At 70.4% G+C, this 46,641-nt stretch carries 47 protein-coding genes; 16 read left to right on the top strand and 31 right to left on the bottom strand.

The window, feature by feature from the left end:
• The coding region (locus J7E86_RS12715; protein WP_215081721.1) for an NUDIX domain-containing protein at nt 1-347 on the top strand (347 nt) is incomplete at its 5' end.
• 55 nt (nt 348-402) lie between these two features.
• Here the strand turns inward: J7E86_RS12715 and J7E86_RS12710 are convergent.
• The 4 genes from J7E86_RS12710 to J7E86_RS12695 all read right to left on the bottom strand — a co-directional run bounded on the left by J7E86_RS12710 (nt 403) and on the right by J7E86_RS12695 (nt 4,191).
• Nucleotides 403-1,719, bottom strand: a complete 1,317-nt coding sequence (locus J7E86_RS12710) for a dicarboxylate/amino acid:cation symporter (RefSeq protein ID WP_215081720.1) — start codon at nt 1,717-1,719, stop codon at nt 403-405.
• Between the two features lie 372 nt (nt 1,720-2,091).
• Nucleotides 2,092-2,379 carry a DUF4229 domain-containing protein gene (locus tag J7E86_RS12705; RefSeq protein WP_215081719.1) on the bottom strand — a complete coding sequence of 96 codons (288 nt, stop codon included), beginning with the start codon at nt 2,377-2,379 and terminating at the stop codon, nt 2,092-2,094.
• An 80-nt stretch (nt 2,380-2,459) separates the two neighbouring features.
• Nucleotides 2,460-3,623: an aminofutalosine synthase MqnE gene (mqnE, locus tag J7E86_RS12700; protein ID WP_215081718.1), complete on the bottom strand. Its 1,164-nt coding sequence runs from the start codon at nt 3,621-3,623 to the stop codon at nt 2,460-2,462.
• 109 nt (nt 3,624-3,732) lie between these two features.
• Nucleotides 3,733-4,191: an Lrp/AsnC family transcriptional regulator gene (locus tag J7E86_RS12695; protein ID WP_215081717.1), complete on the bottom strand. Its 459-nt coding sequence runs from the start codon at nt 4,189-4,191 to the stop codon at nt 3,733-3,735.
• A 132-nt stretch (nt 4,192-4,323) separates the two neighbouring features.
• On the opposite strand from J7E86_RS12695, the gene J7E86_RS12690 reads away from it, so the two are divergent.
• Nucleotides 4,324-4,461 (top strand): hypothetical protein, encoded by a 138-nt coding sequence (locus tag J7E86_RS12690; RefSeq protein ID WP_215081727.1) that lies wholly within the window; start codon nt 4,324-4,326, stop codon nt 4,459-4,461.
• Nucleotides 4,462-4,465: 4 nt separating this feature from the next.
• On the opposite strand, the gene J7E86_RS12685 is transcribed toward J7E86_RS12690, so the two are convergent.
• Nucleotides 4,466-5,155, bottom strand: a complete 690-nt coding sequence (locus J7E86_RS12685; protein WP_308312571.1) for a UbiX family flavin prenyltransferase — start codon at nt 5,153-5,155, stop codon at nt 4,466-4,468.
• A gap of 263 nt (nt 5,156-5,418) precedes the next feature.
• Here J7E86_RS12685 and J7E86_RS12680 point away from each other — a divergent pair, with 263 nt between their 5' ends.
• A complete protein-coding gene (locus J7E86_RS12680; RefSeq protein ID WP_215081716.1) occupies nt 5,419-6,483 on the top strand; it encodes a hypothetical protein in 1,065 nt (354 codons plus the stop codon).
• Nucleotides 6,484-6,567: 84 nt separating this feature from the next.
• Here the strand turns inward: J7E86_RS12680 and mqnP are convergent, their stop codons facing one another.
• Both mqnP and J7E86_RS12670 read right to left on the bottom strand, forming a co-directional pair.
• A complete protein-coding gene (gene mqnP, locus J7E86_RS12675) occupies nt 6,568-7,488 on the bottom strand; it encodes a menaquinone biosynthesis prenyltransferase MqnP (protein WP_215081715.1) in 921 nt (306 codons plus the stop codon).
• A gap of 49 nt (nt 7,489-7,537) precedes the next feature.
• A complete protein-coding gene (locus J7E86_RS12670) occupies nt 7,538-8,995 on the bottom strand; it encodes a menaquinone biosynthesis decarboxylase (RefSeq protein WP_215081714.1) in 1,458 nt (485 codons plus the stop codon).
• A gap of 87 nt (nt 8,996-9,082) precedes the next feature.
• Between J7E86_RS12670 and J7E86_RS12665 the strand changes: the two genes are divergently transcribed.
• Both J7E86_RS12665 and J7E86_RS12660 read left to right on the top strand, forming a co-directional pair.
• Complete coding sequence (locus J7E86_RS12665) at nt 9,083-9,403, top strand: PLD nuclease N-terminal domain-containing protein (protein ID WP_215081713.1); 321 nt, start codon at nt 9,083-9,085, stop codon at nt 9,401-9,403.
• Nucleotides 9,404-9,621: 218 nt separating this feature from the next.
• Nucleotides 9,622-11,058 carry an alkaline phosphatase family protein gene (locus J7E86_RS12660; protein WP_215081712.1) on the top strand — a complete coding sequence of 479 codons (1,437 nt, stop codon included), beginning with the start codon at nt 9,622-9,624 and terminating at the stop codon, nt 11,056-11,058.
• Between the two features lie 5 nt (nt 11,059-11,063).
• Here the strand turns inward: J7E86_RS12660 and J7E86_RS12655 are convergent, their stop codons facing one another.
• The 8 genes from J7E86_RS12655 to hemL all read right to left on the bottom strand — a co-directional run bounded on the left by J7E86_RS12655 (nt 11,064) and on the right by hemL (nt 19,492).
• Entirely contained in the window at nt 11,064-11,585 is a 522-nt protein-coding gene (locus J7E86_RS12655; RefSeq protein WP_215081711.1) for an SRPBCC domain-containing protein, read from the bottom strand.
• 78 nt (nt 11,586-11,663) lie between these two features.
• On the bottom strand, nt 11,664-12,812 hold the full coding sequence (ccsB, locus tag J7E86_RS12650; protein ID WP_215081725.1) for a c-type cytochrome biogenesis protein CcsB: 1,149 nt from the start codon (nt 12,810-12,812) through the stop codon (nt 11,664-11,666).
• The gene (locus tag J7E86_RS12645; protein WP_215081710.1) at nt 12,812-14,563 is read right to left on the bottom strand and encodes a cytochrome c biogenesis protein ResB; all 1,752 of its coding nucleotides are present in this window, start codon (nt 14,561-14,563) and stop codon (nt 12,812-12,814) included. The genes ccsB and J7E86_RS12645 overlap by 1 nt, the downstream gene beginning before the upstream one ends.
• Before the next feature lie 3 nt (nt 14,564-14,566).
• A complete protein-coding gene (locus tag J7E86_RS12640) occupies nt 14,567-15,304 on the bottom strand; it encodes a cytochrome c biogenesis CcdA family protein (RefSeq protein WP_215081724.1) in 738 nt (245 codons plus the stop codon).
• Nucleotides 15,305-15,344: 40 nt separating this feature from the next.
• Complete coding sequence (locus J7E86_RS12635; protein ID WP_215081709.1) at nt 15,345-15,968, bottom strand: TlpA disulfide reductase family protein; 624 nt, start codon at nt 15,966-15,968, stop codon at nt 15,345-15,347.
• Between the two features lie 113 nt (nt 15,969-16,081).
• Nucleotides 16,082-17,284: a hypothetical protein gene (locus tag J7E86_RS12630; protein ID WP_215081708.1), complete on the bottom strand. Its 1,203-nt coding sequence runs from the start codon at nt 17,282-17,284 to the stop codon at nt 16,082-16,084.
• A gap of 178 nt (nt 17,285-17,462) precedes the next feature.
• On the bottom strand, nt 17,463-18,164 hold the full coding sequence (locus tag J7E86_RS12625) for a histidine phosphatase family protein (protein ID WP_215081723.1): 702 nt from the start codon (nt 18,162-18,164) through the stop codon (nt 17,463-17,465).
• A 20-nt stretch (nt 18,165-18,184) separates the two neighbouring features.
• Nucleotides 18,185-19,492 carry a glutamate-1-semialdehyde 2,1-aminomutase gene (gene hemL, locus J7E86_RS12620; protein ID WP_215081707.1) on the bottom strand — a complete coding sequence of 436 codons (1,308 nt, stop codon included), beginning with the start codon at nt 19,490-19,492 and terminating at the stop codon, nt 18,185-18,187.
• A 280-nt stretch (nt 19,493-19,772) separates the two neighbouring features.
• Here hemL and J7E86_RS12615 point away from each other — a divergent pair, with 280 nt between their 5' ends.
• The 4 genes from J7E86_RS12615 (at nt 19,773) to J7E86_RS12600 (ending at nt 21,970) form a co-directional block, all read left to right on the top strand.
• The gene (locus J7E86_RS12615; protein WP_215081706.1) at nt 19,773-20,339 is read left to right on the top strand and encodes a hypothetical protein; all 567 of its coding nucleotides are present in this window, start codon (nt 19,773-19,775) and stop codon (nt 20,337-20,339) included.
• Between the two features lie 24 nt (nt 20,340-20,363).
• Nucleotides 20,364-20,699, top strand: a complete 336-nt coding sequence (locus J7E86_RS12610; RefSeq protein WP_215081705.1) for a YnfA family protein — start codon at nt 20,364-20,366, stop codon at nt 20,697-20,699.
• 88 nt (nt 20,700-20,787) lie between these two features.
• Complete coding sequence (locus J7E86_RS12605) at nt 20,788-21,549, top strand: SDR family oxidoreductase (protein ID WP_215081704.1); 762 nt, start codon at nt 20,788-20,790, stop codon at nt 21,547-21,549.
• A 34-nt stretch (nt 21,550-21,583) separates the two neighbouring features.
• A complete protein-coding gene (locus J7E86_RS12600; RefSeq protein ID WP_215081703.1) occupies nt 21,584-21,970 on the top strand; it encodes a VOC family protein in 387 nt (128 codons plus the stop codon).
• A gap of 43 nt (nt 21,971-22,013) precedes the next feature.
• Here the strand turns inward: J7E86_RS12600 and J7E86_RS12595 are convergent, their stop codons facing one another.
• Entirely contained in the window at nt 22,014-23,207 is a 1,194-nt protein-coding gene (locus tag J7E86_RS12595) for an RtcB family protein (protein WP_215081702.1), read from the bottom strand.
• A 164-nt stretch (nt 23,208-23,371) separates the two neighbouring features.
• Between J7E86_RS12595 and J7E86_RS12590 the strand changes: the two genes are divergently transcribed.
• The gene (locus J7E86_RS12590; protein WP_215081701.1) at nt 23,372-24,220 is read left to right on the top strand and encodes a hypothetical protein; all 849 of its coding nucleotides are present in this window, start codon (nt 23,372-23,374) and stop codon (nt 24,218-24,220) included.
• Between the two features lie 123 nt (nt 24,221-24,343).
• Nucleotides 24,344-25,057 (top strand): hypothetical protein, encoded by a 714-nt coding sequence (locus J7E86_RS12585; protein WP_215081700.1) that lies wholly within the window; start codon nt 24,344-24,346, stop codon nt 25,055-25,057.
• Between the two features lie 66 nt (nt 25,058-25,123).
• Here J7E86_RS12585 and lysS read toward each other — a convergent pair whose 3' ends face one another.
• Nucleotides 25,124-26,857 carry a lysine--tRNA ligase gene (lysS, locus tag J7E86_RS12580; protein ID WP_215081699.1) on the bottom strand — a complete coding sequence of 578 codons (1,734 nt, stop codon included), beginning with the start codon at nt 26,855-26,857 and terminating at the stop codon, nt 25,124-25,126.
• A gap of 161 nt (nt 26,858-27,018) precedes the next feature.
• Between lysS and argS the strand changes: the two genes are divergently transcribed.
• Nucleotides 27,019-28,779, top strand: a complete 1,761-nt coding sequence (argS, locus tag J7E86_RS12575) for an arginine--tRNA ligase (RefSeq protein ID WP_215081698.1) — start codon at nt 27,019-27,021, stop codon at nt 28,777-28,779.
• Nucleotide 28,780: 1 nt separating this feature from the next.
• Here the strand turns inward: argS and J7E86_RS12570 are convergent, their stop codons facing one another.
• The 6 genes from J7E86_RS12570 to J7E86_RS12545 form a co-directional block, all read right to left on the bottom strand.
• Nucleotides 28,781-29,233, bottom strand: a complete 453-nt coding sequence (locus J7E86_RS12570) for an ATP-binding protein (protein WP_215081697.1) — start codon at nt 29,231-29,233, stop codon at nt 28,781-28,783.
• Nucleotides 29,234-29,368: 135 nt separating this feature from the next.
• On the bottom strand, nt 29,369-30,367 hold the full coding sequence (gene hemB, locus J7E86_RS12565) for a porphobilinogen synthase (protein WP_215081696.1): 999 nt from the start codon (nt 30,365-30,367) through the stop codon (nt 29,369-29,371).
• Nucleotides 30,364-32,025 (bottom strand): bifunctional uroporphyrinogen-III C-methyltransferase/uroporphyrinogen-III synthase, encoded by a 1,662-nt coding sequence (locus J7E86_RS12560; RefSeq protein WP_215081695.1) that lies wholly within the window; start codon nt 32,023-32,025, stop codon nt 30,364-30,366. Before J7E86_RS12560 ends, hemB begins: the two co-directional genes overlap by 4 nt.
• Nucleotides 32,022-32,990, bottom strand: a complete 969-nt coding sequence (gene hemC / locus J7E86_RS12555; protein ID WP_215081694.1) for a hydroxymethylbilane synthase — start codon at nt 32,988-32,990, stop codon at nt 32,022-32,024. The genes J7E86_RS12560 and hemC overlap by 4 nt, the downstream gene beginning before the upstream one ends.
• Entirely contained in the window at nt 32,987-34,420 is a 1,434-nt protein-coding gene (locus tag J7E86_RS12550; RefSeq protein WP_215081693.1) for a glutamyl-tRNA reductase, read from the bottom strand. Before J7E86_RS12550 ends, hemC begins: the two co-directional genes overlap by 4 nt.
• The gene (locus tag J7E86_RS12545; protein WP_215081692.1) at nt 34,417-35,181 is read right to left on the bottom strand and encodes a redox-sensing transcriptional repressor Rex; all 765 of its coding nucleotides are present in this window, start codon (nt 35,179-35,181) and stop codon (nt 34,417-34,419) included. Before J7E86_RS12545 ends, J7E86_RS12550 begins: the two co-directional genes overlap by 4 nt.
• 348 nt (nt 35,182-35,529) lie before the next feature.
• Between J7E86_RS12545 and J7E86_RS12540 the strand changes: the two genes are divergently transcribed.
• From J7E86_RS12540 to J7E86_RS12525, 4 genes are all read left to right on the top strand, one after another.
• Nucleotides 35,530-35,808: a glutaredoxin family protein gene (locus J7E86_RS12540; protein ID WP_215081691.1), complete on the top strand. Its 279-nt coding sequence runs from the start codon at nt 35,530-35,532 to the stop codon at nt 35,806-35,808.
• Nucleotides 35,809-35,900: 92 nt separating this feature from the next.
• The gene (locus tag J7E86_RS12535) at nt 35,901-36,848 is read left to right on the top strand and encodes an HAD family phosphatase (protein WP_215081690.1); all 948 of its coding nucleotides are present in this window, start codon (nt 35,901-35,903) and stop codon (nt 36,846-36,848) included.
• A gap of 450 nt (nt 36,849-37,298) precedes the next feature.
• Nucleotides 37,299-38,081 (top strand): ECF subfamily RNA polymerase sigma factor, BldN family, encoded by a 783-nt coding sequence (locus tag J7E86_RS12530; protein WP_215081689.1) that lies wholly within the window; start codon nt 37,299-37,301, stop codon nt 38,079-38,081.
• A 204-nt stretch (nt 38,082-38,285) separates the two neighbouring features.
• A complete protein-coding gene (locus tag J7E86_RS12525) occupies nt 38,286-39,488 on the top strand; it encodes a DUF5667 domain-containing protein (RefSeq protein ID WP_215081688.1) in 1,203 nt (400 codons plus the stop codon).
• A gap of 90 nt (nt 39,489-39,578) precedes the next feature.
• Here the strand turns inward: J7E86_RS12525 and J7E86_RS12520 are convergent, their stop codons facing one another.
• The 8 genes from J7E86_RS12520 to J7E86_RS12485 all read right to left on the bottom strand — a co-directional run bounded on the left by J7E86_RS12520 (nt 39,579) and on the right by J7E86_RS12485 (nt 46,578).
• Nucleotides 39,579-40,625, bottom strand: coding sequence for a lysophospholipid acyltransferase family protein (locus J7E86_RS12520; RefSeq protein ID WP_215081687.1), 1,047 nt, complete (start codon nt 40,623-40,625; stop codon nt 39,579-39,581).
• A gap of 14 nt (nt 40,626-40,639) precedes the next feature.
• Nucleotides 40,640-41,686 (bottom strand): NAD-dependent epimerase/dehydratase family protein, encoded by a 1,047-nt coding sequence (locus tag J7E86_RS12515; RefSeq protein ID WP_215081686.1) that lies wholly within the window; start codon nt 41,684-41,686, stop codon nt 40,640-40,642.
• A gap of 237 nt (nt 41,687-41,923) precedes the next feature.
• Nucleotides 41,924-42,022 (bottom strand): 30S ribosomal protein bS22, encoded by a 99-nt coding sequence (locus tag J7E86_RS12510; RefSeq protein WP_003948845.1) that lies wholly within the window; start codon nt 42,020-42,022, stop codon nt 41,924-41,926.
• 110 nt (nt 42,023-42,132) lie between these two features.
• Nucleotides 42,133-42,342: a helix-turn-helix domain-containing protein gene (locus tag J7E86_RS12505; protein ID WP_031145511.1), complete on the bottom strand. Its 210-nt coding sequence runs from the start codon at nt 42,340-42,342 to the stop codon at nt 42,133-42,135.
• A gap of 128 nt (nt 42,343-42,470) precedes the next feature.
• Nucleotides 42,471-43,286, bottom strand: a complete 816-nt coding sequence (locus J7E86_RS12500; RefSeq protein ID WP_215081685.1) for a phosphatase — start codon at nt 43,284-43,286, stop codon at nt 42,471-42,473.
• Nucleotides 43,287-43,461: 175 nt separating this feature from the next.
• Nucleotides 43,462-44,634: an acetoin utilization protein AcuC gene (locus J7E86_RS12495; RefSeq protein ID WP_215081684.1), complete on the bottom strand. Its 1,173-nt coding sequence runs from the start codon at nt 44,632-44,634 to the stop codon at nt 43,462-43,464.
• Nucleotides 44,603-45,832 (bottom strand): MFS transporter, encoded by a 1,230-nt coding sequence (locus tag J7E86_RS12490; protein WP_215081722.1) that lies wholly within the window; start codon nt 45,830-45,832, stop codon nt 44,603-44,605. The genes J7E86_RS12495 and J7E86_RS12490 overlap by 32 nt, the downstream gene beginning before the upstream one ends.
• A 101-nt stretch (nt 45,833-45,933) precedes the next feature.
• Nucleotides 45,934-46,578 carry an HAD family phosphatase gene (locus J7E86_RS12485; protein WP_215081683.1) on the bottom strand — a complete coding sequence of 215 codons (645 nt, stop codon included), beginning with the start codon at nt 46,576-46,578 and terminating at the stop codon, nt 45,934-45,936.
• Between the last annotated feature and the right edge of the window lie 63 nt (nt 46,579-46,641).

The raw sequence follows: 46,641 nt of genomic DNA, 5'->3' as shown, positions 1-46,641 counted from the left end.
ACGAGTCGCCGTATGCCGCCTGCCGGCGGGAAGTCCTGGAGGAGCTGGGCATCTCTCCCGTGATCGGCGCCCTCCTGGTCGTGGACTGGGCACCGAACGCCCAGGAGGGCGACAAAGTGCTCTATGTCTTCGACGGCGGCCTGCTCCAGCAAGGCGACTGGCACGCGATCGAGATCGCCTCGGACGAACTGCTGACAGCCAAGTTCCAACCGCCGGAAGCCCTCGACGAACTGTTGATTCCGAGATTGGCCCGCCGCGTGAAACAGGCGATCACAGCGCGGGAACAGGCACACCCGCAGTACTTGGAGCACGGCGCGCCGATGCCGATCGGCGCTCCGGCAACCTGATACGGGTGCGCCCCCGGATCTCCAACGAGACCGGGGGCGCATCCGTATGCCTTACCTAGGCAGCAACAGCCACTACCTGCGGCTCGGCGTCGAGCTTCGAGCCGTCGGCCGTGTCGTACGCCTCGCGGTCCAGGATCCTCTCCCGGGCGGAGACCAGGATCGGGACGACCGACTGTCCGGCCACGTTGGTGGCGGTTCTCATCATGTCCACGATCGGGTCGATGGCCAGCAGCAGGCCCACGCCCGCCATCGGCAGGCCCAGCGTCGAGAGCGTCAGGGTCAGCATCACCGTGGCGCCGGTCAGGCCGGCGGTGGCGGCGGAGCCGATGACCGAGACGAAGGCGATCAGGACGTAGTCGCGGATCTCCAGCTGCACGTCGAAGACCTGCGCGACGAAGATCGCGGCGATCGCCGGGTAGATCGAGGCGCAGCCGTCCATCTTGGTCGTCGAGCCGAACGGCACCGCGAAGGACGCGTACTCCTTGGGCACGCCCAGGCGCTCGGTGACCTTCTGCGTCAGCGGCATCGTGCCGACGGAGGAGCGGGAGACGAAGGCCAGCTGAATGGCGGGCCAGGCGCCCTTGAAGAACTGGAGCGGGTTCACCTTGGCGACGGTCGCCAGCAGCAGCGGGTAGACGCCGAAGAGGATGATCGCGCAGCCGACGTAGATGTCGGCGGTGAACGTCGCGTACTTGCCGATCAGGTTCCAGCCATATGTGGCGATGGCCGTGCCGACCAGGCCCAGACTGCCCAGCGGGGCGAGCCGGATGACCCACCACAGGACCTTCTGCAGCAGTTCCAGCGCGGACTGGCTGAGGTCGAGGACCGGCTTGGCCTTCGGGCCGAGCTGGAGGATGGCGATGCCCGCGGCGGCGGCCATGAAGACGATCTGCAGGACGTTCAACTCGGTGAACGGCGTGATGACGTCCTTCGGGATGATCCCGGTCAGGAAGTCGAGCCACGAGCCGTGCTTCTTGGGCTCGGCGCCGTCGGCGGGGGTCAGGCCCGTACCGGCACCGGGGTCGGTGAGCAGGCCGATCGCGAGGCCGATGACGACCGCGATCAGAGACGTGATCATGAACCACATCAGGGTGCGGGACGCCAGCCGGGCGGCGTTGGAGACGTTCCGCAGATTGGTGATCGACACCAGGATGGCGAAGAACACCAGCGGGGCGATCACCACCATCAGCAGCTGGACGAAGATGTCGCCGATCTTGCCGAGGGTGACCTCCAGCCAGTGGATGTCACCGCTCTTGGCGGCCCAGCCGAGCAGCGCGCCGAGCACGAGGCCGAGCAGGATCTGGGCCCAGAACGGGACCTTGGGTATGCGCCCGAACAGGGACGCACGGGAGGGCGTGGGTGTCGATGACAACGGAAACTCCGGGGACAGAAGTCAGATAACGGGCGTACAGGCGCCGTGGAGGTCCGTATGCACAGGATCTCCGGCCGCGGCGACATCGGTCAGCGGCGGCAACAAGCCGCGGAGACACAGCGGCAAAGATCGACGTGCAGGCGCGCCACGAGCACACGGCTCCTGGGGGATCGCTGCGCTGCTGCTGTCTTCATGTCCAATACGTTAACACTCGAACTTTGAGCCTCTCAAAGCCCTTCTTTGAGTCCTTGTCATGTCGAAGCCGCGCCGAAGCCACGCCGAAGTGGGGCGCGAAGCCCGAAAAATGCGCAATGCCCCACCCTCGGAGCGACCGCTCCGAGGGTGGGGCATTGCGAAAGACTGTGACGAGGGTTACACCCCGTCCTCCTGGCCGGCGTTCGCCGCCATCCGCTCCTTGGCGCGGTCGACGCGCGCCACGATCTGCTCGGACATCGCGTCGCGCTGCTTGCGCAGCAGCACCCAGCTGAGCGGCGCGGAGAGGACGAGCGCGAGCAGCACCATCCACACCAGGTTCGAACTGCCCACGCCCAGCGGGATGACGTGCGCGGAGCAGAGCCCCCAGACGACGGCGAAGCAGGCGATGAGCAGGCCGACGCGCAGAGCGGTGTAGCGGAGCGAGGCGAACTTCTGGCTACTCACGGACAGGACCTTCTTCTCAACGGCAACCGAAAGGGTCGCTTCCAGTCAAGCACGACCCGGAAGCGGATCTCCGCAAGGGGTCATACCCGCATCGGCTGCGGCGACTCGCGCAGCGAGGCGTCCGGGCCGGGGTACTCGCGGATGACCTCGTAGCGCGTGTTGCGCTCCACCGGGCGGAAGCCCGCCTCGCGGATGAGGTCGAGCAGGTCGTCGCGGCCGAGCTTGTTCGGCGTGCCGTAGTTGTCCGCGTCATGGGTGATCTTGTACTCGACCACCGAGCCGTCCATGTCGTCCGCGCCGTGCTGGAGGGCGAGCTGCGCGGTCTGGACGCCGTGCATCACCCAGAAGACCTTGACGTGCTGGACGTTGTCGAAGAGCAGGCGCGAGACCGCGAAGGTCTTCAGTGCCTCGGCGCCCGTCGCCATGGAGGTCCGCGCCTGGAGGCGGTTGCGGATCTTGCCGTCCTTCATGTCCACGAAGTCGTGCTGGTAGCGCAGCGGGATGAAGACGTGGAAGCCGCCGGTCTCGTCCTGGAGCTCACGCAGCCGCAGCACGTGGTCCACGCGGTGACGCGGCTCCTCGATGTGCCCGTAGAGCATCGTCGCGGGGCCCTTGAGGCCCTTGGAGTGCGCGAGGCGGTGGATGCGCGACCAGTCCTCCCAGTGGGTGTCGTGGTCGACGATGTGCTGCCGGACCTCCCAGTCGAAGATCTCCGCGCCGCCGCCGGTCAGGGACTCCAGACCGGCGTCGATCAGCTCGTCGAGGATCTCGGAGGCGGGCATGCCCGAGATCTTCTCGAAGTGCTGGATCTCGGTGGCGGTGAACGCCTTCAGGGAGACGTTCGGCAGGGCCTCCTTGAGCGCCTTCAGCGAGCGCGGGTAGTAGCGCCACGGAAGGGTCGGGTGGAGGCCGTTGACGATGTGCAGCTCGGTGAGGTTCTCGTTCTCCATCGCCTTGGCGAGGCGGACGGCCTCCTCGATGCGCATCGTGTACGCGTCCTTCTCGCCCGGCTTGCGCTGGAACGAGCAGTACGCGCACGACGCCGTGCACACGTTCGTCATGTTGAGGTGACGGTTGACGTTGAAGTGGACGACGTCGCCGTTCTTCCGCGTACGGACGTGGTGCGCGAGCCCGCCCAGCCAGGCCAGGTCGTCGGACTCGTAGAGGGCGATGCCGTCCTCACGGGTCAGCCGCTCCCCGGCGTGGACCTTCTCCTCCAGCTCACGCTTGAGCCCAGCGTCCATGGCGTCCGCCTCTCCCATACATCCGCTTCTGCGACTTGTCGAGCCTACTCCCCCGCATTTCGCGCGGGAGCGGCCCCCATGCGCAACGGCCCGCCGGCGGACGCCGCCGTCACTGTGCCTCTTCCGGCAGCTCCCCGACCCGGTTCTCCCACTTCGTCGACAGCACGATCGTCGTCCGCGTACGGCTGACGCCCTTGGTCCCCGACAGCCGGCGGATCGTCCGCTCCAGGCCGTCCACGTCGCCGACGCGCACCTTGAGCATGTACGAGTCGTCGCCCGCGATGAACCAGCAGTCCTCGATCTCCTCCAGGTCCCGCAGCCGCCGCGCCACGTCCTCGTGGTCGGCGGCGTCCGAGAGCTGGATGCCGATCAGCGCCGTGACGCCGAGGCCGAGCGAGGCGGCGTCGACGGTCGCGCGGTAGCCGGTGATGACACCGGCCGCCTCCAGCCGGTTGATCCGGTCCGTGACGCTGGGTCCCGAGAGGCCCACGAGCCGGCCCAGTTCCGCGTACGAGGCCCGGCCGTTCTCCCGGAGGGCCTGGATGAGCTGCCTGTCCACCGCGTCCATAACCTGGCACCTTTCAATAATCAGCGAACTCGTCGCTTTGCATGTAGAATCTAAGGCATACAGGGGTTCACGACCTGTGAATCTCTCGACAGATCCCTAGATCAACGACGATCCTTCAGGAGTGATCTTCCCGTGTACACGATCGAGATGGCCTACGCCCGTATGCGCGAGCTGCAGGACCTGGCCAACCGCTCGCGTGCCCACCGGCCCACCGCCGAGCGTCGCGCCGAGGACCGCGCGAGCCGCGCGGCGCACGCCGAGAAGCGCTGAGCCCTCACCCCGGAGAGCGGGCCTGACCCAGCTCTCCCTTCCACCGGCGGTACAGCTGGTGCGGCACACCGGCCGCGTCCAGCACCCGCCCCGCGACGAAATCCACCAGATCCTGGATATGCGTCGCACCCGCGTAGAACGCCGGAGAGGCGGGCAGCACCACGGCGCCCGCCTCATCGAGCGCCACCAGCTGCTTGAGCGTCGAGCCGCTCAGCGGCGTCTCCCGCACCGCGACGACCAGCGGACGCCGCTCCTTGAGCGTCACGCTCGCCACCCGCTGCAGCAGGTCCTTCGACAGCCCCAGCGCCACCCCGGCCACGCACGCCGTGCTCGCCGGGACGATGAGCATCCCCTTGACGGGGTACGAGCCGGACGACGGTCCCGCCGCGAGGTCCCCGGCCGCCCAGTACTTGACGTCCGACACGTCGGCCTCGAAGGAGTGCGGCTTGCCGTCGGCGCCCAGTTCCAGCCAGCCACGCAGATCCTCCCGCCAGTGGGCGTCCCGGAACCCGATGCCGGTCTCATCCAGCAGCGTCAGCCGCGACGCCCGGCTCACCACCAGGTCCACGGCCTCCCCCGCGGCGAGCAGCCCCCGCACGACGGCGGCGGCGTACGGCGTACCGGACGCGCCGGACACACCGACCACCCATGGCCGGCGTTCCTGACGTTGCGTTACGTGTTCGTACGGCTCCACGGCACCGAGCCTAGCCGCAGCCGCCGGGCGCTCCCCGCCGCCCACCGGGGCCGACATCCTGACGGAAAACTCCTTTGACATGATTATTCGGACTGGATTTCAGTTGTCTTGTACAGGACCAACCACGTGTACGGGACCAACCCATCGGGGAGCTCATCATCAATCGGAAGCGCAAGGCCCTCGCCGCCGTCGGCTGCCTGGCCGTCATCACCGCGGCGACCGCCGCCTGCGACCCCACCGAGTCGCTCAGTGCGGACGTCAAGGTGAAGCAGGCGTTCGACAAGCTGGGCAAGCAGAAGTCGGTGTCCGCCGAGATCGGCTTCGACGCGAACGCGGACAAGATCTTCACCGCTCTGCGGGGCGAGGACGACTTCACCCGTGAAGACGCCGGCGTGCTCTCCGACCTGAGGCTCTCCTACGCCCTCAGCTCCGACAAGCCGCTCAAGGACGTCGAGGAGGACGACGACAAGACGGCGGGCTCGGTGCAGGTCTCCAAGCGCGACGGCAAGCCGCTGTTCGAGATCCGCGCGATGGGTGCCGACAAGCTCTACGCGCGCGGTGACCTCAAGAGCGTCCTGGAGCTCGCGGACAAGGCCGACAAGGGCGGCAAGGGCAAGAGCGGCAAGTCCGCGTCCGGCCGCGAGGCCCTGGACCAGCTGGCCAAGAAGGCCGACTCGCTGCCGTCCTCCATGGACGCGGTCAAGGGCGCCCTGAAGGGCGAGTGGATCCTGCTCGACCCCAAGTCCTTCGAGGAGTTCAGCAAGTCCAAGGGCGGTGCCAAGGGCAGCGACAAGAAGCTGGACCCCAAGGCGCAGAAGCAGCTCTTCGACAGCCTGGAGAAGGCGCTCGGCGACAACGCCACCTTCAAGGACGCGGGCAAGAAGAACGGTGCCGACCACGTGAAGGTCACCGTTCCGGCGAAGAAGTTCGCCCAGGACCTCAAGGAGGGCCTCAAGCCGCTCAAGGACAAGCTGGGCGACAAGGCCGGCAAGCTCGACGGCCTGGACAAGGTCAAGGACAAGGACCTCACGGTCGACGTGGCCGTCAAGGACGGCATGGTCTCCGGCCTGACCCTCGACATCGCGCAGCTCAGCGAGAAGATCAAGGGCGAGCTGCCGCTGACCCTGGCCATCAAGGGCGGCTCCGGGAAGATAACGGCGCCCGCCGGCGCCAAGGAGCTCAAGCCGCAGGACCTGCTCGGCGCGGCCATGTTCATGTTCCGCGACAAGATGCCGGGCATGGGCAAGGGCGGCGGCATGGACAGCGGTGTGAACAGCGGCGCGGACCAGAGCCCGTTCGGCGGTCCGGACATGGACTTCGACCTCTGATCCGCTGACCCGCGCGGTCCCGTACACACGAGAGGGCGGCCCACCACCATGGTGGGGCCGCCCTCTCGCGTACGTCCGGACCGGCTACCAGCCGAGGCCCTGGCTGACGAGGTCCATCAGCGCGAAGATGAAGAGGCTGATCCCGATCACGCCGTTGACGGTGAAGAAGGCCCGGTTCAGCCGCGACAGGTCGTGCGGGCGCACGATCGTGTGCTCGTAGGCGAACGCCACCACGACCACCACCAGCCCGGCCCAGAAGAACGGCCCCGCGTCCGTGGCCAGCGCGAACCACACCAGCAGGCCCGTCGTGATCACGTGGCAGACCCGCGCGCCGTACAGCGCGGCCGGGACGCCGAAGCGGGCCGGGGTGGACTTCACGCCGTGGGCGCGGTCGGCCATCACGTCCTGGCAGGCGAAGATCAGGTCGAAGCCGCCGATCCAGACGCCCACCGCCAGGCCGAGGACCACCGCGTGCCAGGACCACTCGCCCGTCACCGCGAGCCACGCACCGACCGGGCCCATCGCCTGGGCCAGCCCGAGGATGGCGTGCGGGAAGTTGGTGAACCGTTTCCCGTACGGGTAGACCACCATCGGGATCACGGCGATCGGCGCGAGCGCCAGGCACAGTGGGTTCAGCAGCGCGGCGGCGCCGAGGAAGGCGACGACGGCCATCAGCGCGCCCGTCCAGGCCGACCGCACGGACACCGCGCCCGTGACCAGCTCGCGCCCCGCGGTGCGCGGGTTACGGGCGTCGATCTCGCGGTCGATGATGCGGTTGCAGGCCATCGCGAAGGTCCGCAGGCCGACCATGGCGACGGTCACCAGGACCAGCCGCAGCCAGTGGACGTTCCCGTAGGTGCGGTACATCGCGGTGAGGGTGGCGATGTAGGCGAAGGGCAGCGCGAAGACCGAGTGCTCGATCATCACCACCCGCAGGAATCCCTTGATCCTGCCGGTGCCGGGCGCGGGGCCGGGGCCGAGGACCCCTTCGGCGGTCGAGGTCACAGCCCGTACCCCGGTTCCGTGCCGCCGGCCACCAGTGTCGTAGGACGGGTCACAGCCCGTACTCCTTCCAACGCTTCGTCACCCGATCGGCGACTTCCGGATCCGACTCGACCATCCGCGGCCAGCCGCCGTCGCGCGTGTAGCCCTCCTCGGGCCACTTCGCCGTCGCGTCGATGCCCGCCTTGCCGCCCCAGAACTGCTGGTACGAGGCGTGGTCGAGGTGATCGACCGGGCCCTCGACGACCGTGAGGTCGCGCGCGTAGTCGGTGTTGCCCAGTGCCCGCCAGGACACCTCGTGCAGGTCGTGCACATCGCAGTCGGCGTCCACGATGATGATCAGCTTGGTCAGCGACATCATGTGCGCGCCCCAGATCGCGTGCATGACCTTCTGGGCGTGCTTGGGGTACTTCTTGTCGATCGAGACGATCGCGCAGTTGTGGAAACCGCCGGACTCCGGCAGGTGGTAGTCGACGATGTCCGGCACGATGATCTTCAGCAGCGGCAGGAAGAAACGCTCCGTCGCCCGTCCCAGCGGCCCGTCCTCGGTCGGCGGGCGGCCGACGACGATCGACTGGAGCAGCGGGCGCCGGCGCATCGTCACACAGTCGATGCGCAGGGCCGGGAAGGGCTCCTGCGGCGTGTAGAAGCCGGTGTGGTCGCCGAAGGGACCCTCCGGGAGCATCTCGCCCGGCTCCAGCCAGCCCTCGATCACGACCTCGGCGTTGGCCGGGACCTGGAGCGGAACGGTCTTGCAGTCGACCATCTCCACGCGCTTGCCGGAGAGGAAGCCCGCGAAGAGGTACTCGTCGATGTCGCCCGGCAGCGGCGCGGTCGAGGCGTAGGTCACGGCCGGCGGACAGCCGAAGGCGATGGCGACGGGCAGCCGCTCACCGCGCTTGGCGGCCACCTGGTAGTGGTTGCGGCTGTCCTTGTGGATCTGCCAGTGCATGCCGATGGTGCGCTTGTCGTGGCGCTGGAGGCGGTAGAGGCCGAGGTTGCGGACACCGGTCTCGGGGTGCTTGGTGTGGGTGAGACCGAGGTTGAAGAAGGAGCCGCCGTCCTCGGGCCAGGTGAAGAGCGCGGGCAGCTGGTCGAGGTCGACGTCGTCGCCGGTCAGGACCACTTCCTGGACCGGCGCGCTGTCGGACTTGACCTTCTTCGGCGGTACGTGCGCCATCGCGCCGAGCTTGCCGAAGGCTTCCCGGATGCCGACGAAGCCGTGCGGCAGCTCCGGCTTGAGCAGCCCGCCGATCTTCCCGCTGATCTCGTCGTAGGACGTCAGGCCGAGCGCCTTGAGCAGCCGGCGGTCGGTGCCGAAGACGTTCATGGCGAGCGGCATCGCCGCGCCCTTGACGTTCTCGAAGAGGAGCGCGGGGCCGCCCGCTTTGTTCACTCTGTCGACGATCTCCCCGATTTCCAGGTACGGGTCGACTTCGGCCTTGATGCGCTTGAGGTCACCGTCGCGCTCCAGCGCCCGGAGGAACGAGCGAAGGTCGTCGTAAGCCATGCGTTCCAGTATCAAGCACGCACTACCCTGAACAGGTATCGGGGGCCGCCCGCGGCCCGTAGCGCCACACCCGGGGAGCCCGCCGCCATGCTCAGGTATCTGCCGTTCCTGCTGATCCTGGCGTTGTGGATCTACGCCTTCGTCGACTGCCTGAACACCCCGGAGGACGAGGTGCGCGGCCTGCCGAAGCTGGGCTGGGTGATCGTCATCCTGCTCTTCGGCGAGGTGCTGATAGGGCCGGTGGCCTGGCTGATCGCGGGCCGGCCGCGCGCGGCGGCGGGGGCCGGCGGCGGACGGGGCGGTTCCGGCGGCCGTCGGTGGGTCGCGCCGGACGACAATCCCGAGTTCCTGAAGTCCCTGAAGCCGGATCAGGACGGCGGCCGGGGCGACACGCCGCCCGCCGGCTGAGCGGGAGTGACCTCCCGCCTCCTTACGGCCCAGCGGACCATCACCCGATCAGGTAATAACATCCGCGCACCGAGGCGGGTGCCCCTGTCGAACACCGCCTTGTCACAGCCATTTGGCGCTCCCTTCACGCGTCCTCTCCTGCCGTCGGCACACCCGTGCCGCGAGAGTCCTTCGGGCCAGACTGAGGCCCCACGCGACTTCAGGGAGAGGGACTCGCCATGCCCGACATGACCCGACGCAGACTTCTGGGCTCGGCGGCGGGCGCGGTCGGCGGCGCCGGTGCGCTGTCGCTGCTGCCGGCGAGCGTGCAGCGGGCCGTCGCCGAGAGCGCCGCGGAGCCGGCCCGGCGCGGCTCGCTCCGTGACATCGAGCACGTCGTCCTGCTGATGCAGGAGAACCGGTCCTTCGACCACTACTTCGGCACGCTGAAGGGCGTGCGAGGCTTCGCCGACCCGGACGCCCGGACGCTGCAGGGCGGGCGGAGCGTCTTCCACCAGCCGGACCCGGGGCACCCGGCCGGCCATCTGCTGCCGTTCCGCCTGGACACCCGCAGCACCAGCGCCCAGGCCATCCCCTCCACCAGCCACTCCTGGGCCGTGCAGCACGAGGCGTGGAACGGCGGGCGGATGGACCGCTGGCTGCCCGCCCACCGCAGGGCCGACGGCGCCAACGGCCCGTACGTCATGGGCTACCACTCCCGCGAGGACATTCCCTTCCAGTTCGCGCTGGCCGAGGCGTTCACCCTCTGCGACAACTACTTCTGCTCGGTCCTCGGCCCCACCTGGCCCAACCGGCTCTACTGGATGACCGGCACCATCGACCCCGGCGGCACCCGCGGCGGTCCGGTCATCGACAACACCGCGCCCACGCCGTACCGCTGGACCACCTACGCCGAGCGGCTCCAGGCGGCGGGCGTCAGCTGGCGCGTCTACCAGCAGAAGGACAACTACGGCTGCAACGTGCTGGAGCGGTTCCGGACCTTCAGGGACGCGAAGGCCGGCGATCCGCTGTACGAGCGCGGGATGCGCCGCCTGCCCGAGGGCACCTTCGAGGACGACGCCCGCAACGACCGGCTGCCGGCCGTCTCCTGGGTCATCCCCACCGGCCCGCAGTCCGAACACCCGCGCTACCTGCCGGCGGCGGGCGCCGACTTCGTGGCGAGGAAGATCGAGGCCATCGCCGACAACCCCGCCGTGTGGCGCAAGACCGTCCTCATCCTCAATTACGACGAGAACGACGGGCTCTTCGATCACGTCCCGCCGCCCGTCCCGCCGGCGGGCACGCGGGACGAGTTCGTCGGGGGTCTGCCCATCGGCGGCGGCTTCCGTGTGCCGTGCCTGATCGTCTCGCCGTGGACGGTGGGCGGCTGGGCGGCCGGGGACGCCTTCGACCACACCTCCGTACTGCGGTTCCTGGAGCGCTGGACGGGCGTGCGCGAGCCCAACATCAGCACGTGGCGCCGCCGCACCTTCGGCGACCTGACCTCGGCCTTCGCCTTCGCCTCGGCCGCGTCCGCCCCGCCGAGGCTGCCCCGGGACACCTCGGACCGGCTGGAGCGGGCCAGGCGGGACGTCACCCGCCTGCCCAAGCCCTCGTTCCCCGGCGCCCGCCAGGACCCGCCGGAGCAGGAGAAGGGCAGCCGCCCCCGGCGGTGAGCGCCTCAGCCGGCCGGCTCCCGCCGCTCGTACTCGCGGCGCAGCTCCCGCCACCGGTCGAGCGTCCACGCCGACCAGTCGGCGGGGCGGCCCGCGAGGGCCTCGCGGAGGTACTCGAAGTGGACGTGCCAGCCCGCCAGGCAGTCCAGGCGTACGGAGTCCGCGCCCGGCACCTCGTTGGTGAAGCGCAGCACGGTGCCGCCGCCCGCGGCCGGTTCGAGCTCGAAGCGGACGCGGCCGTGGATGTCGACGGTGTACTCGGCGACGCGGAAGGGCTCCCAGGCGGTGACCTTGCCGGGGGCGACCGTCGAGTGGCCCCGCTCGTCGGTGTTGAGCCAGCGCAGCGTCACCGCGCCGTCCCTGCGGGGCTCCAGGGGGTCGGCGGCGGCGAGCCACGCGGGGAGCACCTCGGGCGTGGCCACGGCCGCCCAGACCTCCTCCACGGGGTACGGGAGGGAGAGGGTGTACCGCAGGGTGTGGGTGCCGTCGTGGATCTCGGACGTGCCGTACGGGGAGGGGGTCTCCATGGGACCACCTCTACCACCGCGGCCCGCCGCCCGCGCTTCGAGTGCGCGGACGGCGGGCCGTGGTGGGACGGGTGACGGTCAGACGCCGGCGTAGGAGTGCTTGCCGGTGACGAAGATGTTCACGCCGTAGTAGTTGAAGATGTAGCAGCCGAAGGCGGCCAGGGCGATGTAGGCGGCCTTGCGGCCCTTCCAGCCGGCGGTGGCGCGGGCGTGCAGGTAGCAGGCGTAGGCGACCCAGGTGATGAAGGACCAGACCTCCTTGGGGTCCCAGCCCCAGTACCGGCCCCAGGCGGCCTCGGCCCAGATCGCGCCGGCGACGATCGTGAACGTCCACAGCGGGAAGACCGTCGCGTTGATGCGGTAGGCCAGCTTGTCGAGGGTGGCGGCGGAGGGCAGGCGCGCCATGGGGTTGTCGGTGTACAGCGCGGTCTTGGCCTTGAGGCGGGCGTACTTGCGGTCCTGCGGCAGCTCGTTCAGGTAGCGGCGCAGGCCGGCGCCGGTGCGGCCCTCGACCAGGCGCGCCTCGTAGCCGTCGCGGAAGAGGTAGAGCAGCGTGGAGCAGGCACCGACCCACAGGGCGGCGCCGGAGATGATCGCGCAGGAGACGTGGATCCACAGCCAGTACGAGTGCAGGGCCGGGACGAGCTGGTCGCTCTCGGTGTAGAGCACGCTCACGGCGAGGCCGAGGTCGAGCAGGATCGTGGTGACCAGCGGCAGGCCGAGCCAGCGCACGTTCTTCTTGGCGACCAGCAGGCCGAGGTAGACGGCCACGACCGTCACGCCGAAGGTCGTGGAGAACTCGTACATGTTGCCCCAGGGCGCCCGCTCCACGGACAGCGCCCGGGTGACCACCGAGCTCGCGTGGAGCAGGAAGGACAGCACGGTCAGCGAGATGGCGATCCGGCCGTAGACGTCGCCCTTCTCGCTGCCGCCCGCGGCGCCGGGCCCGTCGGGCACGTCACGGCTGCCGGCGACGTTGCGGGTGACGACCTTGGGGCGCTCCAGCACGGCGGTGCCGCCGGCCTTGGCACTCGCGGCGGCGGTGCCGCCGGTGGTCTTCGCCTCGGTGGTGATCGCCGCGGCGGTGCGGCCGACGGCGCTGCGACTGCCGAACACCCACTCCGCGATATGGGCGAGGAAGGCCAGGGTGTAGACGGCCATGGCCGAATAGATCAGCACATTGCTGATGTTGGCCATGTTCTCGTTGGCTGCGGCAGCGATGGGGATCACGCGCGCGCTCCTTCGGAGGAATCAGCGGAATCTGCGGCGGGGTCGGGATCGGCGTCGGGGGCGGGCGGGGCGCCGGCCTGGAGCGCGACGGCGAGGTCGGCGAGCTCGTCGCCGAGCTTCGCGGACTCGCTGCGGCCGAGCCCGGCCAGCTCGACGACGGTGTGCCCGTCGTCGCCGCGGACCGCCCGCACCCACACCCGGCGGCGCTGGATGAAGAGGGACCCGGCCACCCCGACCAGGGCGGCGACCGCGCCGGCGAGGGCGGTGGCGTTACCGGGCTGCTGGGAGACCTGGAAGGTGGCCCAGGGCTTGATGGCGTCGAACGTCAGCGTGCCCGCGCCGTCGGGCAGCGTCATCGTGTCACCGACCGCGAGCGCCTGGGCGAACGCGCGGCCGTCCGTGTTCTTGAACTGCTTCATCTTCGACACGTTCAGCTGGTAGACGCTCTGCGGCGTGCCCGCGTCGATGCCCAGGCTGCCGCGGTAGGCGGTCAGGACCAGCCGCGGGTTGTCCAGGGCGGGGAACTGGGAGCGCATCTGACCGGTCCGCAGGTCCAGCGTCGGCACGAAGTTGCCCTTGAAGCCGAGCTGGTCCTTCTTGCCGTTCTTGTCCCGGTAGTCCGGCACCTTGATGATCGTGGACTCGGTGACGTTGTTGTCGAGCGGCAGCGAGGGGGCCGGGCCGCGGAAGGCGATGTCGCCCTTGCCGTCCCGGACGGTGACGATCGGCGCGTAGCCGTGCCCGATGAGGTAGACCTTGGAGCCGCCGGTCTCCAGCGGTTCGTTCACCTTGATCGTGGCCTTGCGCGGCTCGCCGTCGGGGCCGTCCGCGTAGGTGACGTGGGCCTCGTACGTCCGGGGCGTGCCGCGCTGGGGGCCGGTGCGCTCGTAGGTGCCCTCGAAGCCGTCCATGACGAAGCTGAAGGGCTTGAGGTCGTCGGCGCGGAAGAGGGAGCCGGACTTGAAGTCGTCGTACTGCGTGAGGTTGTTGGCGAAGCCGTCGCCCTCGACGATCAGCTTCTGGCCCTCGGACTTCCACAGCTGCCCGGACGCGAAGGCCACGAGCATCACGATCAGCGCGATGTGGAAGACGAGGTTGCCGGCCTCGCGCAGATAGCCCTTCTCGGAGCCGACCGCGTCACCGGAGAGCCGGGTGCGGAACCAGCGCCGCCTGAGGAGCTTCTCCGCCGCGGCCAGCACCCGCTCGGGCTCGGCCTCGGTGCGCCAGGTGGTGTACGCGGGCAGCTTCGTCAGCCGGCGCGGCGCGGCCGGCGGGCGGCCGCGGAGCTGGCCGACGAACTGCCAGGTGCGCGGGACGATGCAGCCGATGAGCGAGACGAACAGCAGGATGTAGATCGCGGAGAACCACACCGAGCCGTAGACGTGGAAGAGGCCGAGCTTGTCGTAGACCGGCGCGACGGTGTCGTGGGCCTTGTGCCACTCCTCGGCCTTCACCGCGTCGACGCTCGTCTGCGGGATCAGCGAACCGGGAATGGTCGCCAGCGAGAGCAGGAACAGCAGGATCAGCGCGACCCGCATCGACGTCAGCTGCCGCCAGAACCAGCGCGTCCAGCCGACGGCCTCCCGTCCCGACCAGGCCAGCCGGCCCAGTGCACCGGGCCGCCGGACGCCGCCGAACGAGCCGGGCACCGCCTGCCCGCTCTCCTCGGCCGGGGCCGTGGACAACTGGGAACCGGCGACGCCGACGTCCTTGTCCTCGTCGGGGGGCGTTGTCTCTGTGCTGTGCATCGATCAGACCTCGGGGACGAAGGAGTCGGACCACTGGCGCATTTCGGCGATCATGTGGTCCCAGGCGCCGGTCAGCAGCAGCACACCGACCGCGACCAGCATGCCGCCACCGATCCGCATGACCCACGCATAGTGCCGCTTGACCCAGCCGAACGCGCCGAGTGCGCGCCGGAAGGCCACCGCGGCGAGTATGAAGGGCAGCCCCAGGCCGAGGCAGTAGGCGAACATCAGCAGCGCGCCGCGCCCGGCACTGCCCTGGTTCATCGCGAGCAGCTGCGCCGAGGCGAGCGTCGGTCCGACGCAGGGCGCCCAGCCGACGCCGAACATCGCGCCCAGCAGCGGCGCGCCGGCCAGCCCCATCGCCGGCTTCCGGTGGAAGCGGAACTCCCGCTGGCCGAAGCGCGCGAGCAGGCCCATGAAGGCGAGGCCCATCAGGATGGTGAGCACTCCGAGGACCTTGGAGATCGTCTCCTGGTAGCGGAGCAGGTCCTGGCCGAAGTTGCCGAAGAGCGCTCCGCCGGAGACGAAGACGGCGCTGAAGCCGAGTACGAAGAGCGAGGCGCCGGCGATCATCCGGCCGCGCCGGGCCTCGGCCATGTCGGTGCCGCTGACGCCGGTGACGTAGGAGAGGTAGCCGGGGACGAGCGGCAGCACGCACGGGGAGAAGAAGGAGACGAGCCCGCCGAGCACCGCCACGGGCAGGGCCAGCAGCAGCGCCCCGGTCAGGACCGTCTGGTTCATGTCCCCGACGGCGGCGAGGGTCGTGACGGCGGTCACCGGGTCACTTCTCCGCGACCAGCGGGTCGAGCGTCTTGCGCAGCTCTTCCTCGCTCAGCGCCTTGATCGCGCGGGCGGCGATCTTTCCGTCCCGGTCGATGAAGACGGTCGAGGGGATGGACTGCGGGTTGAGGCTGCCCTTGGGGAAGCGCAGCAGCAGCTTGCCCGCGGAGTCGTAGAGGCTCGGGTACGGGACCTCGTACTCCTTCTCGAACTTGATCGCCGGGGCGGGGTCGGGGTCGCGGGTGTTGAGCCCGACGAACTGCACGCCCTTGTCCTTGTAGGCGTTGGCGACCGTGACGAGGTTCTTGGCCTCGGCCCGGCAGGGCGAACACCACGAGCCCCAGACGTTCAGGACGACGATCTTGCCCTTGTACTCCTCGGCGATGTCGAGCGCCTTGCCTTCGAGCGTCTTGCCGTCGAGGGCGGGCGCGGCCTGCCGGCCGCTCTTGTCACTGACGACGCTGACGCCCCCGGTGCCCTGCACGAACTGCGTCTGGCCCCCGCTCTTGGGGTTGTCGCCCGAACCGCACGCGGTCAGGGACAGGGCCGCGGCGGCGGCGAAGACGGCCGGCAGGGTGGTACGCCGGCGTGGGACAGGGCGTCGAAAGGCGCGGCAGGCACTCATGTGAAAAGTTTCGCATGGTCCGTTTAGGGATCTTCCGCACCCCCCTCCGGGTCCCCTCGTACGGGTCCGGGCCCGGCCGAGCGGGGCGTGGCCCGGCCCGGCATGCCCGGCCGTCAGTCGCCCTTGGCGCTCCACTTCTGGCCCACGTCGAGCTTGCGCAGCTCCCGCAGGACGTCGGGGTCCTGCGCGTCGAGCCAGTCGACGAACTGCCGGAAGGAGACCATCCGGACGTCCTTGTGCTTGTCGTCGGCGATGTGCTTGATCGCCTCCTCCACGGCGTCCATGTAGATGCCGCCGTTCCACTGCTCGAAGTGGTTGCCGACGAAGAACGGCGCCCGGTTCGTCTCGTACGCGCGCTGGAAGCCGGAGATGTATGCCTCCGTCGCCTGTCGCCGCCACTCCGGGTGCCGGGACTTCGGGCCGCGCGTGGTGTTCTGCGACTGATTGGCGAGGATGTTGTAGTCCATCGACAGGACTTCGAACGAATGGCCGGGAAAGGGCATCTGCTGCAATGGCAGGTCCCACACGCCGCGCTTCTTCTTCGGCCACATCTGGAGTCCGCCCGGCGAACTCGCGTCGTAACGCCAGCCCAGCTTCGCGGCGACCGGCAGCAGATTGCCCTGGCCCAACAGACACGGCGTACGGGCGCCGATGAGTTCCTTGCGGTAATCGAACGGCAGGGGCTCCAGGTCATTGAAGCCGGTATTCGTCCGCCACTCGGTGACGAACGAGATCGCCTGCTCGATCTCGGACTCCCAGTCCTCACCCGTCCAGCCGCCCACCGAGCCGGAACCGGAACAGAAATGTCCGTTGAAGTGGGTGCCGATCTCATGGCCTTCGAGCCACGCCTCGCGCAGATTCTCCAGCGTCGCACGAATGTGCTCGTCGGTGAGATAGCCGATGTCGGATGCGCCGACCGGGTTGTTCGGAGGCTTGTAGAGGTTCTTCTTCGACTCGGGGAGGCAGTAGACCCCGGACAGGAAGAACGTCATCCGCGCTCCGTGGTCCCTGGCCAGCTTCCGGAAGCGCGGGAAGAGACCATTGCCGACCTCACCCGCACCGTCCCAGGAGAAGATCACGAACTGAGGTGGCTTCTGCCCCCGCTCCAGCCGCACGGGCCTGGGCGGCTGGTTGGGCTGCGGCCCGGCGTTGGAGGTGGAGCCGTCACCGATCGGACTCGCCTTCGCCCGCTCGCTCGCCTTCGCCGAGGGTTTCTCGGGTTCGGACCCCGGTGGGCCGGCGCAGCCGGCGACGCCCATCGCGGCGGCCGCGCCCACGCCCATTCCGAGGAGACCTCGTCGGCTGATATCGCGCATGTCGTCTCCGTCCGTACTCGCCGTGCCCTCCACGCGTCTGTCGTCCATATAAAACGACATTGCGTGAGAGGGCGCGCCGAGTACGGCGGTTGCGCATTTTTGCCGGTCTTTACGAGCCTTTACACGACTTTGTAGTGATGATCTTGCGGAGCCCGGCGAACGCCTCCTCGGATACGGCTCAGGCGCCGAACGCCTTCGACCCGCCCTTCACCGGCTTCGCACCCGCCAGAAGGTGCGCCGGCACCAAATCCCGAGCGGGCTCGCTGTATCCGACCGACACGACTTTGTCACCCCTGAAGGTGAACGTCGTCAAGCTCGCCAGCGTGCACTGACGCTTGCGCGGGTCGTGCCACAGCCGACGCCGTTCCGCGTAACTGCGCACGATCCAGATCGGCAGCTGATGGCTGACACAAACGGCCTCATGCCCCCGGGCCGCATCACGCGCCGCTTCCAGCGCGCCCATCATGCGGACCACCTGGTCGATATACGGCTCGCCCCACGACGGACGGAAAGGGTTCGTCAGGTACTTCCAGTTGTCGGGCTTCTTCAGCGCGCCGTCACCGACCCCGAACGTCTTGCCCTCGAAGACGTTCTCCGCCTCGATCAGCCGCCCGTCCGTCGCCAGGTCCAGGCCGTGCGCCTTCGCGATCGGCGTCGCCGTCTCCTGCGCGCGCTCCAGCGGCGAGGCCACCACGTGCGTGATGTTCCGGCCCGCCAGGTGCTCCGCCACCCGGTCGGCCATCCGCAGCCCCAGCTCCGAGAGGTGGTAGCCCGGCTTGCGCCCGTAGAGCACGCCCTCGGGGTTGTGCACCTCGCCGTGCCGCATCAGATGGACGACGGTCAGCTCGTCGCCCTTGGCCCTGCCGGCCCCATTGCTCATATCGGTGGTCATGCCGTCCATCATTCCGTCGCCTCGGCGGCCGCCCGCGCCGCACCCGGCAGAGCCGCCGCGATCCGCTCCACGGCGGCACTGTCGTGGGCCGTCGAGACGAACCACGACTCGAACGCCGACGGCGGCAGGTACACGCCCTGCGCCAGCATCGAGTGGAAGAAGGCATTGAAGCGGAACGCCTGCTGCGCCTTCGCCTGCTCGTAGTCCCGCACCTCGCGGTCGGTGAAGAACACGGAGAACATGTTCGACGCGACCTGCAGGCGGTGCGCCACGCCCTCCTTGGTCAGCGCCGCGCTCACCAGCGTGCGGATCTCCGCCGAGACCGCGTCCACCTTCTCGTACGCCGCGTCGTCCAGCAGCCGCAGCTGCGCCAGGCCCGCCGCCGTGGCGACCGGGTTACCCGAGAGCGTGCCCGCCTGGTAGACCGGGCCCGCCGGCGCCAGGTGCGCCATCACATCGGCGCGGCCGCCGAAGGCCGCCGCCGGGAAGCCGCCGCCCATGACCTTGCCGAAGGTCATCAGGTCGGGCGCGACGCCGTCGACGCCGTACCAGCCCGCCTTGCTCGTACGGAAGCCGGTCATGACCTCGTCCGAGATGAACAGCGCGCCGTTCTTCTCGCAGGCCGACTTCAGCCCCGCGTTGAAGCCCGGCTGCGGCGGCACCACGCCCATGTTGCCCGGCGACGCCTCCGTGATCACGCAGGCGATCTCACCCGGGTGCGCGTGGAACGCCTCGTGCACCGCCTCCAGGTCGTTGTACGGCAGCACGATCGTGTCGCCGGCCTGCGCGCCGGTCACCCCGGGCGTGTCCGGCAGCCCGAACGTCGCGACACCGGAGCCGGCCGCGGCCAGCAGCGCGTCCACGTGGCCGTGGTAGCAGCCGGCGAACTTGATCACCTTGGCGCGGCCCGTGAACCCGCGCGCGAGGCGGATCGCCGACATCGTCGCCTCGGTGCCCGACGACACCAGGCGCACCTGCTCGACCGGCTCGATCCGGGAGACGATCTCCTCGGCCAGCGCGACCTCGCCCTCGCCGGGCGTGCCGAAGGACGTGCCGCGCGACACGGCGTCCTGGACGGCCGCGATCACCTCGGGGTGCGCGTGGCCGAGGATCATCGGCCCCCACGAACACACGAGGTCGACATACTCGCGGCCGTCGGCGTCGGTGAGGTACGGACCGGTACCGGACACCATGAACCTGGGCGTACCGCCCACGGCACGGAACGCGCGCACCGGGGAGTTCACGCCGCCCGGCGTCACGACCGAGGCGCGGTCGAAGAGCGTCTGCGAGACCGGGGCTTCATATGAATAAGACACTTTGATCCTGACCTGCGGAAACGTAGGAAGGGACGGCGGTTGGCCGCGCGCCCCGGCTGGCAGCGGTGCGGAGTTCCCCTCGCTCGCGACCGGGCGTCAGCCCCCGCGCGTCTGCGAGACTGGGGCATCACATGGGTAGCTCACGCTAGCCATGGTCTCAGAGCCGGGCGGGGAGTCGTCTTCGGGCGTTTCACATGCTGTGCACGGGGGAGGTCTCTGAGACGATGATCGGGTTGCGCGGCGGGGGCTGCCCTGCGTAAAAAAGCGGTCGGGTGGAGATATGCATCGCGGTGGCGGACTGGGCGAGGGCACCGATGACCTGGGCCCCGAGCGAGCCCAGAGCTCCCGCAGGGGGCGCCACAGGGGGCGGCGAGAAGAGGAAAGCGCGGACAACAGGAGCAGTGGCCGGATGGGGGTGACCTACAAGTACTTCGGGGCCCCCGACGGAGCCAGCGCGGCCCGCGTCCCCATTTCCATGCGCCCGGAGGAGCTCGGCGGCGACGAGCTCGGCATGGGCGGCATGTTCACCAGGATCAAGCCCGAGACGGTGGCCGCGATGGTCCTCACCGGCATCGAGGGCATACCCCTGCACAAGGTCCCCCCGCTCGAACTGGTCGTCCTCCATCCCGACTACGCCGTCGTCAAGCTCCCCATGACCGTGGTCGACCCCCTCCGCGGCATCGGCGAGGAATCCGTCGGAGCGGCCGCGTTCATCTGGTCCACGGTCCCCGACCGCGGCGGCCCGCGCGACGCCTTCTCGGTCTACCAGCTCCTGCACGAATGGCAGGACTTCTCCCGCCGCCTGCACGAGAACGGCCACCAGCCCTACTGCCTCGTCTGGCCCTGAGCCCCGCACCCTTACGCTGCGGACATGCTCACCGCACGCTCCATCGCCCTCTTCCTTCTCGCCGCTCTCCTGGAGATCGGCGGCGCCTGGCTCGTCTGGCAGGGCGTCCGGGAGCACCGGGGCTGGGCGTGGATCGGCGCCGGCGTCCTGGCCCTGGGTGCCTACGGGTTCGTCGCCACCCTCCAGCCCGACGCCGACTTCGGACGCATCCTCGCCGCCTACGGCGGGATCTTCGTCGCCGGCTCGCTCGCCTGGGGCATGGCCGCCGACGGCTACCGCCCCGACCGCTACGACGTCCTCGGCGCCCTGGTCTGCCTGATCGGGGTCGCGATCATCATGTACGTACCGCGCGACCGCTGACTGTGACGCCGGGGACAGCCACCCGTACGGGCCTGCACATATCCTGCGCACGGATCACCCACGTCGCTTGCGCCTCAGGAGGCCCATCATGAGCACCCGCACTGCCGTCATCACCGGCGCGAGCAGCGGCATCGGCGCCGCCACCGCCCGCCGGCTGGCCGCCGAGGGCTACCGCGTCGTGCTCACCGCCCGCCGCGAGGACCGCATCGAGGCCCTCGCCGCAGAGCTCACCGAGGCGGGCCACGAGGCCGTCGCGCACGTCCTGGACGTCACCGACCCCGCCGCCGTCACGGCCTTCGCCGACTCCCTCGGCGACTCCGTCGACGTCCTGGTCAACAACGCCGGCGGCGCGCTCGGCGCCGACCCGGTCGCGACCGCCGACGCCGCCGACTGGCGCACGATGTACGAGGTCAACGTCCTGGGCGCGCTCCACGTCACCCAGGCCCTGCTCCCGCGCCTGCGCCGTGCCACCGACGGCGGAACGGTCCTGATGGTCTCCTCCACCGCCGGCCTCGCCACCTACGAGGGCGGCGGCGGCTACGTCGCGGCCAAGCACGGCTCCCACGTGATGGCCGAGACGCTCCGCCTGGAGCTGTGCGGGGAGCCCGTACGCGTCATCGAGATCGCCCCCGGCATGGTCAGGACCGACGAGTTCGCGGTCAACCGCTTCGGCGGCGACAAGGACAAGGCCGACGCCGTCTACGCGGGCGTGGCCGAGCCGCTGACCGCCGACGACGTCGCCGACACGATCGCCTGGACCGTCACCCGGCCGCCCCACGTCAACATCGACCTGCTGGTGGTCCGGCCCCGCGCCCAGGCGTCCAACTACAAGGTCCACCGTACGAGCTGACGTCCCACCGGTTCTCTACGAGAGGAGCGCCTTCGTGCGCGTCATCGCCTTCGACCACCTCGTGCTCAACGTCTCCGACGTCGAGCGCGCCCTCGCCTTCTACACCGGCCCGCTCGGCCTGGAGCCCGTACGCGCCGACGAGTGGCGCGCGGGCACCGTGTCGTTCCCGTCCGTGCGCGTCTCCCCCACGACCATCATCGACCTCGTGCACCGCGAGCGCGGCGAGTCCAACGTCGACCACATCTGCCTGGTCGTCGAGCCACTGGACTGGCAGTCGGTCGTCGACGCCGGCACCTTCACGGTCGTCGACGGCCCCGGCAGGCGCTACGGCGCCCGCGGCGACGCCGAGTCCCTGTACGTCCTGGACCCGGACGGCAACACGGTCGAGCTGCGGTGGTACCCGCAGGACACCCGGCCGTGAAAAAGGGCCCGGCACCCCGCGAGGGGTGCCGGGCGCCGGGCGGTCAGCCCTTCACACAGACGACCTGCTTGAGCTTGGCCACCACCTCGACCAGGTCCCTCTGCTGCTCCATGACCTGCTCGATCGGCTTGTACGCGGCAGGGATCTCGTCCACCACGCCGAAGTCCTTGCGGCACTCGACGCCCCGCGTCTGCTCCTCCAGGTCCTGCGCGGTGAAGCGCTTCTTCGCGGCGTTGCGGCTCATCCTCCGGCCCGCGCCGTGGGAGGCGGAGTTGAAGGAGGCGGCGTTGCCGAGGCCCTTCACGATGTAGGAGCCGGTGCCCATCGAGCCCGGGATGATGCCGAACTCGCCGCCGCCCGCGCGGATCGCTCCCTTGCGGGTGACGAGCAGGTCCATGCCGTCGTAGGTCTCCTCGGCCACGTAGTTGTGGTGACAGGAGATGACCGGCTCGAAGGTCACCTTGGCCTTCTTGAACTCCTTGCGGACGACGTCCTTGAAGAGCGCCATCATCAGTTCGCGATTGTGCTTCGCGTACTCCTGCGCCCAGAACAGGTCGTGCCGGTAGGCCGCCATCTGCGGGGTGTCCGCGATGAAGACCGCGAGGTCACGGTCGATCAGGTTCTGGTTGTGCGGCAGCTTCTGCGCCTGCCCGATGTGGTACTCGGCCAGCTCCTTGCCGATGTTGCGGGAGCCCGAGTGCAGCATCAACCAGACCGAACCTGTCTCATCGAGACAGAACTCAATGAAGTGATTACCGGATCCAAGCGTTCCCATCTGCTTCGTCGCTCGCCCCTGACGGAATTTGACCGCTTCCGCGACCCCGTCGAACCGCCGCCAGAAGTCGTCCCACCCCGCCGTGGCCACCCCGTGCAGCCGGCCCGGATCCACCGCGTCGTCGTGCATCCCACGGCCCACCGGAATCGCCTGCTCGATCTTCGACCGCAGCCGCGAGAGGTCGCCGGGCAGGTCGTTCGCCGTCAGCGACGTCCTGACGGCCGACATCCCGCAGCCGATGTCCACACCGACCGCCGCCGGGCACACCGCGCCCCGCATCGCGATCACGGAGCCGACCGTCGCACCCTTGCCGAAGTGGACGTCGGGCATGACCGCGAGGCCCTTGATCCACGGCAGGGTGGAGACGTTGCGCAGCTGCTGCATGGCGACGTCCTCGACCGTGGCCGGGTCGGCCCACATGCGGATCGGAACCCGGGCGCCGGACACCTCGGTGTAGGTCATGATTTTCCCCATTACCCCGTAAAAGAAAGATAACGCAAAAGCCGGACAAATCTCACGATTCACGACAGTGAACCGGCAGATGCGGCGGCACGTGCGGTAGACATACTGTCCGGCCGCCACCACAGCGGCGGCAACACGTTTTCGGGCGAGAGGAGCCACGGACAGTGCAGCGAAGGGCGTACGCACCGGCCGCCGCACTGGCTGCGGCCGTGCTCACCGCGAGCCTCGCCGCGTGCAGCGGCGCGTCCGGCGGGGACGGCTCGGGCGAGGACGCGAAATCCGGCAACCCCGGCTCGACGGCCCCCGCCGCCGAGCCCGGCAAGTACCGCGGCCTGCCCGAGCCGTGCGGCTACGTGAGCCGCGACACCCTGCGCCGCCTGCTGCCCACCGAGGACGACAGCGACCCGGAGGCCGAGAAGCTCTACAAGGGCCAGGCCGCCATCACCTACGACACCGACCGCCGCACCGGCTGCCGCTGGCGGCTGGAGACCCCCGAGGGCACCCGCCACCTCTCGGTCGACTTCGAGCGCGTGGTGTCGTACCAGCCGGGCGTCAGCGACGAGCAGCGCGCGAAGGAGCTGTACGAGCGCCAGGCCGCGGCCGCCCACATCCCGGCCTCGTCCGCCTCCGGCACCCCGTCGGCGACGCCGAGCGCGAGCGCGAGCGGCGGCGCCCACCCGCAGGGCGGCTCCGCCGGCGAGAAGCCCGCCGCGTCGGGCTCGCCCTCTTCCGCTCCCTCCGGCCCCAGCAGCCCCCCGGCCGACGCGGGCCGCTTCGCCCCGCGCGTCCTCGACGACCTCGGCGACGACGCGTTCGTCGACGACAAGCTGAACACCACGGGCTCCGGCGTGCACCGGGACATCTCGATCGTCTTCCGGTCCGCGAACGTCCTGGTGAGCATCGCCTACGACCAGTGGTCGCCCGACAAGCGCCACGAACCGAAGAGCGAGGACCTCCAGGGCGGGGCCCACGCCCTGGCCCGCGAGCTCGACGCCGGGCACTTCGGCAATTAGCCCGGCGAGTAACGCCCCACCTCGACCACCGCCGCGCGTCGGCCGCGTACCGTGCCGATCAGAAACGGGCGACGAACCCTTTCGGCAGCCCGCCCCACTCGACACTGACCGAGCGAAGGACCCATGCACCGAACAGCCCCGCGACTCGCCCGAATCCTCGCCTGCGCCGCAGTACCGGTGATGCTCGTCGCCACCGGCTGCTCGGACGACGACGGCGGCGGCGCCAAGAAGGCGTCCGCCACGCCCTCCAAGGCGGCGCCCAGCGCCTCGGCGACCACCAAGGCCGCGACCTTCGCCAAGCTGCCGGACGTGTGCAGGACCGTCTCGGAGAAGACGGTCGACAAGCTGGTGCCGAAGGCGAAGAAGAAGGAGGGCGAGGCCCTCCCCGCCACCGACGCCAACGACTCGGCCAGCTGCTTCTGGAACGGCCTGAACGACGAGGACGCCAAGGACCTCCAGTTCCGCACCCTGACCATCTCGCTGAAGCGCTTCACGGCCGACCCGACGCTGGGCTCGGGCGAGAAGCGCGCCGAGGCGTTCGTCGGGCAGCGGACCACCAAGGCGGCCACGGAGGACGGCGCCAAGGAGGCGAAGACCGAGAAGGTCTCCGGCATCGGCGACGAGGCGAACAGCGTGGCCTCGGACTACCGCAAGGACGACGACGACTACCGCAACGCGATCGTCGTCACCCGTAACGCCAACGTCGTGATCACCGTGAAGTACAGCGGCGCGGGCTACCAGGGCGCGAAGAACCCGGACGCGGGCGACCTGATGAAGGACGCGCAGAGCGCGGCGAAGGAGGCCGTCACCTCGGTCGCCGACGCGAACAAGAAGTAGCGGCCGTACGGCGAAGGGCCGCCCCCCGGATCACCGGGTGGCGGCCCTTCGGCCGTCGGCGAGCGGTTACGCGCCCAGGAGCTTGCGCACCCGGTCGGCACCCACGGCCAGCAGCAGCGTGGGCAGCCGCGGGCCGGTGTCCCGCCCGACCAGCAGGTGGTAGAGCAGCGCGAAGAAGGACCGCTGGGCGACCTTCAGCTCCGGCGTCGGCTTGGCATCGGGCTCCAGCCCGGCCTGGACCTTCGGCACGCCGTAGACGAGCGTGGTGAGCCCGTCGAGCGACCAGTGGTCGTCCAGGCCCGCCAGCAGCAGGCGCAGCGATTCGCGGGCCTGCTCGTCGAGCGTGGCGAGGTGCTCGGTGTCGGGCTCCTCGCGCACGATCGTGCGGGACTCGGCCGGGACCTGGGTGTTGATCCAGTGCTCGGCCCGGTCCAGGCGGGGACGGACCTCGTCGAGGCCGGTGACCGGGTTGGCCGGGTCGAGGTCGCTCAGGATCCGCAGGGTCTGCTCGTCGTGGCCGGCGGTGATGTCCACGACCGAGGCGAGCGTGCGGTACGGCAGCGGGCGCGGCGTGCGGGGCAGCTCGCCGGCGGCCGTCCGCGCGGCGCGGGAGTGCGCGGCGGCGTCGGCCGGCAGCACGCTGCCGTCGGCGACCTTGGCCTCCAGCTTGTCCCACTCGTCGTACAGCCGCTGGATCTCCTGGTCGAAGGCGATCTTGAAGGACTGGTTGGGCCTGCGGCGCGCGTACAGCCAGCGCAGCAGCGGCGCCTCCATGATCTTCAGCGCGTCGCCGGGGGTGGGGACGCCGCCCTTGGAGGAGGACATCTTGGCCATGCCGCTGATGCCGACGAAGGCGTACATCGGGCCGATCGGCTGCTCGCCGCCGAAGACCTTGCGGACGATCTGGCCACCGACGACGAAGGACGAGCCGGGCGAGGAGTGGTCGACGCCGGAGGGCTCGAAGATCACGCCTTCGTAGGCCCAGCGCATCGGCCAGTCGACCTTCCAGACCAGCTTGCCGCGGTTGAACTCGTTGAGCAGCACGGTCTCGGAGTGGCCGCACACGCAGGTGTAGGCCAGCTCGGTGCTCTCGTCGTCGTACGCGGTGACGGTGGTGAGATCCTTCTCGCACACGCCGCAGTACGGCTTGTACGGGAAGTAGCCCGCGCCGGAGCCGCTGCCGTCGTCCTCGGCGGCCGCGCCGGAGCCCTCGGCGGCCTCCAGCTCGGCCTCGTCGACCGGCTTCTGCTGCTTCTTCGCGGCCTGTGCCGGGTCCTTCTTCGTCCGGTACTGGTCGAGGATGGCGTCGATGTCGCCGCGGTGCTTCATCGCGTGCAGGACCTGCTCGCGGTAGACACCGGAGGTGTACTGCTCGGTCTGGCTGATCGGGTCGTACGCGACGCCCAGCTCGGCCAGCGCCTCCACCATGGCGGCCTTGAAGTGCTCGGCCCAGTTCGGGTACGCCGAGCCGGCCGGGGCGGGGACGGAGGTCAGGGGCTTGCCGATGTGGTCGGCCCAGGACTCGTCGATACCGGGGACGCCGCCCGGCACCTTGCGGTAGCGGTCGTAGTCGTCCCAGGAGATCAGGTGACGGACCTCGTGCCCGCGGCGCCGGATCTCGTCCGCGACCAGGTGCGGGGTCATGACCTCGCGCAGGTTGCCGAGGTGGATCGGGCCGGAGGGGGACAGGCCGGAGGCAACGACGATCGGTTTGCCGGGGGCACGGCGCTCCGCTTCGGCAATGACCTCGTCGGCGAAACGGGAGACCCAATCGGCCTCGGTGCTCTGAGCCTGAGCCACGGCACTTCCTTCCTTACGGTCCTGGCATGACCATTGTCCCAGACGGAAGGGGCGGCTCCGGGGTTGCTCGCGGCCGGGCGAAATAGGATCCCGGGCCGCGAGGGGCGCGTGGGATACTCGATGGCATCACTTTTGCCCTCTACCGGAATGGCACCCACCCCATGGCTTCGGTTCCTTCCCTCGCTTCCTCGCTCCACCAGCGCATCGCGGACGCTCTCTCGGCAGCCCTGCCGGAGGCCGGGACCGCCGACCCGCTGCTGCGACGAAGCGACCGGGCCGATTTCCAGGCCAACGGGATGCTGGCGCTCGCCAAGAAGCTGAAGGGCAACCCGCGCGAGCTGGCGGCCAAGGTCGTCGAGGGCCTGCCCGCCGGCGACCTGATCCAGGACGTCGAGGTCTCCGGCCCCGGCTTCCTCAACATCACGATCACCGACAAGGCGATCGTGGAGACCCTCGCCGCGCGCGCGGCCGACGACCGCCTCGGCGTGCCGTTCGCCGAGCACCCGGGCACCACGGTCATCGACTACGCCCAGCCGAACGTGGCCAAGGAGATGCACGTCGGCCACCTGCGCAACTCCGTGATCGGCGACGCGGTCGTACGGATCCTGGAGTTCTCCGGCGAGACGGTCGTGCGCCGGCACCACATCGGCGACTGGGGCACCCAGTTCGGCATGCTCATCCAGTACCTGATCGAGCACCCGCACGAGCTGGACCACAAGGGCGAGGTCTCCGGCGAGGAGGCCATGTCCTCCCTCAACCGGCTGTACAAGGCGTCGCGGACGCTCTTCGACTCCGACGAGGAGTTCAAGGCCCGCGCCCGGCGCCGGGTGGTCGACCTGCAGGCGGGTGACGAGGAGACCCTCGCGCTGTGGCAGCGGTTCGTCGACGAGTCGAAGATCTACTTCTACTCGGTCTTCGACAAGCTCGACGTGGCGATCCGCGACGAGGACATCGTCGGTGAGTCGGGTTACAACCACATGCTCGCCGAGACCTGCCGGCTCCTGGAGGAGTCCGGTGTGGCCGTGCGTTCCAACGGCGCGCTCTGTGTCTTCTTCGACGACGTCAAGGGCCCGGACGGCAACCCCTCGCCGCTGATCGTCCAGAAGTCCGACGGCGGCTTCGGCTACGCGGCCACGGACCTGTCCGCGATCCGCGACCGGGTGGGCAACCTGAAGGCCGACACCCTGCTGTACGTGGTGGACGCCCGTCAGTCCCTGCACTTCAAGATGGTCTTCGAGACCGCGCGCCGGGCCGGCTGGCTGACCGGCGAGGTCAAGGCCGTCCAGCTCGGTTTCGGCACGGTGCTCGGCAAGGACGGCAAGCCGTTCAAGACGCGTGAGGGCGAGACGGTCCGGCTGGTCGACCTGCTCGACGAGGCGATCGACCGCGCGACGGCCGTGGTCCGGGAGAAGAGCGAGAAGCTCGGACTCACGGAGGAGGAGATCGCCGAGCGCGGCACCCAGGTCGGCATCGGCGCGGTGAAGTACGCGGACCTGTCGACGTCCGTCTCCCGCGACTACAAGTTCGACCTGGACCAGATGGTGTCCCTCAACGGCGACACCAGCGTCTACCTCCAGTACGCGTACGCCCGGATCCAGTCGATCCTCCGCAAGGCGGGCGAGGCCCGGCCGGCCGCCCACCCGGAGCTCGCGCTGGCCCCGGCCGAGCGCGCGCTGGGCATGCACCTGGACCAGTTCGGGGAGAACCTCGCCGAGGTCAGGACCTCCTACGAGCCGCACAAGCTCGCCGGGTACCTCTACCAGCTGGCCTCGCACCTCACGACGTTCTACGACCAGTGCCCGGTCCTCAAGGCGGACACCCCGCAGCAGGTCGAGAACCGCCTCTTCCTCTGCGACCTGACGGCCCGCACCCTGCGTCAGGGCATGGGCCTGCTGGGCATCCGGACGCCCGAGCAGCTGTAGTTCACGAGCTCACCGGGGGCGGGGCGGGCACCCCGTCCCCCAGCTCGAACCAGATCAATTTCCCCGTCAGCCCCTGGGGTTGGTCCCGCAGCGCGAATCCGCCCCAGCTGTCCGCGTAGCGCATCACCAGTCCGAGCCCTCTGCCGCGCTCGGCCTCACCGTCCGGCAGGGCGGCCTTGGCCGGCCCGGGGAGCTTGGGGTTGGTGTCCCACACGGTCACCCGTACGCGTGTCCCCTCCCGCCGCACGCGCACGGAGGCGGGCCCGTCGGAGTAGCGGTAGGCGTTGGTGACCAGCTCGGACGTCAGCAGTTCGGCGGTCTCGGCGACTTCGGCGTAGCCGTGCTGCTGGAAGATGGTGCGCAGGGTGCGCCGCGCGATGCAGGGCGCGAGCGGATCGCAGGGGACCTGGAGGGTGTACTCCCAGTCGTCGCCGCTCTCTGGGTCGTTGCTCATGGAGGCGCTCCGTTGAGTGAGTGACGCGGTACACACGGTAGCCCCATTCGCGGGCGGCTCCTACCGGCGGCCGGTACGCGAAGAGCCGGGGCGGTCGTCATGACCGCCCCGGCTCTTCCGTATCCGCTGGTGCCGCTACGGGCGCAGTTCCCGCGCGACCTCCGTCGCCCAGTACGTCAGGATCATGTTGGCCCCGGCGCGCTTGATGCCGGTGAGCGTCTCCATGATGGCCCGGTCGCGGTCGATCCAGCCGTTGGCCGCGGCGGCCTCGACCATCGCGTACTCGCCGGAGATCTGGTACGCCGCGACGGGCACGTCGACCGCCTCGGCGACCTTGGCGAGGATGTCCAGGTACGGCAGGGCCGGCTTGACCATGACCATGTCCGCGCCCTCGGCGAGGTCGAGCGCGAGTTCGCGCAGCGACTCACGGACGTTGGCGGGGTCCTGCTGGTACGTCTTGCGGTCACCCTGGAGCGCGGAGCCGATGGCCTCGCGGAAGGGGCCGTAGAACGCGGAGGCGTACTTCGCGGTGTAGGCGAGGACGGAGACGTCCTCGTGGCCGGTCTGGTCGAGGGCGTCGCGGATGACGCCGACCTGGCCGTCCATCATGCCGCTCGGGCCCACGACGTGGACGCCCGCGTCGGCCTGGACCTGCGCCATCTCGGCGTAGCGCTCCAGCGTCGCGTCGTTGTCCACGCGGCCCGCGGCGTCGAGGACGCCGCAGTGGCCGTGGTCGGTGTACTCGTCCAGGCACAGGTCGGACATGATGACGAGGTCGTCGCCGACCTCGGCCTTCACGTCACGGATGGCGACCTGGAGGATGCCGTCCGGGTCGGTGCCGGCGGTGCCAGCGCCGTCCTTCTTGGCGTCCTCGGGCACGCCGAAGAGCATGATGCCGGCGACGCCGGCCTCCAGCGCCTCGACGGCCGCCTTCCGCAGGGTGTCGCGGGTGTGCTGGACGACCCCCGGCATCGCGGAGATCGGCACCGGCTCGGCGATGCCCTCCCGCACGAAGGCGGGAAGGATCAGGTCGGCCGGGTGCAGTCGGTGCTCGGCGACCATGCGGCGCATGGCGGGGGTGGTGCGCAGGCGCCGGGGGCGGGCCCCCGGGAACGTGCCGTACGTCGTGCTCAACTCCGTGCCCTTCTACGCGATCCGGGCCGCCGCTCGCTCGGGCGCGTCACCGGGTCGCCGGCCTCCAGGGCCGCGTCGCGCCGCGCCGCGCCGAAGTCCGCGAGCGCCTCGGCGAGCTTGTGCACCGAGGGCTCGGGCGACAGCACATCCACCCGCAGGCCGTGCTCCTCCGCGGTCTTCGCGGTGGCCGGGCCGATGCAGGCGATGACGGTGACATTGTGCGGCTTGCCGGCGATGCCGACCAAGTTCCGCACGGTGGAGGAGGAGGTGAACAGCACGGCGTCGAAGCCGCCGCCCTTGATCGCCTCACGGGTCTCGGCCGGCGGCGGGGAGGCCCGTACGGTCCGGTAGGCGGTGACGTCGTCGACCTCCCAGCCCAGCTCGATCAGGCCGGCGACCAGGGTCTCGGTGGCGATGTCGGCGCGCGGCAGGAAGACGCGGTCGATCGGGTCGAAGACCGGGTCGTAGGGCGGCCAGTCCTCCAGCAGACCGGCGGCGGACTGCTCGCCGCTGGGCACGAGGTCGGGCTTCACACCGAACTCGATCAGCGACTTGGCGGTCTGCTCGCCGACGGCCGCGACCTTGATGCCGGCGAAGGCGCGCGCGTCGAGCCCGTACTCCTCGAACTTCTCGCGCACCGCCTTGACGGCGTTGACGGAGGTGAAGGCGATCCACTCGTAGCGGCCGGTGACCAGGCCCTTGACCGCGCGCTCCATCTGCTGCGGGGTGCGCGGGGGCTCGACGGCGATCGTCGGGACCTCGCTGGGCACGGCGCCGTACGAACGGAGCTGGTCGGAGAGCGAGGCGGACTGCTCCTTGGTGCGCGGCACGAGCACGTTCCAGCCGAAGAGCGGCTTGGACTCGAACCACGAGAGCCGGTCGCGCTGCGCGGCCGCGCTGCGCTCGCCGACCACGGCTATCACCGGCTGGCCGCCGTCCGGGGACGGCAGCACCTTCGCGGCCTTGAGCACCTGGGCGATGCTGCCGAGGGTGGCGGTCCAGGTGCGCTGGCGCGTGGTCGTGCCGGCGACGGTGACGGTCAGCGGGGTGTCGGGCTTGCGGCCGGCGGAGACCAGTTCGCCGGCGGCGGCCACGACGGAGTCCAGCGTGGTGGAGACGACGGCCGTGACGTCGCTCGCGCCGACCTCGGACCAGCAGGTGGCCGAGGCGGTACGGGCGTCGACGAAGCGCACGTCGGCGCCGCCCTTGCCGTCGCGCAGCGGCACTCCGGCGTAGGCGGGCACGCCGACGGCCGTGGCGACGCCCGGCACCACCTCGAAGGTGATGCCCTCGGTGGCGCAGACCAGCATCTCGTCGGCGGCGTTGCCGTCGAGGCCGGGGTCGCCGAGGACGGCACGGACGACCCGCTTGCCGCCGCGCGCGGCCGTCATGACAAGATTGGCGGTGTCCCGAAGGACAGGTACTTCTGGGGTGCCGACGGTTTTTGATGCCTCGTCAGTAACCGTCTGCGCAGGCATGTCCACATGGGCACGCGCGTGCGCGCGCACCACGTCGAGCACCTGCGGGTCGGCGATCAGGACGTCAGCGGCCGCGAGTGCCTCCACGGCGCGGAGCGTCAGCAGTCCCGGGTCGCCGGGGCCGGCACCGAGGAAGGTGACGTGCCCGTGCACGGGGTGGTTAGGGGCGGTGGGGTTCAAAGTGCTCGCTCCCCCATAAGACCGGCCGCTCCCTTGTCGAGCATCGCTGCGGCGAGTTCGCGGCCCAGGGCCACGGCCTCCTCGCTGGACGACGGCACGGGGCCGGTGGTGGACAGCTGCACCAGCGTCTGGCCGTCGGTCGAGCCGACGACGCCGCGCAGGCGCATTTCGGTGACAACCTGCCCGTCGGCCAACAGGTCGGCCAACGCACCCACAGGTGCGGAGCAGCCGGCCTCCAGGGCGGCGAGCAGGGAACGCTCGGCGGTCACGGCGACCCGTGTGAACGGGTCGTCGAGCTCGGCGAGCCGGGCGACGAGCTGCGCGTTGGTCGCCGCGCATTCGACCGCCAGGGCCCCCTGACCGGGGGCGGGCAAAACTACGTCGGGCTCCAGGAACTGTGTGACGTCCCCGAGCCGCCCGATACGGCTGAGACCGGCGGCGGCCAGCACGACGGCATCCAGCTCGCCGTCGGTGACATAGCCGATGCGGGTGTCGACGTTGCCGCGGATCGGCACGGTCTCGATGTCGAGGCCGAGCGCCCGCGCCCACGCGTTGAGCTGCGCCATGCGGCGCGGCGAACCGGTCCCGACGCGGGCGCCTGCCGGCAGGTTCTCGAAGGTCAGGCCGTCGCGGGCGATCAGGGCGTCGCGCGGGTCCTCGCGGACCGGGATCGCGGCCAGGACGAGGTCGTCCGGCTGCGCGGTCGGCAGGTCCTTGAGGGAGTGCACGGCGAGGTCGATCTCGTCCGCGAGCAGCGCGTCGCGCAGCGCGGAGACGAAGACGCCGGTGCCGCCGATCTGCGCGAGGGACTCCCGCGAGACATCGCCGTACGTGGTGATCTCGACCAGCTCCACCGGGCGGCCGGTCAGCTGCCGCACCGCCTCGGCGACCTGGCCGGACTGGGCCATGGCGAGCTTGCTGCGCCGCGTCCCCAGGCGCAGCGGCCGCGAAGGGATGTCGTTCATGCTGGCTCCCGTGCTGAGTTGTACGTGTCGGCCCGCGAATCGGCCCTGCTGACGGCGGCCACCGCCTGCGGGTCGAGATCGAAGAGCTCACGGAGCGCGTCGGCGTAGCCGGCGCCGCCCGGGGTGGAGGCCAGCTCCTTGACGCGCACGGTCGGCGCGTGCAGGAGCTTGTCGACGACGCGGCGCACGGTCTGGGTGATCTCCGCGCGCTGCTTGTCGTCGAGGTCGGGGAGGCGGCCGTCGAGCCGGGCGATCTCGCTCGCGACGACGTCCGCGGCCATGGTGCGCAGGGCGACCACGGTGGGGGTGATGTGCGCGGCCCGCTGCGCGGCGCCGAAGGCGGCGACCTCGTCGGAGACGATGGCGCGCACCTGGTCGACATCGGCGGCCATGGGCGCGTCGGCGGACGCCTCGGCGAGCGATTCGATGTCGACGAGCCGGGCACCCTCGACGCGGTGCGCGGCGGCGTCGATGTCGCGGGGCATCGCGAGGTCGAGGAGCGCGAGGGCGACGGCGGTACGGGCCGGCACGGCGAGCGGGTCGCCGGCGCTCTGGCGGGGGACGGCGGGGGCGTCGGCGGTACGGGCCGCGAGGGCGCCCCGTACGGCGTCGGCCGTCAGGACCAGTCCGGTCGCGCCCGTGCAGGAGACGACGACGTCCGCGCGGGCGAGCTCGCCGGCGAGGGCGGTCATCTCCACGGCCTCGGCGGTGAAGCCGGCGGTGCCGGGGCCGCCCGCCTCGGTGAGGATGCCCGCCAGCCGCCGGGCCCGCTCCAGGGTGCGGTTGGCGATGGCGATGTGCGCCACGCCCGCGCGCGCGAGCGTGGCCGCGGCGAGCGAGGACATGGAGCCCGCGCCGATGACGAGGGCGCGCTTGCCCGCCGCCCAGTCGGTGACCGGGGCGCCGTCGGCGAGCTGCTCCAGGCCGAAGGTCACCAGGGACTGGCCGGCCTTGTCGATGCCGGTCTCGCTGTGGGCGCGCTTGCCGACCCGCAGGGCCTGCTGGAAGAGGTCGTTCAGCAGCCGGCCGGCGGTGTGCAGCTCCTGGCCGAGCGCGAGGGCGTCCTTGATCTGGCCGAGGATCTGGCCCTCGCCGACGACCATGGAGTCCAGGCCGCAGGCCACCGAGAACAGGTGGTGGACGGCGCGGTCCTCGTAGTGCACGTAGAGATAAGGGGTCAGCTCGTCGAGGCCGACGCCCGAGTGCCGCGCGAGCAGCGTGGACAGCTCGGCGACACCGGCGTGGAACTTGTCCACGTCGGCGTAGAGCTCGATGCGGTTGCACGTGGCGAGCACCGTCGCCTCGGTGGCGGGTTCCGCCGCGAGGGCGTCCTGGACGAGCTTGGCCTGGGTGTCACGGGCCAGGGCGGCCCGCTCCAGCACGCTCACCGGCGCGCTGCGGTGGCTCAGTCCGACGACGAGGAGGCTCATGCCGGCATCACGGCGGGGACATCCCCGTCCGGACCCTTCCTGCCGCCGGCGGCGGCGCGGGCCACGCGGGGCGGGGTGGCGGTGGTGGTCGTGGTGTCCTCGCCGGCCTTGCGCTGCTCGTGGAAGGCGAGGATCTGCAGCTCGATGGAGAGATCGACCTTGCGCACGTCCACGCCCTCGGGCACGGAGAGGACGGTGGGCGCGAAGTTGAGGATCGAGGTGACCCCGGCGGCGACGAGGCGGTCGCAGACCTGCTGGGCGGCGCCGGCGGGGGTGGCGATGACGCCGATGGACACCCCGTTGTCGGTGATGATCGTTTCGAGCTCGTCGGTGTGGCGCACGGGCAGCCCGGCGACCGGCTTGCCGGCCATCGCGGGGTCGGCGTCGATCAGGGCCGCGACGCGGAAACCGCGGGAGGCGAAGCCGCCGTAGTTGGCGAGCGCCGCGCCGAGGTTGCCGATGCCGACGATGACGACCGGCCAGTCCTGGGTCAGGCCGAGCTCACGGGAGATCTGGTAGACGAGGTACTCGACGTCGTAGCCGACACCGCGGGTGCCGTACGAGCCGAGGTAGCTGAAGTCCTTGCGGAGCTTGGCGGAGTTGACGCCCGCCGCGGTCGCGAGTTCCTCGGAGGAGACCGTGGGCACCGAGCGCTCGGAGAGCGCGGTCAGTGCACGCAGATACAGCGGTAGCCGGGCGACGGTGGCCTCGGGAATCCCTCGGCTTCGGGTCGCCGGTCGGTGAGTTCGGCCAGTTGCCACGGTGCTCCTGCGGGTAGAGCGGGGCTGCGGGCGGCGCCTCGTCCCAGGACCGCCCCGTCGAACGCAGGCTATGCCTTTGTGAACGCGTGCACAAAGATGGTGTCCGCTTTGTCCGGGCAAAGTGACGGGCGTCACGCGGTGTTTCGCCCCGATCCGGGAACCATCGGCCGCACCGCCGCGACCGCCGTACGGGTCATGGCGACACCAGGGACGCGCCGACGCGGACATGCGCCCTCACTTCCTGTCGCCATACCCCCGGACACCAACAAATCGCCACATGATGGTAGTCGACTCAGGCATCCATTCAGGACGTTCGAGCCCCGGCCGCGGGAGCGGCACAATGGCGGCATGACCCCGCTGCTGGGCCGTCGCGCCCGTAAGAACCCCGCCGACAGCACGGTCACGCTGATCGGCAAGCCCGGCTGCCACCTGTGCGACGACGCCGAGGCCGTCATCGCCGAGGTCTGCGGCGAGCTGGGCGCCCGCTGGGAGAAGAAGGACATCACCCAGGACGAGGAGCTCCACCGCAAGTACTGGGAGCAGATCCCGGTGATCCTCGTCGACGGCGCGCAGCACGATTTCTGGCGGGTGGATCCGGCGCGGCTGCGCCGGGCGCTCGGCGGGTGACACGCGGGGAGTGACCGGACCGTTGCGGGATGTTCACGCCACAGAATCGTCCCGGCTCCGGTTACCCCGAACAAACTGGCTATGCTCGCGGCATGGCCGCACTGGGATGGATCACTCCGCGCAGGCGCTCAGCCACGGCACGCAGCGTGCTGGCAGGCGAGGCCGCGGCGGAGGCAGCCCGCAAGTCCGCGCTGGAGAACGCCGAGGTGGAGACCCTCGCCGAGGCGCCCGCGGCGGCCCCGACGGAGCCGGAGTTCCCGGTCGTCGGCGACGTCCGGGCCGCGGCCTTCTTCGATCTCGACAACACCGTGATGCAGGGCGCCTCCCTCTTCCACTTCGGCCGTGGCCTCTACAAGCGCCGCTTCTTCCGGAAGCGCGAGCTGGCGCGCTTCGCCTGGCAGCAGATGTGGTTCCGGCTGGCGGGCGTCGAGGACCCCGAGCACATGCAGGACGCGCGCGACAGCGCCCTGTCGATCGTCCAGGGCCACCGCGTCTCCGAGCTGATGACCATCGGCGAGGAGATCTACGACGAGTACATGGCCGAGCGGATCTGGCCGGGCACCCGGGCGCTGGCCCAGGCCCACCTGGACGCGGGCCAGAAGGTCTGGCTGGTCACCGCCGCTCCCGTGGAGACCGCGACGATCATCGCCCGCCGCCTCGGCCTGACCGGCGCGCTGGGCACGGTCGCCGAGTCCATCGGCGGCGTCTACACGGGCAAGCTGGTCGGCGAGCCGCTGCACGGCCCGGCGAAGGCCGAGGCGGTGCGCGCGCTGGCCGCGGCCGAGGGCCTGGACCTCTCGCGCTGCGCGGCCTACAGCGACTCCGCCAACGACATCCCCATGCTGTCGATCGTCGGCTACCCCTACGCCGTCAACCCCGACGGCCGCCTGCGCAAGTACGCCCGCGAACACGGCTGGCGGCTGCGCGACTACCGTACGGGCCGCAAGGCGGCCCGGGTCGGCATCCCCGCGGCGGCCGGCGTGGGCGCGCTGGCGGGCGGTACGGCAGCGGCGATCGCCCTGCGCCGCCGGCGGCGCTGACGCCGGGGCCGCCACACCCCGCGCGCGGGCGGCGGAGCCGCCCCGCGTCGCTCCGGACGGCGTCAACGCCGGGCGCTCACATCCCGCCACCGGAGAGCGACGGCGCTTCGGCGTGTCGGCGACGATGAGTAACCACTCGTCACCCTCAGGCAATCCTGTCGTCATACCCTCACACAGCAGCGCTCAGTCCTCGCCCGTCCGGATTGCCACAACACGCTGCCCATTCGGCCACACCCTCGCCAAATCCGGTCAACTCCCTTCCATGGTTCGATATTTGATCGATCCCCAAGCGGTAAGAGATCGAACGGAAACGATGATTTGAGCAACTCGGTGTAGCGTCGCCTGTACGAAGCGTTATTCTCCTCAGACGCAAACCGGTACCCCCTTGTCCCTACGACGAGTGAACGGTTCCGTACTGCACGTGATGGAAGCTCTGCCTCTGGGAGTCCCGTGTACCCACACGTCGGGGTTGACGCCTCGGGCCTGGCTACGCTGCGCGCAACGGTCCTCGACCGTCTGCGCGGCTTCGTCCCCACCGCGTACGCCGTCCCTGCCTTCGCCACACCCGTCCCCGCCGGCCCCTGCTACGCCCTCGCGGAGGGCACCGCGGCGGTCGGCAGACGCGCCCGCCGCGGCGCCGGCGCCGGTACGTCCACTACGACCCGCCGCCCGAGCGCCGACAGCGACAGCGCCCGCATGCTGGACCTGGTCGAGCGCGCCCAGGCCGGCGAGGCCGAGGCGTTCGGCCGTCTCTACGACCAGTACGCCGACACGGTCTACCGCTACATCTACTACCGCGTGGGCGGCCGGGCCACCGCCGAGGACCTCACCAGTGAGACGTTCCTGCGCGCCCTGCGCCGGATCGGCACCTTCACCTGGCAGGGCCGCGACTTCGGAGCCTGGCTGGTCACCATCGCCCGCAATCTGGTCGCCGACCACTTCAAGTCGTCAAGATTCCGGCTCGAAGTGACCACCGGCGAAATGCTCGACGCCAACGAGGTCGAGCGCAGCCCGGAGGACTCCGTCCTGGAGTCCCTCTCCAACGCCGCCCTTCTGGAGGCGGTCCGCAAGCTCAACCCCCAGCAGCAGGAGTGCGTCACCCTGCGCTTCCTCCAGGGCCTCTCGGTCGCCGAGACGGCCCGCGTCATGGGCAAGAACGAGGGCGCGATCAAGACCCTCCAGTACCGCGCCGTCCGCACCCTGGCCCGCCTGCTCCCCGACGACGCGCGATGACGCCGGGCGGTCGTTCACTCACGAGCGGTGACATCGCCCGGGGCGCGTAACCCGGCCGCCGCGCCACTCGTTGTGCGGGATGCAGGCTCCCTGCGGTCGCGCCATGCCCACAGCCACTCACTCGAACGAGTGGATGCACTCAAGGCGCGCAACCCTCCAGGTCTTCAGGGGAGTCGACCGTCATGACGAGAGGAGGTGCCGCCTGTGATCGCGAACGTTTCGGCGCACCGGCGGGCGAACGCCTTCGCCCAGGCCCTGGAGGACCAGGAACTCCAGGGCGCGGCGGCCACGCAGCCGGACCCACCGGTGGAGAACACCGAGCGGGCGAAGCTGCTGGCCCTGGCGAGCGAGATCGGCGGGCTGCCCAGGCCCGAGCTCGACCCCGAGGTCAAAACCGTGCAGCGGGCGCAGTTGATCGCCGCCATGGAGGCCCAGTTCGCAGGGGGCTCCGCCGCCGTGCCCGAGCCCCGCGGGAGCCGGCCGGTGCGACGGGGTGCCCATCGGGCCCTGCACCGGCTCAAGCCACGCTCCCGCTGGTCCAAGGGGCTGGCGGCCGGCGGGCTGACGGTGGGGGTGGCGGCGGGCGCGTTCGGGGGCGTGGCCGCGGCCAGCTCCAACGCCCTGCCCGGCGACACGCTCTACGGCCTCAAGCGCGGCATGGAGGACCTCAAGCTCGGCATGGCCGACGACGACTCCGACCGCGGCAGCCTCTTCCTCGACCGGGCCGCGACCCGGCTGCACGAGGCGCGGCGCCTGATGGAGCGCGGCCGGTCCGGCCCCCTCGACCACGAGTCCGTGGGTGAGATCCGCAAGACCCTGGGCGGCATGAAGCACGACGTCTCCGAGGGCCACCGGCTGCTGCACGCCGCCTACAAGCGCGATCACTCGCTCGCCCCGATCCAGCGTCTCTCCTCCTTCACCGCGTCCCACCGCGAGGGCTGGAGCCAGCTGCGGGAGAAGCTGCCGGTCCAACTGGCCGATGTGGGCGACGGCGTCACCTCGGTCCTCGCGGCCATAGACCACGAGGTCGGCCCGCTGCGCTCCCTGCTGCCCACGGACGAGGACAAGCACGGCTCCAGGCCCAGCCCCGACTCCTCCGCCAAGGACACCCGAGGGCGCTCGGGCCAGTCCGCGCCACCGCCCTCGGCCGAGGTCCCGGACGGCAAGCACTCCGCCGGCCAGGGCCGGCAGCAGTCGTCGGCCCCGGGCGAGCGCGCCCCCCACAAGGGCCTGTTCGGGGACAACGGGCTGTTCCCGCCCCCGCCGAGCCCCGGCACCTCCGGCCCGGTCGGCCAGGGCCACGGCGGCAAGGACAGCGGCAAGTCCAAGCAGCCGGACATCACCATCCCGCCGCTGCTCCCGGACATCCTCCCGGGTCTGGGAATCCACGGCGAAGCGGAGAAATAGGAAGAAGAAGAGAGAGCGGGCGACAGCCCCGGCGGTCGGTGTTCTTCGTCTCGGACGGGGATTTCGGTGGGACTCAGGTCCCACCGGGTCTCAGAAGAACACCGACCGCCGCTGCACGAGCAGCTTGTAGACCGTGTGCTGAATCGTTTCTCGCACCTGGTCGGTCAGGTCGAACATCAGCATCGGGTCGTCCGCCGCCTCCGGCGGATACTCGTCCGTCGGGATCGGCTCCCCGAACTGGATGGTCCACTTCGTCGGCAGCGGCACCAGCCCCAGCGGGCCCAGCCACGGGAACGTGGGCGTCACCGGGAAGTAGGGAATGCCGAACAGCCGCGCCAGCGTCCGGGAGTTGCCGATCATGGGGTAGATCTCCTCGGCGCCCACGATCGAGCACGGCACGATCGGCGCCCCGGCACGCAGTGCCGTCGAGACGAAGCCGCCCCGCCCGAAGCGCTGGAGCTTGTACCGCTCGGAGAACGGCTTCCCGATCCCCTTGAAGCCCTCCGGCATGACGCCGACGACCTCCCCGCGCTCCAGCAGCTCCTGGGCGTCCTCCGCGCACGCCAGGGTGTGCCCGAGCTTGCGGGAGATCTCGTTGACGACCGGCAGGACGAAGACCAGGTCCGCGGCCAGCATCCGGATGTGCCGCCCGGCCGGGTGGTGGTCGTGGACCGCGGCCTGGAGCATCAGGCCGTCGACCGGCAGGGTCCCGGAGTGGTTGGCGACGATCAGCGCGGCGCCCTTGTCCGGAATGTTCTCGATGCCCTTCACCTCGACGCGGAAATATTTCTCGGCGATGGGCCGCAGCGCGGACATCAGGACCTGGTCGGTGAGCTCCTGGTCGTAGCCGAAGTCGTCGACCTCGTAATCACCCGTGATCCGGCGCCGCAGAAAGCTCAGCCCATGAGCCAGCTTCCGCTCCCAGCCCCCGCCCTCCGCCTCCGCCGGCCGCGCGCCCGCCACCGACCCGGCGGCCGGCCCGGACGCCGCCGCCCCCGCGGACTCCTCGGCCCGCTGCTGCGGTACGGGCGCGAGGGGCGCCGACGCCCGGTGCGTCCGGGAGCCGCGGCCCGCGCGCGTTCCCTTCCGCTTGGCCCGCGGTTCCTCGCCGAACGGGATGACCTTCGCGTCCGCCATGGTGGGTGCGCTCCTCAGTTCTGGCCACGGCCGGCAGGCAGGGCCGCGGCGATCCGGTCGACGGTACGGGCGAGGGTGTCGGGCGGCAGCAGTCCCGGGCCCCGGCTGCGCGCGTAGTCCTCGAAGGCTCCCGCGGTGGTGTAGCGGGGGGAGAAGCCCAGTGTCTCGCGCATCTGGGTGGTCCGGACGACCCGGCCGTGGGTGAGCAGCCGGATCTGCTCGGGCGAGAAGTCCGTCATGCCGACCGAACGCAGCGAGGAGCCGACCCAGGTGACGGTCGGCAGGAAGAACGGCAGGGTGGGCCGTCCGAGGCGCCGGGCGGCCTGGGAGAGCAGCAGCACCCCGTCGCCCGCGATGTTGAAGGTGCCGCTGTTGAGCGTGGAGCGCCTGGGCTCGCCGGCGGCGATCCGCAGGACCTCGATCACGTCGTCCTCGTGGACGAACTGCAGCCGGGGGTCGAAGCCGAGGACGGTGGGCAGCACGGGCAGCGCGAAGTACTGCGCCAGCGGGGAGTCCGCGTCGGGGCCGAGGATGTTGGCGAAGCGCAGCACGCACACGGCCACATCGGGGCGGCGGCGGGCGAAGCCGCGTACGTAGCCCTCGACCTCGACGGCGTCCTTGGCGAAGCCGCCGCTGGGCAGCGACTTGGGCGGGGTGGTCTCGGTGAAGATCGCGGGGTCGCGGGGGGCCGAGCCGTACACGCTGGTGCTGGACTTCACCACGAGGCGCTTCACGGTCGGGGTCTTCTGGCAGGCACCGAGCAGCTGCATCGTGCCGATGACGTTGGTCTCCTTGACGGAGGCACGGTTGCCGCGCTTGTTCAGCGGGGTGCCGTTCACGTCCATGTGGACGACGGTGTCCACACCCTCTTCGGCCAGAACCCTGCCGATCGTGGGTTGGCGGATGTCCGCCCGTATGAAATCGGCCCCGCCGAGCTGACGCTCGGGTGGCACCGCGTCCACCCCGATGACCCGGTCGACGTCGGGCTCGCGCTGGAGGCGACGGACGAGACGGCCCCCCAGCTGCCGTGCGACTCCGGTGACGAGCACGACCTTGCCCAAGATCAGCGCCTTCCTTCCACGCCTGCCCGGCGTTCCGCGGACCGCTCGGGCCGATGGAGTCGCGCCACGAGTGGTGCTGTCGCGGCCACCGTAGCGGGTCGTTGTTGCGCTGTGATGACCGGCCGCTGCGTGGAGCTACATTTCAAGCCGTAGCGAAGGCTTTACTCACCGCAACGCACCGCAGCCCTCCCACCGAAGAACGGTGGGAGGGCTGCGGGACGAACACAGCGGCGCTGCTTACTTCTTGTTGCGACGCTGAACACGCGTGCGCTTCAGCAGCTTGCGGTGCTTCTTCTTCGCCATCCGCTTGCGCCGCTTCTTGATAACAGAGCCCACGACTACCCTCGCTTACATCGATTCACTCGGTGCGGGGCGTCCGAGCCCACACGACCTACATCGGGCCAGCCTACCCGGCACCGGGCGAACAGCGTAATCCGAGGGGAACGTCAGGCTGTTTCCACCCCCACGTAGGACTCTCGGAGGTATTCGTGCACCGCTTGCTCTGGGACCCGGAACGACCTTCCCACCCGGATCGCCGGCAGATGACCACTGTGCACCAAGCGGTACACGGTCATCTTGGACACTCGCATCACCGAGGCGACTTCCGCCACGGTCAGGAACACGACCTCGTTGAGAGGCCTTTCGCCAGCAGCCATGACACACCTGAACCTTCCGCACATGACGCGCACCGGCTTCCCCTCCGGTGACTCCTCGTCGCTGCGCGCTCACTCCCCAGGTTAGGGGCGCGTGATGCGAGTGGGGAAGAGGAGCAGCCATCGGCCGCCTACTGTGACAGACACGCTCGATTGAGTACATAGCGAGTAAGCGGTCGGTAGTAATCAGACCGCACAGTGTCATCAAGCGGAACGACCACGGAGACCCGTCCCTCGGCCTCTCCGACGAACGGCGCGGGGTCGTCCGAGTCGGCCAGGCCCATGGCCTCAATACCCAGCTGACCTGCCCCGCAGACCCACCCGTGGTCCCCGATGACCAGGGCGGGCAGGGGCCCGTCGCCATCCATCGCGGCGGCCAGCGCCGTACGAAGCGGGAGCGGCGAATGGGTATGTGCGCCCGGCTCACTCCGGGGTGCCCGCGCGCCGGGTTCGCGCACCATCGCGACTCCCTGAACGTAGTCAAGGTGGTAAGTACGTACGCCGAACCGGGTCGTTATGTCGACACTTCGACCCTGCGCCGGGGTGAGGACAGTGCATCCCGCCGCCGACAGACCGACGGCCAAACCGGCGTAGAAGCCCAGGAGTCGGTGGGGGTGGCCGGTGCCGATCAGCACCGGAGCGCCGGCCTCCGCCACCGTGGCGAGCCGCTCGGCGAAGGCATCGAGTGCCGCGATCGTACGGTCGGGGTCGATCACATCCTGTCCGGACGCATGCCCGGGATCGGCCGAAACACCGCACCTTCGGCCCATCAGCTGTAACAAGTCCCCCAAAAACCAGTCGCGTTCCGGCTCCAGGCCGATCAGCGCCCGTGGGTCCCGGGCCGCGAACATGCGGTACCGGCTCAGGCTCCCCTCCCGGGAGGTGGCCACGGTACCGGCCAGTCGGGCGGCAAGCAGATGGGCACGCAGGGTGCCGGGGCTCAACACACGACCGATGCTGACGGACCGACGGACGCCGCGCGGAAATTCACCCGAGAGTTACCACGGTTGGACTAACGGACCGGCCGACAAGTGGCTTGAGGAACTCCGGGGCCGGTACGTCCGTGCCGCCTGACGGCGGAACAGCTCCCGCCGCCGCGCCGCGGTCCGACCCGCGGCGCGGTCACGGCAACAGCCCGTGCGCCGGGAACACCGCGCGCCGCGTCGCCAGGATCGCCTGGTCCAGACGGTCCGCCGGGTCGTACCCCGCCCCCACGAAGTCCCGCCACTCCGGCTTCCGTCCGTCGGTCATCCGCAGCGGACCCGGCTGCCGGGTCCGGCGGAACACCTCGGCCCGCCACTCGTCCGGCACGGCCGTCTCCGGCTCCACCGGCCGCCCCGCGGCGATGCCCACCAGGTGGGTCCACGAGCGCGGCACGACGTCCACGACCGCGTAACCGCCGCCGCCCAGCGCCACCCACCGTCCTTCGGCGTGCTCGTGCGCCAGCGAGTGACACGCCTCCGCCACGGCCCGCTGGGCGTCCAGCGACACGGCCAGGTGGGCCAGCGGGTCCTCGAAGTGCGTGTCCGCACCGTGCTGCGTCACCATCACCTGCGGCCGGAAGGCCGCCACCAGCTCGGGCACGACGGCGTGGAACGCCCGCAGCCAGCCGGCGTCCCCGGTACCGGCCGGCAGCGCCACGTTCACCGCACCGCCCTCGGCGCCCGCGGCCCCAGTCTCCTCGGGCCAGCCGGTCTGCGGGAAGAGGGTGCGCGGGTGCTCGTGCAGGGAGATGGTGAGGACGCGCGGGTCCTCCCAGAAGGCCGCCTGCACCCCGTCCCCGTGGTGGACGTCCACGTCCACGTAGACCACCCGCTCGGCGCCCAGCTCCAGCAGCCGGGCGACCGCCAGTGCGGCGTCGTTGTACACGCAGAACCCGGACGCGCCGCCCGGCATCGCGTGGTGCAGCCCGCCCGCGAAGTTCACCGCGTGCGCGGCGTCCCCGCGCCACACCGCCTCCGCCGCGGCCACCGACTGCCCCGCGATCAGCGCCGACGCCTCGTGCATCCCCGCGAACGCCGGCACGTCCGCCGTGCCGATCCCGTACGAGCCGTCAGCCGTCTCCGGCTTCGCGGAGGCCGCCCGTACGGCCGCGATGTAGTCCGGCCGGTGCACGAGCCGCAGCGTCGACTCCCCCGCCGGCCGGGCCGCGGTGACCCGCACCGCGCGGTCGAGCCCGTACGCCTCGACCAGCCTCATGGTCAGCGCGAGCCGCACCGGGTCCATCGGGTGTCCCGGACCGAAGTCGTAGCCCGTTACTGCCTCATCCCACATCAGCTGTGCGCGGCCGCTCATGCCCGCCACCGTAGCTGGCCCCTCCGGGCCCGAATGAGGGGGCGTACCACAACGTCGCGAGCACAAGGATCATGGGAACCGCCATGGCCCCGCGCGGGCTCCACGCCTCACCGAGCGCGCCCACCAGCGGCGAGCCCACGAGGAAGCCCACGTAGTTGAAGACGTTCAGCCGCGCGACGGCCATGTCGGAGGCGCCCGCTCCGTACCGCTCGAAGGCACGTCGTCCGGCGGCCGCGAAGGTCTGCGGCACGATCACGCTCAGCCCGAGCCCCAGCAGTGTGAAGCCGGCCGTCCCCACCCACGCCCCCGGTGCGACGGCCACCACGGCGAAGCCGCACGCGGCGACCACCGTTCCGGCCCGCACGACGAGGACGGGTCCGAGGCGCCGCACCCCGAGGTCGCCGACGGTCCGGCCGAGGAGCGTCATGACCATGTAGGCGTTGTACGGGACCGTGGAGAGCTGGTCGGAGCTGTGCAGGACGTCCTGGAGGTACTTGGCGCTCCAGTTGGCGACGGTGGAGTCGCCGATGTAGGCGAAGGTCATGACGAGGCAGAGGGGGAGGAGGAAGGTCAGGCCGGGGCCGGCGGCGTTCCCGGCGGGTGCACCGCCGGGTGGAGTCGGTGCGCCGGCGGGGCGCGGGCGGTCGGCGTACCAGCGGCTCGCGATCAGCGCCGCGGGGGCGACGAGGGCCACCAACGGCCCGTAGAGCGCGGGCAGGGACAGCTCCCAGTGCGCACCGGCCCAGGCGAGCGAGGCGCCGATGATCCCGCCGAGGCTGTACGAGGCGTGGAAGCCGAGCATGATGCTTCGCGCGTACGCCCGTTGGAGGCTCACCCCGAGCATGTTCATCGACGCGTCGAGGGCGCCGACCGTCACCCCGAACACGGCGAGGGACGCGGCCGCCTGCCACAGCGCGTGCCCCGAACCGGCGGCGAGCAGGGCGAGGCAGACCAGGGGCTGGGTCCAGCGGAGTACGAGCCCGGGACGCACTTTCGCCACCAGGCGCTCGGTGCCGAGACTGCCGGCGCCCGCGAGAACCGGCACGGCGGCGAGGAAGGCGGGCAGCAGCCCGTCGGATATCCCGTACCGGTCCTGGATCGCCGGTATTCGGGTCACGAGGAGAGCGAATACCGCGCCCTGGACCCCAAAACCGACGGACAGGGCCAGGCGGCCGTGCCGTAAGCGCGCGTCTGCCATCGCCTTCGCCATGGCCGATGAGAGTACGGCGGGCCGCTACCTCTGGGTAGGTCGATCACAGGAATTCGCCGATGGGGTTTCTCCCCGGGGGCGGGAAGCTCTCAGAGCAGCAGGTGTGGAAGCTCCGTCATGTCGGTGAAGTGACCGGTAGCGCCGGGAAGCCGGTCGCCCGGCGTCATGGCCGTGTATCCGTATACGTCCATCCCTGCGGCGACGGCGGCCTGGACGCCCCGTGGGCTGTCTTCGACGACGACGCACCGGGCTGGCTCGACGCCCATGGTCCGCGCGGCGTGGAGGAACAGGTCGGGGGCCGGCTTGCCCCGGCCGACGTCCTCGGAGCTGAAAATCCACTCTTCCTCGAACCACTCGTCCAGTCCGGTGCGCCGGTGCCCGACCCTGATCCGTTCATGGCTGCCGGAGGAGGCCACGCAGTAGGGAACGCCGGCGGTCACGAGGGTTTCCAGTACGTTGGAAGCACCCTTTATGGGTTGGAGTTCCCGCTCGAACGAGGCGAAGGTACGCGCGTGCAGTGTCTCGTCGAAGTCGTGCGGCAGTTGCCGGCCGGTGCGTTCCCGCACGAGGTCGTGCACATGATGGACGGCGGCGCCCATGTAGTCGCGGAGCGAGTCGTCATAGGTGGTGGGGTGTCCGAGTTCGGAGAGATAAGCGGCGAGGATCGTGTTCGCGATCGGTTCGCTGTCGACGAGTACACCGTCGTTGTCGAAGATGACGAGGTCATAGCGCATAACCGCACCCTAAACGCAAAAATGCCTCAGGCCCCGAGTGGAAACTCGGGGCCTGAGGCTAAA

It is taken from the genome of Streptomyces sp. ISL-11 (genome assembly GCF_018614525.1).
Classification (GTDB): domain Bacteria; phylum Actinomycetota; class Actinomycetes; order Streptomycetales; family Streptomycetaceae; genus Streptomyces.
Note: the sequence above shows the minus strand (reverse complement) of the source record. Positions and strands in the feature narration are given on the sequence as shown.

Coding starts and splice junctions, on each gene's coding strand:
- J7E86_RS12570 (WP_215081697.1), bottom strand. CDS start 29,233: ATGAGCAACGACCCAGAGAGCGGCGACGACTGGGAGTACACCCTCCAG.
- J7E86_RS12550 (WP_215081693.1), bottom strand. CDS start 34,420: ATGAGCCTCCTCGTCGTCGGACTGAGCCACCGCAGCGCGCCGGTGAGC.
- J7E86_RS12505 (WP_031145511.1), bottom strand. CDS start 42,342: ATGGCTGCTGGCGAAAGGCCTCTCAACGAGGTCGTGTTCCTGACCGTG.
- J7E86_RS12670 (WP_215081714.1), bottom strand. CDS start 8,995: ATGGCTTACGACGACCTTCGCTCGTTCCTCCGGGCGCTGGAGCGCGAC.
- J7E86_RS12610 (WP_215081705.1), top strand. CDS start 20,364: ATGCTCACCGCACGCTCCATCGCCCTCTTCCTTCTCGCCGCTCTCCTG.
- J7E86_RS12695 (WP_215081717.1), bottom strand. CDS start 4,191: ATGGACGCGGTGGACAGGCAGCTCATCCAGGCCCTCCGGGAGAACGGC.
- J7E86_RS12630 (WP_215081708.1), bottom strand. CDS start 17,284: ATGCGCGATATCAGCCGACGAGGTCTCCTCGGAATGGGCGTGGGCGCG.
- J7E86_RS12495 (WP_215081684.1), bottom strand. CDS start 44,634: ATGAGCGGCCGCGCACAGCTGATGTGGGATGAGGCAGTAACGGGCTAC.
- J7E86_RS12520 (WP_215081687.1), bottom strand. CDS start 40,625: ATGGCGGACGCGAAGGTCATCCCGTTCGGCGAGGAACCGCGGGCCAAG.
- J7E86_RS12585 (WP_215081700.1), top strand. CDS start 24,344: ATGCACCGAACAGCCCCGCGACTCGCCCGAATCCTCGCCTGCGCCGCA.
- J7E86_RS12615 (WP_215081706.1), top strand. CDS start 19,773: ATGCATCGCGGTGGCGGACTGGGCGAGGGCACCGATGACCTGGGCCCC.
- J7E86_RS12655 (WP_215081711.1), bottom strand. CDS start 11,585: ATGGAGACCCCCTCCCCGTACGGCACGTCCGAGATCCACGACGGCACC.
- J7E86_RS12490 (WP_215081722.1), bottom strand. CDS start 45,832: ATGGCAGACGCGCGCTTACGGCACGGCCGCCTGGCCCTGTCCGTCGGT.
- J7E86_RS12485 (WP_215081683.1), bottom strand. CDS start 46,578: ATGCGCTATGACCTCGTCATCTTCGACAACGACGGTGTACTCGTCGAC.
- hemC (WP_215081694.1), bottom strand. CDS start 32,990: ATGAACGACATCCCTTCGCGGCCGCTGCGCCTGGGGACGCGGCGCAGC.
- J7E86_RS12660 (WP_215081712.1), top strand. CDS start 9,622: ATGCCCGACATGACCCGACGCAGACTTCTGGGCTCGGCGGCGGGCGCG.
- J7E86_RS12540 (WP_215081691.1), top strand. CDS start 35,530: ATGACCCCGCTGCTGGGCCGTCGCGCCCGTAAGAACCCCGCCGACAGC.
- J7E86_RS12595 (WP_215081702.1), bottom strand. CDS start 23,207: ATGACCTACACCGAGGTGTCCGGCGCCCGGGTTCCGATCCGCATGTGG.
- argS (WP_215081698.1), top strand. CDS start 27,019: ATGGCTTCGGTTCCTTCCCTCGCTTCCTCGCTCCACCAGCGCATCGCG.
- J7E86_RS12625 (WP_215081723.1), bottom strand. CDS start 18,164: ATGAGCAATGGGGCCGGCAGGGCCAAGGGCGACGAGCTGACCGTCGTC.
- J7E86_RS12665 (WP_215081713.1), top strand. CDS start 9,083: ATGCTCAGGTATCTGCCGTTCCTGCTGATCCTGGCGTTGTGGATCTAC.
- J7E86_RS12535 (WP_215081690.1), top strand. CDS start 35,901: ATGGCCGCACTGGGATGGATCACTCCGCGCAGGCGCTCAGCCACGGCA.
- mqnE (WP_215081718.1), bottom strand. CDS start 3,623: ATGGACGCTGGGCTCAAGCGTGAGCTGGAGGAGAAGGTCCACGCCGGG.
- J7E86_RS12640 (WP_215081724.1), bottom strand. CDS start 15,304: ATGAACCAGACGGTCCTGACCGGGGCGCTGCTGCTGGCCCTGCCCGTG.
- J7E86_RS12645 (WP_215081710.1), bottom strand. CDS start 14,563: ATGCACAGCACAGAGACAACGCCCCCCGACGAGGACAAGGACGTCGGC.
- J7E86_RS12635 (WP_215081709.1), bottom strand. CDS start 15,968: ATGAGTGCCTGCCGCGCCTTTCGACGCCCTGTCCCACGCCGGCGTACC.
- J7E86_RS12605 (WP_215081704.1), top strand. CDS start 20,788: ATGAGCACCCGCACTGCCGTCATCACCGGCGCGAGCAGCGGCATCGGC.